Source organism: Paenibacillus sp. strain BS8-2, assembly GCF_054483835.1.
In genome coordinates this window covers 4925016-4981881 of the sequence record NZ_CM137010.1, presented here as the reverse complement: position 1 = coordinate 4981881, position 56866 = coordinate 4925016, and the positions used below count along the sequence as shown (strand labels likewise).

The 56866-nt window shown below is 48.9% G+C and carries 69 protein-coding genes (2 of these 69 only partly in view); 57 read left to right on the top strand and 12 right to left on the bottom strand.

Annotation, left to right across the window (positions count from 1 at the left end):
* The 3 genes from ACX1C1_RS21780 to ACX1C1_RS21770 all read left to right on the top strand — a co-directional run.
* A protein-coding gene (locus tag ACX1C1_RS21780) for a carbohydrate ABC transporter permease (RefSeq protein WP_458954242.1) crosses the window boundary here: on the top strand, positions 1-95 show its end. It extends 772 nt beyond the left edge of the window; only the last 95 of its 867 coding nucleotides appear in the window; its start codon lies beyond the left edge, outside the window; the stop codon is at positions 93-95.
* 68 nt (positions 96-163) lie between these two features.
* Positions 164-1723 carry an extracellular solute-binding protein gene (locus ACX1C1_RS21775; protein ID WP_458954241.1) on the top strand — a complete coding sequence of 520 codons (1560 nt, stop codon included), beginning with the start codon at positions 164-166 and terminating at the stop codon, positions 1721-1723.
* A 72-nt stretch (positions 1724-1795) separates the two neighbouring features.
* Positions 1796-6673: an S-layer homology domain-containing protein gene (locus tag ACX1C1_RS21770; RefSeq protein ID WP_458954240.1), complete on the top strand. Its 4878-nt coding sequence runs from the start codon at positions 1796-1798 to the stop codon at positions 6671-6673.
* A 186-nt stretch (positions 6674-6859) separates the two neighbouring features.
* Here the strand turns inward: ACX1C1_RS21770 and ACX1C1_RS21765 are convergent, their stop codons facing one another.
* Positions 6860-8107 carry a carbohydrate-binding protein gene (locus ACX1C1_RS21765; RefSeq protein ID WP_458954239.1) on the bottom strand — a complete coding sequence of 416 codons (1248 nt, stop codon included), beginning with the start codon at positions 8105-8107 and terminating at the stop codon, positions 6860-6862.
* A gap of 520 nt (positions 8108-8627) precedes the next feature.
* Between ACX1C1_RS21765 and ACX1C1_RS21760 the strand changes: the two genes are divergently transcribed.
* Complete coding sequence (locus tag ACX1C1_RS21760; RefSeq protein ID WP_458954238.1) at positions 8628-9608, top strand: N-acetylglucosamine kinase; 981 nt, start codon at positions 8628-8630, stop codon at positions 9606-9608.
* Positions 9605-10909, top strand: coding sequence for a 6-phospho-beta-glucosidase (locus ACX1C1_RS21755; RefSeq protein WP_458954237.1), 1305 nt, complete (start codon positions 9605-9607; stop codon positions 10907-10909). Before ACX1C1_RS21760 ends, ACX1C1_RS21755 begins: the two co-directional genes overlap by 4 nt.
* A 13-nt stretch (positions 10910-10922) precedes the next feature.
* On the opposite strand, the gene ACX1C1_RS21750 is transcribed toward ACX1C1_RS21755, so the two are convergent.
* The gene (locus tag ACX1C1_RS21750) at positions 10923-11852 is read right to left on the bottom strand and encodes an ATP-dependent DNA ligase (protein WP_458954236.1); all 930 of its coding nucleotides are present in this window, start codon (positions 11850-11852) and stop codon (positions 10923-10925) included.
* Positions 11852-12760 (bottom strand): non-homologous end joining protein Ku, encoded by a 909-nt coding sequence (gene ku, locus ACX1C1_RS21745; protein ID WP_458954235.1) that lies wholly within the window; start codon positions 12758-12760, stop codon positions 11852-11854. Before ku ends, ACX1C1_RS21750 begins: the two co-directional genes overlap by 1 nt.
* 130 nt (positions 12761-12890) lie before the next feature.
* On the opposite strand from ku, the gene ACX1C1_RS21740 reads away from it, so the two are divergent.
* Positions 12891-13646: a polysaccharide deacetylase family protein gene (locus tag ACX1C1_RS21740; protein WP_458954234.1), complete on the top strand. Its 756-nt coding sequence runs from the start codon at positions 12891-12893 to the stop codon at positions 13644-13646.
* A 405-nt stretch (positions 13647-14051) separates the two neighbouring features.
* Here ACX1C1_RS21740 and ACX1C1_RS21735 read toward each other — a convergent pair whose 3' ends face one another.
* Positions 14052-15338 (bottom strand): amidohydrolase, encoded by a 1287-nt coding sequence (locus ACX1C1_RS21735; RefSeq protein ID WP_458954233.1) that lies wholly within the window; start codon positions 15336-15338, stop codon positions 14052-14054.
* An 82-nt stretch (positions 15339-15420) separates the two neighbouring features.
* Here ACX1C1_RS21735 and ACX1C1_RS21730 point away from each other — a divergent pair, with 82 nt between their 5' ends.
* Complete coding sequence (locus ACX1C1_RS21730; RefSeq protein WP_458954232.1) at positions 15421-16416, top strand: MerR family transcriptional regulator; 996 nt, start codon at positions 15421-15423, stop codon at positions 16414-16416.
* A gap of 214 nt (positions 16417-16630) precedes the next feature.
* Here the strand turns inward: ACX1C1_RS21730 and ACX1C1_RS21725 are convergent, their stop codons facing one another.
* From ACX1C1_RS21725 to ACX1C1_RS21695, 7 genes are all read right to left on the bottom strand, one after another.
* Complete coding sequence (locus tag ACX1C1_RS21725) at positions 16631-18037, bottom strand: tyrosine-type recombinase/integrase (RefSeq protein WP_458954231.1); 1407 nt, start codon at positions 18035-18037, stop codon at positions 16631-16633.
* An 11-nt stretch (positions 18038-18048) separates the two neighbouring features.
* Positions 18049-18408 (bottom strand): hypothetical protein, encoded by a 360-nt coding sequence (locus ACX1C1_RS21720; protein WP_458954230.1) that lies wholly within the window; start codon positions 18406-18408, stop codon positions 18049-18051.
* On the bottom strand, positions 18408-19022 hold the full coding sequence (locus ACX1C1_RS21715; protein ID WP_458954229.1) for an ImmA/IrrE family metallo-endopeptidase: 615 nt from the start codon (positions 19020-19022) through the stop codon (positions 18408-18410). Before ACX1C1_RS21715 ends, ACX1C1_RS21720 begins: the two co-directional genes overlap by 1 nt.
* Before the next feature lie 77 nt (positions 19023-19099).
* Positions 19100-19390, bottom strand: coding sequence for a hypothetical protein (locus tag ACX1C1_RS21710; RefSeq protein WP_458954228.1), 291 nt, complete (start codon positions 19388-19390; stop codon positions 19100-19102).
* A 77-nt stretch (positions 19391-19467) separates the two neighbouring features.
* The gene (locus ACX1C1_RS21705) at positions 19468-19716 is read right to left on the bottom strand and encodes a zinc ribbon domain-containing protein (RefSeq protein ID WP_458954227.1); all 249 of its coding nucleotides are present in this window, start codon (positions 19714-19716) and stop codon (positions 19468-19470) included.
* A 24-nt stretch (positions 19717-19740) separates the two neighbouring features.
* Positions 19741-21123, bottom strand: coding sequence for a DUF4041 domain-containing protein (locus ACX1C1_RS21700; protein WP_458954226.1), 1383 nt, complete (start codon positions 21121-21123; stop codon positions 19741-19743).
* Positions 21124-21162: 39 nt separating this feature from the next.
* Positions 21163-21606 (bottom strand): helix-turn-helix domain-containing protein, encoded by a 444-nt coding sequence (locus ACX1C1_RS21695; protein WP_458954225.1) that lies wholly within the window; start codon positions 21604-21606, stop codon positions 21163-21165.
* A 148-nt stretch (positions 21607-21754) separates the two neighbouring features.
* Between ACX1C1_RS21695 and ACX1C1_RS21690 the strand changes: the two genes are divergently transcribed.
* The 22 genes from ACX1C1_RS21690 to ACX1C1_RS21585 all read left to right on the top strand — a co-directional run bounded on the left by ACX1C1_RS21690 (position 21755) and on the right by ACX1C1_RS21585 (position 34854).
* Positions 21755-22054 (top strand): hypothetical protein, encoded by a 300-nt coding sequence (locus ACX1C1_RS21690; protein WP_458954224.1) that lies wholly within the window; start codon positions 21755-21757, stop codon positions 22052-22054.
* Positions 22055-22070: 16 nt separating this feature from the next.
* Complete coding sequence (locus tag ACX1C1_RS21685; RefSeq protein WP_458954223.1) at positions 22071-22262, top strand: hypothetical protein; 192 nt, start codon at positions 22071-22073, stop codon at positions 22260-22262.
* A gap of 12 nt (positions 22263-22274) precedes the next feature.
* Positions 22275-22553 (top strand): excisionase family DNA-binding protein, encoded by a 279-nt coding sequence (locus ACX1C1_RS21680; protein WP_458954222.1) that lies wholly within the window; start codon positions 22275-22277, stop codon positions 22551-22553.
* 20 nt (positions 22554-22573) lie between these two features.
* Positions 22574-22717 carry a hypothetical protein gene (locus ACX1C1_RS21675; protein WP_458954221.1) on the top strand — a complete coding sequence of 48 codons (144 nt, stop codon included), beginning with the start codon at positions 22574-22576 and terminating at the stop codon, positions 22715-22717.
* Positions 22718-22866: 149 nt separating this feature from the next.
* Positions 22867-23127: a helix-turn-helix domain-containing protein gene (locus ACX1C1_RS21670; RefSeq protein WP_458954220.1), complete on the top strand. Its 261-nt coding sequence runs from the start codon at positions 22867-22869 to the stop codon at positions 23125-23127.
* Between the two features lie 5 nt (positions 23128-23132).
* Positions 23133-23384 (top strand): hypothetical protein, encoded by a 252-nt coding sequence (locus ACX1C1_RS21665; RefSeq protein WP_458954219.1) that lies wholly within the window; start codon positions 23133-23135, stop codon positions 23382-23384.
* Between the two features lie 21 nt (positions 23385-23405).
* On the top strand, positions 23406-23708 hold the full coding sequence (locus ACX1C1_RS21660; RefSeq protein ID WP_458954218.1) for a hypothetical protein: 303 nt from the start codon (positions 23406-23408) through the stop codon (positions 23706-23708).
* A 145-nt stretch (positions 23709-23853) separates the two neighbouring features.
* A complete protein-coding gene (locus ACX1C1_RS21655) occupies positions 23854-24120 on the top strand; it encodes a hypothetical protein (protein ID WP_458954217.1) in 267 nt (88 codons plus the stop codon).
* Positions 24074-24226: a hypothetical protein gene (locus ACX1C1_RS21650; protein WP_458954216.1), complete on the top strand. Its 153-nt coding sequence runs from the start codon at positions 24074-24076 to the stop codon at positions 24224-24226. The genes ACX1C1_RS21655 and ACX1C1_RS21650 overlap by 47 nt, the downstream gene beginning before the upstream one ends.
* A 314-nt stretch (positions 24227-24540) precedes the next feature.
* Positions 24541-24870 (top strand): hypothetical protein, encoded by a 330-nt coding sequence (locus ACX1C1_RS21645; protein ID WP_458954215.1) that lies wholly within the window; start codon positions 24541-24543, stop codon positions 24868-24870.
* Entirely contained in the window at positions 24871-25857 is a 987-nt protein-coding gene (locus ACX1C1_RS21640; RefSeq protein ID WP_458954214.1) for a hypothetical protein, read from the top strand.
* A complete protein-coding gene (locus ACX1C1_RS21635) occupies positions 25854-27035 on the top strand; it encodes a metallophosphoesterase family protein (protein ID WP_458954213.1) in 1182 nt (393 codons plus the stop codon). Before ACX1C1_RS21640 ends, ACX1C1_RS21635 begins: the two co-directional genes overlap by 4 nt.
* The gene (locus ACX1C1_RS21630; protein ID WP_458954212.1) at positions 27032-29566 is read left to right on the top strand and encodes a sbcc family protein; all 2535 of its coding nucleotides are present in this window, start codon (positions 27032-27034) and stop codon (positions 29564-29566) included. Before ACX1C1_RS21635 ends, ACX1C1_RS21630 begins: the two co-directional genes overlap by 4 nt.
* Before the next feature lie 204 nt (positions 29567-29770).
* Positions 29771-30004: a hypothetical protein gene (locus ACX1C1_RS21625; protein ID WP_458954211.1), complete on the top strand. Its 234-nt coding sequence runs from the start codon at positions 29771-29773 to the stop codon at positions 30002-30004.
* Positions 30001-30279, top strand: coding sequence for a hypothetical protein (locus tag ACX1C1_RS21620; RefSeq protein ID WP_458954210.1), 279 nt, complete (start codon positions 30001-30003; stop codon positions 30277-30279). Before ACX1C1_RS21625 ends, ACX1C1_RS21620 begins: the two co-directional genes overlap by 4 nt.
* Complete coding sequence (locus ACX1C1_RS21615; RefSeq protein ID WP_458954209.1) at positions 30276-30428, top strand: DUF6906 family protein; 153 nt, start codon at positions 30276-30278, stop codon at positions 30426-30428. Before ACX1C1_RS21620 ends, ACX1C1_RS21615 begins: the two co-directional genes overlap by 4 nt.
* A gap of 11 nt (positions 30429-30439) precedes the next feature.
* Positions 30440-31336: a winged helix-turn-helix domain-containing protein gene (locus ACX1C1_RS21610; RefSeq protein WP_458954208.1), complete on the top strand. Its 897-nt coding sequence runs from the start codon at positions 30440-30442 to the stop codon at positions 31334-31336.
* The gene (locus ACX1C1_RS21605) at positions 31314-31658 is read left to right on the top strand and encodes a hypothetical protein (protein ID WP_458954207.1); all 345 of its coding nucleotides are present in this window, start codon (positions 31314-31316) and stop codon (positions 31656-31658) included. Before ACX1C1_RS21610 ends, ACX1C1_RS21605 begins: the two co-directional genes overlap by 23 nt.
* Positions 31651-33090: a replicative DNA helicase gene (dnaB, locus tag ACX1C1_RS21600; protein WP_458954206.1), complete on the top strand. Its 1440-nt coding sequence runs from the start codon at positions 31651-31653 to the stop codon at positions 33088-33090. Before ACX1C1_RS21605 ends, dnaB begins: the two co-directional genes overlap by 8 nt.
* Before the next feature lie 88 nt (positions 33091-33178).
* Positions 33179-33595 carry a RusA family crossover junction endodeoxyribonuclease gene (locus ACX1C1_RS21595; protein ID WP_458954205.1) on the top strand — a complete coding sequence of 139 codons (417 nt, stop codon included), beginning with the start codon at positions 33179-33181 and terminating at the stop codon, positions 33593-33595.
* A gap of 6 nt (positions 33596-33601) precedes the next feature.
* Positions 33602-34636 (top strand): hypothetical protein, encoded by a 1035-nt coding sequence (locus tag ACX1C1_RS21590; RefSeq protein WP_458954204.1) that lies wholly within the window; start codon positions 33602-33604, stop codon positions 34634-34636.
* Positions 34633-34854 carry a hypothetical protein gene (locus ACX1C1_RS21585; protein ID WP_458954203.1) on the top strand — a complete coding sequence of 74 codons (222 nt, stop codon included), beginning with the start codon at positions 34633-34635 and terminating at the stop codon, positions 34852-34854. Before ACX1C1_RS21590 ends, ACX1C1_RS21585 begins: the two co-directional genes overlap by 4 nt.
* Before the next feature lie 676 nt (positions 34855-35530).
* Here the strand turns inward: ACX1C1_RS21585 and ACX1C1_RS21580 are convergent.
* On the bottom strand, positions 35531-35992 hold the full coding sequence (locus ACX1C1_RS21580) for a hypothetical protein (RefSeq protein WP_458954202.1): 462 nt from the start codon (positions 35990-35992) through the stop codon (positions 35531-35533).
* A gap of 323 nt (positions 35993-36315) precedes the next feature.
* Here ACX1C1_RS21580 and ACX1C1_RS21575 point away from each other — a divergent pair, with 323 nt between their 5' ends.
* From ACX1C1_RS21575 to ACX1C1_RS21440, 28 genes are all read left to right on the top strand, one after another.
* The gene (locus ACX1C1_RS21575; protein ID WP_458954201.1) at positions 36316-36750 is read left to right on the top strand and encodes an ASCH domain-containing protein; all 435 of its coding nucleotides are present in this window, start codon (positions 36316-36318) and stop codon (positions 36748-36750) included.
* Positions 36747-37097, top strand: coding sequence for a LexA family protein (locus tag ACX1C1_RS21570; protein WP_458954200.1), 351 nt, complete (start codon positions 36747-36749; stop codon positions 37095-37097). Before ACX1C1_RS21575 ends, ACX1C1_RS21570 begins: the two co-directional genes overlap by 4 nt.
* A 100-nt stretch (positions 37098-37197) precedes the next feature.
* Positions 37198-37680, top strand: a complete 483-nt coding sequence (locus ACX1C1_RS21565) for a hypothetical protein (RefSeq protein WP_458954199.1) — start codon at positions 37198-37200, stop codon at positions 37678-37680.
* A gap of 194 nt (positions 37681-37874) precedes the next feature.
* The gene (locus tag ACX1C1_RS21560; protein WP_458954198.1) at positions 37875-38324 is read left to right on the top strand and encodes a hypothetical protein; all 450 of its coding nucleotides are present in this window, start codon (positions 37875-37877) and stop codon (positions 38322-38324) included.
* A 43-nt stretch (positions 38325-38367) separates the two neighbouring features.
* Positions 38368-38496 carry a hypothetical protein gene (locus ACX1C1_RS21555; RefSeq protein WP_458954197.1) on the top strand — a complete coding sequence of 43 codons (129 nt, stop codon included), beginning with the start codon at positions 38368-38370 and terminating at the stop codon, positions 38494-38496.
* A gap of 401 nt (positions 38497-38897) precedes the next feature.
* Positions 38898-39863, top strand: coding sequence for a hypothetical protein (locus ACX1C1_RS21550; RefSeq protein ID WP_458954196.1), 966 nt, complete (start codon positions 38898-38900; stop codon positions 39861-39863).
* Positions 39860-40489, top strand: coding sequence for a hypothetical protein (locus tag ACX1C1_RS21545; protein WP_458954195.1), 630 nt, complete (start codon positions 39860-39862; stop codon positions 40487-40489). Before ACX1C1_RS21550 ends, ACX1C1_RS21545 begins: the two co-directional genes overlap by 4 nt.
* A gap of 27 nt (positions 40490-40516) precedes the next feature.
* Positions 40517-41803, top strand: a complete 1287-nt coding sequence (locus ACX1C1_RS21540) for a site-specific DNA-methyltransferase (RefSeq protein ID WP_458954194.1) — start codon at positions 40517-40519, stop codon at positions 41801-41803.
* A gap of 89 nt (positions 41804-41892) precedes the next feature.
* Positions 41893-42807 (top strand): HNH endonuclease, encoded by a 915-nt coding sequence (locus ACX1C1_RS21535; protein WP_458954193.1) that lies wholly within the window; start codon positions 41893-41895, stop codon positions 42805-42807.
* A gap of 170 nt (positions 42808-42977) precedes the next feature.
* Complete coding sequence (locus ACX1C1_RS21530) at positions 42978-43202, top strand: hypothetical protein (protein WP_458954192.1); 225 nt, start codon at positions 42978-42980, stop codon at positions 43200-43202.
* A gap of 91 nt (positions 43203-43293) precedes the next feature.
* Positions 43294-44778 (top strand): NUDIX domain-containing protein, encoded by a 1485-nt coding sequence (locus tag ACX1C1_RS21525; RefSeq protein WP_458954191.1) that lies wholly within the window; start codon positions 43294-43296, stop codon positions 44776-44778.
* A gap of 46 nt (positions 44779-44824) precedes the next feature.
* A complete protein-coding gene (locus tag ACX1C1_RS21520) occupies positions 44825-45685 on the top strand; it encodes a phage terminase small subunit-related protein (RefSeq protein ID WP_458954190.1) in 861 nt (286 codons plus the stop codon).
* On the top strand, positions 45682-46944 hold the full coding sequence (locus ACX1C1_RS21515) for a PBSX family phage terminase large subunit (protein WP_458954189.1): 1263 nt from the start codon (positions 45682-45684) through the stop codon (positions 46942-46944). The genes ACX1C1_RS21520 and ACX1C1_RS21515 overlap by 4 nt, the downstream gene beginning before the upstream one ends.
* A 13-nt stretch (positions 46945-46957) precedes the next feature.
* Entirely contained in the window at positions 46958-48451 is a 1494-nt protein-coding gene (locus tag ACX1C1_RS21510) for a phage portal protein (protein WP_458954188.1), read from the top strand.
* Position 48452: 1 nt separating this feature from the next.
* Positions 48453-49499 carry a phage minor capsid protein gene (locus ACX1C1_RS21505; RefSeq protein ID WP_458954187.1) on the top strand — a complete coding sequence of 349 codons (1047 nt, stop codon included), beginning with the start codon at positions 48453-48455 and terminating at the stop codon, positions 49497-49499.
* A gap of 72 nt (positions 49500-49571) precedes the next feature.
* Positions 49572-49916, top strand: coding sequence for a hypothetical protein (locus ACX1C1_RS21500; protein WP_458954186.1), 345 nt, complete (start codon positions 49572-49574; stop codon positions 49914-49916).
* 113 nt (positions 49917-50029) lie between these two features.
* Positions 50030-50740, top strand: a complete 711-nt coding sequence (locus ACX1C1_RS21495) for a scaffolding protein (protein WP_458954185.1) — start codon at positions 50030-50032, stop codon at positions 50738-50740.
* Positions 50741-50755: 15 nt separating this feature from the next.
* Complete coding sequence (locus ACX1C1_RS21490) at positions 50756-51133, top strand: head decoration protein (RefSeq protein WP_458954184.1); 378 nt, start codon at positions 50756-50758, stop codon at positions 51131-51133.
* Between the two features lie 28 nt (positions 51134-51161).
* A complete protein-coding gene (locus ACX1C1_RS21485) occupies positions 51162-52247 on the top strand; it encodes a major capsid protein (protein WP_458954183.1) in 1086 nt (361 codons plus the stop codon).
* 46 nt (positions 52248-52293) lie between these two features.
* On the top strand, positions 52294-52647 hold the full coding sequence (locus tag ACX1C1_RS21480; RefSeq protein WP_458954182.1) for a hypothetical protein: 354 nt from the start codon (positions 52294-52296) through the stop codon (positions 52645-52647).
* Positions 52625-52999, top strand: a complete 375-nt coding sequence (locus ACX1C1_RS21475; RefSeq protein ID WP_458954181.1) for a hypothetical protein — start codon at positions 52625-52627, stop codon at positions 52997-52999. Before ACX1C1_RS21480 ends, ACX1C1_RS21475 begins: the two co-directional genes overlap by 23 nt.
* The gene (locus ACX1C1_RS21470) at positions 52996-53328 is read left to right on the top strand and encodes a hypothetical protein (protein WP_458954180.1); all 333 of its coding nucleotides are present in this window, start codon (positions 52996-52998) and stop codon (positions 53326-53328) included. Before ACX1C1_RS21475 ends, ACX1C1_RS21470 begins: the two co-directional genes overlap by 4 nt.
* On the top strand, positions 53306-53755 hold the full coding sequence (locus ACX1C1_RS21465) for an HK97 gp10 family phage protein (protein WP_458954179.1): 450 nt from the start codon (positions 53306-53308) through the stop codon (positions 53753-53755). Before ACX1C1_RS21470 ends, ACX1C1_RS21465 begins: the two co-directional genes overlap by 23 nt.
* Before the next feature lie 2 nt (positions 53756-53757).
* Positions 53758-54162 (top strand): minor capsid protein, encoded by a 405-nt coding sequence (locus tag ACX1C1_RS21460; protein ID WP_458954178.1) that lies wholly within the window; start codon positions 53758-53760, stop codon positions 54160-54162.
* A 3-nt stretch (positions 54163-54165) separates the two neighbouring features.
* Positions 54166-54498 (top strand): hypothetical protein, encoded by a 333-nt coding sequence (locus ACX1C1_RS21455; RefSeq protein WP_458954177.1) that lies wholly within the window; start codon positions 54166-54168, stop codon positions 54496-54498.
* 21 nt (positions 54499-54519) lie between these two features.
* Positions 54520-55062 (top strand): hypothetical protein, encoded by a 543-nt coding sequence (locus ACX1C1_RS21450; RefSeq protein ID WP_458954176.1) that lies wholly within the window; start codon positions 54520-54522, stop codon positions 55060-55062.
* Positions 55063-55132: 70 nt separating this feature from the next.
* Complete coding sequence (locus ACX1C1_RS21445) at positions 55133-55540, top strand: hypothetical protein (protein ID WP_458954175.1); 408 nt, start codon at positions 55133-55135, stop codon at positions 55538-55540.
* A 300-nt stretch (positions 55541-55840) separates the two neighbouring features.
* Positions 55841-56866: the beginning of a phage tail tape measure protein gene (locus tag ACX1C1_RS21440; RefSeq protein ID WP_458954174.1), read on the top strand. The gene runs 2790 nt beyond the window's last position; the window shows 1026 of its 3816 coding nt (coding positions 1-1026); it begins with the start codon at positions 55841-55843; its stop codon lies beyond the right edge, outside the window.

Sequence of the window (56866 nt, the reverse complement as noted above, 5' to 3'; positions counted from 1 at the left end):
CTATTATTGTCACAACGGTTCCCATTCTTTTGGTCTACCCATTCCTGCAGAAGTATTTTGCTAAGGGAGCGCTTATCGGGTCGGTCAAAGGTTAATATAAGATTCATGGGAAGAGCAAGACCGCAAGTATGCAAGATAAATTAAGATTAGGGAGAGTGGGGCAATGAAAAAGAAGTGGTCGACAGTCATGGTGGCAACGTTGTTAGGGTCCAGCATAGCGATGGGCGCATGTTCGGGCAACAACGTAAACAACGCACCGGGGGAGGCAAGCACCAAACCTGAAGCAACGGCAGCTGCAGAAACAAAGCCGAAGGAGCAAACATTTACCTTCTTGAATTACAGCAATCCAAGCTGGCCGTATGACGAGAACTGGCCGGTATGGGGCATGATCAAGGAAAAAACAGGCGTGACGCTAGATGTTCAGCTGCCATCCGGCAATCTGCTAGAAGATGCGATCAGCTTGGCTATTGCATCCGGTGATATGCCTGATCTGATGTGGATTCAAAGCAAAGCAGCAGCCGACAAGTTCGGTCAGCAAGGCGCATTGACTAACATTTTGGATTACTTGGATTTGATGCCTAATTTCAAGGCTTGGACTGAAAAGTATCCGACTGAGCTGCAAAACTTCCTATCCGCTGACGGCAAGCTGTATATGACGCCGAACCAAGGTATCGGCGAAACGAACCGGCGGATTTGGATGTATCGCCAAGATGTATTCAACAAACATAACCTGCAGGCTCCAACGACATGGGATGAGATGTATACGGTGCTCAAATCATTGAAATCGGAATATCCAGAAAGTTATCCTTTATCCTTCCGCTTCGGGACGCGTACGTTCCAAGACTTCGGCGCAGCATTCAACGTCCCTGCCGAGGTCGAAGTGACGAAGGCGAGTGTGTTCCTGGATCAAACTTCTGGTGAATGGAAATACGCGCCAATTCTTGATGAATACAAGACGATGCTTACTTATCTGAACACCTTCTACAAAGAAGAGCTTATTCCAAAGGACTTCCTGACGCTTGATACAAAAATGTGGCAGGATATTATCTCCACGAATCGTGCATTCATTACACTGGATTACATTGGACGTATCGACTTCTTCAATAATGCCTTGCGTCCGGATAATCCGGAGTTCAACTTCAATTACATGGCTCCTCCGGCAGGAAGCGCTGACGGAAAACAATTGACAGCATTTACGCAATACAGCGAAGAGGGCTTCATGATTTCGTCCAGATCCAAAAACATCGAGGAAGTTGTCAAGTATATCGACTTCTTCTACTCCGAAGAAGGTAAACAACTAGCAAGCTGGGGACAGAATGGCGTTACCTCCTCTGGAGGAGCATTCACCGAGAAGTATAACGATGTAGCGGACATGAGAAAGAAAACAGGACTTTCAACAGACGGAACTTATATTTGGTTCGATTATGCGGCACATATCTCGTTGTCATCGCCGGAGCTGAAGGTTGCGTATGAAGAATCTCCGAAATACGACGGTCCTACACGTGTGGCGGTATCCTTCACACCAGATGAGCAACAAATTTTGAGCACAAAAGGCGATTCTCTGAATAGCCATCGTGACGAGAATTTGGCGAAGTTCATTATGGGCACACGCAGCTTGAATGAGTGGAGCAGCTTCATCGAGGAACAGAAGAAGCTTGGTTATGAAGAAATCGTGGGCATCTACAAATCTGCTCATGAGCGCGCGCTTGCCGCTGTTAAGTAAGGATCGTAACGAACAAGCCTCGTTTGCCTAAACGAGGCTTGTCATTTCAATACGTATAAGGAGAGGACGTCCATGGTATCGTACCGTTCGAAGAGAAACTTATCGATTGTCATAATTGCGTTCATGTTCTTCAACTTAATTGGCACAGCACATCCATGGATCATACAATCGGTGCAAGGAGCACCAGATCCGAGTGTCTCAAGTGTCGTGGCATCTCCTGCGGCTGGCACGTATGCCGAAATGAAATCGGTTACGCTATCATCTAGTACGGTAGGAGCCCAGTTGTATTACAAATTTAAGGGAGAAGCGGATTCAGCGTTTCGACTCTATGCGGCCCCCGTATCTATTGCTGCTTCTGCAACGATTGTGGCGAAGGCGGTTTATGAGGGGGCAGAAAGCGAACTGGCTGAACATGCCTATGTCATCGATCCCTTTGACCCTAGCAAAAGCTTATTAATTAGCAATACGGAGCAATTCACTTCTTGGTCAAACACGACACCGACAACAACGCAAGCGGTTTATGGGACGTATTCGGGCAAATGGACGAATCCGGCTACGGCGATTGCGACGCCTAAATTTACGGTGCCGTGGAAGAGTTACCAGCAGCTTGAATTCTGGATGTATTCTGAGCAAGCCTCTAATAAAAAGGTGTATATCATAATCGATGTTAACATCCCAACAACGGCTTCCTTCGATTATTTTATGACCTCCTTCAATGTGGACTGGACAGGATGGAAAAAAGTTGTGCTACCGTTCAGCTCGTTCACCAAATCAACACCGCAAGCCGATTTCGATAACTTTAACAAAATCATGTTCCATCCCAATTGGTTTACGGCTACTGATCCTACACCTAGCGATCAAGATGTCATCTATATCGACGGGTTAGCCTTAGGGGACAAAATCGTATTGCCGCCGATACAGCCGGTAACGGCATCTCCAAAAGCAGGTCTATACGCCGAGACGAGAGCGATTACATTATCATCCTCCATCCCAGGCGCACAAATCTACTATAAGTACGAAGGGGAACCAGATTCAGCTTATCGACTCTATACAAGTCCGATTGAAATCCTGGAATCAAAGACGATCGTGACCAAAGCTATTCATGGGGAACAAGAGAGCGAAGTTGTGTCATATGCATATACAATTGATCTCTCCAGCTCGAGCAGTGTACCGATTAGTCACATGGAAACATTCGCGAATTGGTCGAATACGCTTTCTACAACCGATCAGTTTGTATTAGGGGAACGTTCAGGTTTGTGGTCCGATCCTACGAAAGCCATTAATGCAACAGGCTTTGACGCGGATTGGAAGGCATATGATCAAGTCGAGTTCTGGTTGTATTCAGAGAAAGCAAGCAATAAGAAAGTTTATTTTATTCTCGAAACGAATATTGCTACCACAACAGGTTTTGACTACTTTATGTACACGTTCAATGTAGATTGGAGCGGTTGGAAAAAGGTAGAGATTCCATATTCGAAATTTTTGAACTCAACTGGTTATTCCGATTTTGATAATTTCAATCAAATTATTATTCATCCGAATTGGTTCACATCTTCGGATCCAGCTCCCGATTCCACAGATAAATTGTATTTCGATGGATTGGCTTTGACCAAAAATGTTGTAGAGCCTTCTATTAATGTGATCCAGCAAAGCGCGTTGCCGGGAAGTTCGGTGAATTATAATGTATCGCTAAAAAATGTTGGCGAAGAGCCTACGGCCTATCAAATTGTCAAAGGTGAAGAATTCAAACCCGGATATACAGCGACCTATGACAACGTATCCGATCTCGTTGAGGTTGGCGAAGAAACGAACATCTCTTTCACTGTTCAAGTACCAGCAAATGCAGCGGCGGGAGATACCGCTAAGGGAACGTATTTCGTTCGTCCTGTAGAAGGTGGTAAAGAAATCAAGCTGGAGCTGAACGTGGCTGTAGGAGAGAGTCGCATCCCGACCAAAACTCACCCTTATATTATGACGACTGCCGAGAATTTGCTTGATTCGAAAGAGAAGATCGAATCATACGATTGGGCAAGCGATTATCTGGAGGCAGTAAAGCGTAAAGCAGATGATTGGGTTGAGAAAACCATCTATTATCCGACGCAGCCAGCTGGCCAAACCTTCTGGTATGTATGTGGCGATGTTACTTTGACTTACGACTATGATTCTCCGAATGAACATTTATGCCCGACAGACGGTGAAATGTATACGGGACCTCAGCTGGATGCGGGCTGGAGGTTTACGACTCATACGATGAATACAGAAGCGGCTCGCACGCTTGGTATTGTATACGCACTGACAGGCGAAGAGAAATATGCTGAAAAAGCGAGAGAAATTCTGGTCGAGTATTCCAAATTATATCCTAGCTTCCCTGTTCAAGCACAATACGGCAAGCTTTTCTATCAAACACTCGATGAAGCCGTTCAGATGATTCAACTTGTACAAGCTTATGATCTCATCTATCCGAGCGGTGTATTGACTCCTGAAGAAGTTTTTGGCATCGAACAAAATCTATTCGCGGCTTCTGCCAAGACGCTCAAAGGTTATGATGTAGGCAAATCAAATTGGCAAACCTGGCACAATGCCGCAATTGGGGCAATTGGTGCGGCACTTGAAGACGTATCGCTTATGGAGCATTCGGTTAATGGGAGAAGCGGCTTTACGTTCCAAATGAATAATAGCGTTCTGGAGGATGGCTTCTGGTATGAGGGCGCAATAGCTTATCATTTCTACTCCCAAATGGCATTGTTCGCACATGCTCAAGCGCTCGATAATATGGGATATGATCTATTCGCCAATCCCAATCTAAAGAAAACGTATGATGCGACATTAACGTATGCTTATCCAGATCTCGGCATTATTAATAGCAATGACTCTAGCAAATATCCGACGAGTCTAGCTGCACCGGGACGGGTTGTACCAATCGATTATGAAGGTGTATACGGCGAATACAATGATCCGATCTATGGCGCATTATTAAACAAGCTGTATGATGAGCTTGATCGGCCGCGCGGCGGTCATATCCTGCCAGGCAATACGAACAGCGGCATTGCTGGCGAACAGGCCGTATTCTATGGTCAGCCGGAAATAACGAACATAGGCGTCTTGCCGACGGAGAGCGTCAATTTCAAAGGTCTGGGACACTCTGTCATTCGTATTGGCGAAGGGAATGAGCAATTGTTTGCGCTGGTAGATTACGGTCTGCATGGTGGATATCATGGCCATCCCGACAAGCTGCACCTCGATATCTTTGGTCAAGGCGCACGACTTGCACCTGATCCAGGGATTCCACTCTACAGCAATACGATGTATGAGAAATACTATAAGAAAACGTTCTCGCATAATACCGTCGTTGTTGATAAGAAAACACAAGAGATTCAACCTAGTAATGCAGAGACATACGAGCCGAGCAAGCTGTATTTGACCTCCGACCGGTTCGGCATCATGACAAATTCGGCACTTCAAGCGAATAAGAATATGAAGAAGTTCGAGCGGACTGTAGCTGTTACACCAGATTACATGATTGATTTATTTACCGTAGATTCTGATACAGAACGCACTTATGATTGGGTTATGCGCGGCCTCGGCTCATTCGAGACAGAGACTCCCATGATGAACATAGCTGCTCCACTCGGGACAGAAGATGCTTATCCGTACTTCCGCAATGGCAAAGAAGCACAAGTGACGGGTGTATGGGAAGGCGAGTGGAAGAATAACGCAGGTAAAGGTCTGAAAATGTTCAGTTTATCCAGCACAGTAGATGCGCCTACCACGATGATTGTGGGCGAATCGATTGGTCCGGCGAATGATACGAACGCCTATACACCAACGGTCGTGAATCGTGTAGTGGCGAAGAATGCGCAGTTCGTATCCGTATTAGAGCCATTCAGCGGGGTTAGCCAAATCGATTCTGTCAACAGAATCAATAGCTCAACGATCGAGGTAAATCTGATTGATCAACGTAAGCATATGTTCGTCTATCATTCGAACGCTGCAAGTGCTGGATCACTCCAATATGCATGGATAGAAGGCGAGGATTTCGACGCCTCTGATGTAATCGTTGCGAGCTCGATTGATGGCACGAATGTGGAAATTACGCTAAATGAAGTCGTAGGAGTAGGGCGCTTGACAGCTGTTGTATACGCTCCTGGAGCTGCTGTAGTCTCGCTTAATGGCGAGGAGGTTGCGTTCACTTTGCAAGATGGATATGTCATGATCCAATCGGAAGTCGATTTCGAGGAAGAACCAACAACACCAACATCGACACCAACGCCGACGCCGACTCCATCTAATGGGTCAGGGGTGATTTCAACACCTGCTCCAACGCCGACTCCAGTACCAACGAGTACGGTTAAGCCGACATCAACGCCAAAACCAACGGCTCTGCCCGAAATGAAAGATATTGCGACACATTGGGCTCAAACCGAGATTGAACAAGCGATACAAGCGGGCATCGTTCAAGGGCACGGGGATGGAAGTTTCAGACCGGATGATTCCGTCTCGAGAGAGCAATTTATTGTTATGCTCATTCGTGCATTGAAACCAGATGAAGGAACAGACAAAGAATGGTCATTCTCGGATGATCAGCAGATTGCTTCTTGGGCGCAATCATCCGTGAAGTTGGCGTTAGAAATGGATTGGATTGGAGGTTATGAGGATGGAACCTTCCGACCACAACAGTCGCTTAATCGAGCTCAGCTAGCGGTTGTGGTTGCCAAGGCGCTTGGCTTGCCATACAGCGTAGAGAGCCATGCTGGTTACACAGACATTCATCAAATTCCAACATGGGCGCTGCCGGCTGTCAATCTTCTTTATGAGCATGGTATCATGACCGGAAGATCCGGCAACCAGTTTGCAGCCGTTGAAGAAGTATCTCGTGCTGAAGCAGTAACCGTTATCCTCCGTATGCTGAAGTTGAAAGAGCAGCTTGAGACCGTTGAGAGCGACGAATAATTACGAATAATAGCTATCGAACGGCAATTGATCAGATATTGAACCTGCTTCTCCTCCTTGCTGTATGCAAGGCGGAAGAAGCAGGTTTTTTGCATGATGTTGGGAGATGCGGTGTTTCTGTACAAATAAAACCCTCGCGACAAATCGCGAGGGTTGTAGGCACTTGCAATTGTTGTGTGCTTAGGTTTAGTAGAGCTTGGTCACTTTCCACCAATTTATGTCGAATCCGCCTGTCACCGCGTACAAACCGAATTGGTGAGTTCCGGCAGGGATTGTAACCTGATGACTGATCGTTCGATAATTAGACCAGCTTCCTGTATTCGGCACATCAGCATAACCAAGCACGGTCGCGCCAGCGTTGAGATCCAATGAAATTCGTCCGCCGTTATTTGGTGAAGCTTCTCGGTATTCCACCAAATAAGTGCCGCTGGTTGGTATGTTGACGTTACTGAACGCGATCCAATCGGTTGCATCAATACCGCCGACATTAAGCCCTCCACCGGTGTCCGGAGTAGACTCTGTCATGATTCCTTTCATATATTGATAGCTTTCAGCTTGGATTAAACGATTGAAGCAGCCTCCTGCATCAAGCTCGCATATCTCCGATTTGGATGTCGAAACCTTGATATCATCATACCAGGCATACGAATGATTAGCAGGCGCGAAGCCGGAGGTTGCACCGCCGAAGAAGGATTCGAAATAGGCTTTATCGATCTTATCCCCATTGCGAACAAACCGTAAACCCGTCAGGTTGGCGGCAGAAACTCCGTTGTACCAAACTTGAATTTCGCCGTCAGGATTCGCATTGCCTGCTGTAACGGTATTTACTTTGAGGCGTTGAACGATGTTGATCCATTGTCCCTTTGGATAGATGACGTTGTTGCCGCCAATCTGCAAGTTCTGGTAATCGCCATATTGATTCGTTTGATCCATATGATAGTAGTAGAGTGCTGCTTGTCCGCCACTTCGCCAGATTATTCTGGAGTTGAAGCCGTTATAACCCGTACAGGTCATTCCGCCTGAGCAGGCACCTCCACCAGCTAGACCGATGCCAAGTTTTCCCCCGTATTGCGTCGTACCCCAGCTAAAGTCACTACTGAAGCGAACCCAGAAGGATAAATAATATTGTTGACCTGGCGTTAAGGCAAAAGGGGCCTGTGCTCCTGAATTTTCGGGACTGATTTGTCCCTGAGGATAGAACACGCGAAGAGATTTGCCGCCGGAATGCGAGTAAGCGCTGTCAATCATCGTGCGATTGTTCATGCCAAGCTGCCACGGTGCACTCCAGCCGTCAAATCCCCACTCTGTAAGTGTATATGCGTTGCCTGTGGTTGGACGTTCGAATGTGTTGATCTTGGGTGCCGCAGTGGCTGCAGCAACATCCATTAACATCACTAACATAAATAAAGCAATTACAAGTTTCCTTCTCATCATGTGGCCTCCTAATAAATGAATGGATAGCTTGATGAATCGTCTGTTCCCATCTCGGTGACACAAAACCGACTCATTGCTACATGGTCCGCATGGCATCAACTCCTGTCCATTTTGGTTACAACGCATAACAGCACCAAAACTGATCGTCTGCCATTCAGTCTTGGTGCTGTATATGCAATTTCAGCATAACAACGAGGAAGAGTATAAGGTATAGTCTGATATTATCATTGTGACTATAATTTAAACCGAGATAATAATGTGACTTTGTTAATTTTTAAGATTGCTTGTGCAACATCTTTTAAGGTTTTAAAACCTTATAAATCAGGGGAATCGAAAGGAAAGTGATGTTATTCTTATTCATTTGCTAGAATTGAAAACAGTGAAATAGTGCTAGTTTATAGTCGTTTAGGACAAGCAAAGAAGGGCGTCGAATCTTAGAATGAAGCCATGTACTTGCAAGACAAAAGTATAGGTGCCTCCTATTCGACTTGGAGAGACATTATGAAAGGAGAGATAACACTTGAAGTTTTATCTGGGCGTGGATGGTGGAGGAAGCAAGACGCTTGCAGTCGTGTCGGACTCAGCAGGAAGGATTGCTGGGAGAGGAATGAGCGGCTGCGGAAATCATCAGCTCGGCGTGGAGCTAGCCGATCACAATATTCGGTCTGCTGTGGAAGCAGCTCTGCTGGAAGCGGGTATACAGAAAGAAGAGGTCGCATTCGCCATGTTCGGCCTAGCAGGTGCAGATCGACAAGCGGATTTCGATATTCTTAGACCTATGATTGCGGCAATGGGATACGCTGAATCAGAGATTGTATGTGATACGGAAATCGGTCTTCGTGCGGGAACGAGGCAGGATAACGGCGTGGTGCTTATTTGCGGAAGTGGAACCAATTGCTTCGGGATGAACAAACAAGGTGAATCGCTGCAGGTAGGTGGCTTCGGATATGCCAATGGAGATTTCGGCGGCGGCAGTGAGCTGGCGGTGGAGGTCTATCGATCCGTTATTCGTGAATGGGAAGGAAGAGGGCAAGCGACGGCGTTAACGAATCTAACGCTTCAAGCGTTGCAATACGATGATGTAGAGGCGATGTTTAATGGATTATTAGATAAAGGTGAACGACCACCGCTATCGCTTGCGAAGCTGCTGTTCGAAGCTGCGCCTACTGATGTAGTTGCGAAAGATATTCTTCAGCGACAAGGCGAAGAACTCGGCAAAGCAGCATGCGCGGTAATCAGGAAGCTGGGTATGGAAGAGGAGAGCTTTGATGTCGTTCTGGCAGGTAGCATAGTAGCTAGAGGACAAGGCGACTTTGTGACCTCGCACGTCGATCGGTTGACGAAAGAGGCTGCTCCGCATTCAAGCCTGCGCGTGCTGAAGCTTGAGCCGGTGGCTGGCGCTTTGCTATTGGCTATGGAATGTGATGGCGTTGTAGTGGGTCCGGACATATATACATCATTTGAACAAGCACTTACAGTGAAGGGAAGCGAATCGGAATGAGTCATGGATTAAAGGTAGCCGTTATCGGAGGAGGTTCATCCTATACACCGGAATTAATCGAAGGTTTCATTAAACGTTATGATACGTTTCCGGTGGCCAAGATCGTGCTCGTGGATATCGAGTCTGGCAGACATAAGCTCGAGATCGTAGGTGCGCTGGCTCAGCGAATGGTGGAGAAGAGCGGATTGCCTATACAGGTTGAGCTAACGCTGGATCGTCGTCAAGCACTCGAAGGTGCGGATTTTGTCTCGACGCAGATGCGTGTAGGTTTGTTGGAGGCCAGAGGCTGGGATGAATCCATTCCTGTGAAGTACGGTCTGCTAGGCCAAGAAACGACTGGTGCAGGCGGGATGATGAAAGCATTGAGGACGATTCCGGTCTTGCTAGACATCTGCAAGGATATGGAGGAGCTGTGTCCAGACGCCTTTTTGTTGAACTTCACCAATCCTGCGGGAATGGTAACCGAGGCGATCCTCAACCACTCCAATATTCGCTCTATCGGACTATGCAACTCCCCGATCGCAGCTTACAAATGGCTATCTCATTTGTACAACGTTTCGGAGAGCAGAATTTATTGCGAATTCGCCGGTCTTAATCATCTGCACTGGATTAGCCGTATCGAGATTGATGGGGTATCCAAGCTTGAAGAGCTGCTGGATCGGCAAGGTTCATACAGCGCCACTAACGTGCCGCAGCTAGCGTGGAACGACACCTTAATCCGAGGGCTTGGCGCGATACCTTCCTATTATCTGAAATATTTTTATCTCCACAGAGAGATGGTCGAGGAAGGCAAAGCGGCAGCCGCTCGCGGCGAAAACCGCGCGGAAACGGTGAAACGGTTGGAGGAAGAGCTGTTTGAGATCTACAAGCAGCCGGAGCTGGCGGAGAAGCCGAAGCAGCTTGAGCAGCGCGGCGGCGCTTATTACTCCGAGGCAGCCGTCAAATTAATGCATTCGATCTATAACGATACAGGCGATATTCAAGCGCTGAACGTACGTAACGGCACCACGCTCGACTTCTTGCCGCCTGATGCCGCGATCGAGGTCAACTGCAAAGTGACAAGGCATGGTGCAACGCCGGTGCCAGTTCAGCGCGTGCCGGAGGCAGCGAAAGGACTGATTAAGGCAGTCAAAACCTACGAAAGCCTGGCAATTGAAGCCGCTGTCTCAGGCAGCCGTGACAAGGCATTGTTGGCGCTGGCCAGCCATCCACTCATCGACTCCTCGAATGTGGCTGAAGCCATGTTGGATGAGATGCTGGAGCGGAACAAGATATATGTGCCGCGATTCTTCTCGAAATAGAGAAAAGGGGTGTTTACTGACCGAATCCAAGAAGTCTGGGCTGGCGCAAAATGCCGCTCTCCGTAAACTCGAGAGCAGCTACCCTGCAGGGGAACGGTGTGCCTAGCCACTGCACATCTGCCTTGCTCATACCAGGCGTCAATTTGTCGAATGGGCAAGGGCCAGGATGTTGCTCGGCAAATTGAGCTAACAGCGACTTGGAGGACTGGTCAAGCCCCGCGACATGACCGATATAACGCCCTTCATAGCGGAGCACAAGACTAGCTATTGTTCCGCTATGGCGCTTTAGCCCGACGACATCAGCAACGAGCCTAAGCTCTTTTCGTTTTTTGAACCAGTTTTCATGTCGTTTCCCCTCTACATAGGTGCTGTCTGCTCGCTTGGAGACGACACCCTCCCAGTCCTTTTCTACCACCCAATCCCATAGCGCAGAACCATCGGCATATAAGTCAGAGATGAACAGCCGGGGGTGCTTATCAGGGAATTTGGCAGACAAACGTGAGAATCGTTCGCGCAGTGATCGTTCTCTCAGCTCCTCGCCATCTGCATGCAAGAGATCGAAGAGGACGTACACCAAATTTTCCTTATGGAGACGTGATTGCCCCATTAACTTTCCTCGTTGAAAATTAGGTCTATTCCCATCAAAGTAAACAATTTCGCCATCCAGCAAGCATGGACCGATCCGCAGCGGCTCGAGCAGGGAGACAATCCCTGGGAAAATACTGTTTTTTAGCGCCATACGTTTGGAGAACAGCTCAACTCCGCCCTGGCCGTCCAATCTGGCGATCGTTCGAACGCCATCCCATTTCAGCTGATACACCCAATCCGGTCCAAGTGGAATGACGGGAGAGGCAATCGGAGACATGGGGACGCGAGGGAGAGGGATGTTAAGGTCAGTTGTGGCATCGGAGGGGAGGGTACCTCCGATGTTTTCCTTCTTCATTATGATGCCGTCCCTTTTTTGGTCTTAGCTCCAGCTTTACTTTTACTGCTCTTTGCCTTTGCGTCCGACGATTTGGTGGACTTCGAAGTTGTACCTTCATGAACCGGTTTGTCCGCTTTGCCGGAATCCATAGGGATTTTGACAGCATCGAGGCTAGCTTGCAGGGCGGCCATGAGATCGATGACATTGCTGCCTGTATCGGATGGTGCGGCGACGATGTCGAGACTTTCTCCGCTGATTTTATGCTCAATCGCTTCAAGGAGCGCTGCGCGGTAATTGTCGGTATATTTGTCCGGTGAGAATGGTTCTGACAACTGCTCGATCAATAACTTGGCAACCTGCAGCTCCTTGTCATTGACTATCGCAGCTTGGGGTAAATTAGGGACGTTCGAGATGGGGCGGATCTCGTCCGGGAAGTGCATTGTCTCCAGGCAAAGGCAATTATCTACGACACGAATGGCGGCCAAGCTGCTTTTGCTGCGGATGGATATGTTAGCGATGCCGATCTTGCCCGTTTGCTTGATCGCCTCAACAAGCAAGCTGTATGCGCTGCCGCCTGCCATGTCGGGTGAAAGATAATACGGCTTGACAAAATAGATGGGGTCGATCTCGGATAGGTCGACAAAATCCAATATTTGAATGACTCGCGCAGAATCCGGCTTAAGCGCGTCTATTTCTTCATCCGCGAACAATACGAATTTGCCTCGCTCGTATTCAAATCCTTTGGCAAGCTCCTCTGGTGCAACTTCCTGATCACAATGGGTGCAGCGGCGAATTTGCGAAATAGGTGTTCCGCATGTTTTGTGAATCGTACGGAACCGAATGTCTTTGTCCTCGGTCGCCGTAAACATTTTGACCGGAACATGCACCAGCCCGAAGCTTATGGCACCTTTCCAAACAGTGTGCATGGGAGAACCCTCCTTTGTAGCATTGTTTTCATTACATGTAGGATACCAAGAATAACGAGAAAATAATGTGAGCACAATATGGCAACATTCGGCATCTTGACGAAAATAAGAATGTGAAGGCGGAATTGGAATGAATTGGCGAGGCAGGTCTCTTTGTATATTCTGTGTAGTGATTGGTCTGGTATTATGCGGGTTTGCTTCACAGCCGCATAACCGCAACTATTATGAAAGGCGTGGCGAAGCGATATGGGAGGTGACAACGGACGAACAATTGATGGCATTCACCTTTGATGATGGTCCGAATGCCAACATGACTCCGTTGATCCTGGATTTGTTGAAGGAATACGATGCCAAAGCGACCTTCTTTGTTGTGGGCAACCGTATTGACAAAAATGTCGGCATTATTAAACGCGAGGCAGAAGAAGGGCATGAGGTCGCCAATCACACGTATAACCATGTTTTCTTAAATAGCAGCCAAAGCGCTGAGAAAATTGATCAAGAAATTAAACAAACGAAACAAAAAATAGAAGAGATTACGGGGCAGGATTCGCCTTGGTTTCGACCTCCCGGCGGCTTCATTAACGATCGTGTAATTGATGCAGCCCGCAAATACGGGTACACGGTGACGTTGTGGTCCTGGCACCAAGATACGAAGGATTGGCGAGCTCCTGGCGTAGATTACATCGTCAAAAAAGTTCTCGACAATGCTCGTAATGGTGATATTGTGCTCATGCATGATCATGTACAGGGATCTACACAAACGTATCAAGCACTCAAACTTATTCTGCCAGAGCTCAAAGCGCGCGGTTTTCGACTTGTGACAGTCTCGGAACTTGTAAAGTCTAAACGATCAAATGAAGCGCATCATTGGGACGTAGGCGAATAAAAATTACGAAGTCATATAAACATGGGTGGCGGACATATAATGAACAGCTGCATGCGAACGGTGGTATGTTTCTGTTAATTAACATGGTTAATTAATCTGACGTCCGGGATGCGGACGTCAGATTTTTGTGTTGCAGAGGGATACGGTCCGTTTCATATGTTGGTGGTTGGGGTACTGGTAGTTAGCGGCGTTAAGTATTCATAGAAAGGAACGTACATATGGTCTACGATTGTATTTTTTGCAAGGATTCAGGGAGCTTTGGTGGTAAAAGCGGTAGTGAATTTGTATGCTACTGCGTGAATACGCAAGAAAAAGGTAGAGAGCTGAAAAAGATTGCGGATAACGAGATGTCTGGTGTAGACGAGCTTTATAAATAATCGATTGGAACATGTACGTTGAGCGTTGTCAGATTCCTGCTACGATTCGTCCTGCCCGCGACGATATTTGCTTCATTAACTCGTCTTCGTCGATGGTTAGCAGGTTGCGGCCTTGCATCAACACTTTGCCATTTACAATTGTGGTGTCCACATCTGCGCCATTTGCACAATATGTCAGAAGTGAATGGATATTATGAATCGGCTGCAAATGCGGTTTGTTCATATTAATTAGGATGATGTCCGCTTTCTTACCAACCTCCAGCGTACCAACCTCATGTCCAATGTTCAACACTTCCGCACTACCAGACGTCGCCATGCCTAGAGCAACATGGGCTGGAATCCTTGTAGGATCTCCGAAATCCAGCTTCTGGAGCCAGGCGGCAGCGCGAATTTCCTCAAACATATCTAACGTGGTTGCACTGCCTGCCCCGTCTGTACCTAATCCGACAGTGATCCCATGTGCCATCAATTCCGTTACCGGTGCAATGCCGCAACCGAGCTTGAGGTTGCTGACCGGATTATGGGATACCCCACCTTTTATACCCTTCAAATAACCAAGATCGCGCCTATTTAGATGAACACTGTGCGCTAAAAGTACATGTGCCTGTTCAAACAAGCCAAGGTGAAACAAATATTCGGTAGGGGTTTGATGATACTTTTCTCGAATTTTCACAACCTCTTCTTTGGTTTCAGCCAGATGCGTGTGGATCGGAATATTGTTAAGCAACGCGATTTCGATCACCTCTCGAAAGGGCTGGGGAGGAACGGTGTATGGTGAGTGTGGACCAAGCATTGTCGTAATTCTGCCCTCGGCAGTGCCATGCCATCGACCGATTAAATCCATTGCCTCCGTCATGCGACGGCCTCCGTCGTTTTCAAGGAATACCAAGCCTCTAGTCAATGAAGCGCGCATCCCGACTTCTTCTACCGCATGTGCAATCTCGTTCATATGGATGTACATATCCGCAAAGGCGGTCGTACCCGACCTAATCATTTCGGCCATGGCGAGCTTCGCCCCCCAATAAATATCCTCGGGTGTCATCCGCGCTTCAGCAGGAAGCATCTTCTTGTCTAACCATTCCATTAGCTTCAAATCATCCGAGAATCCTCGCAACAGGCTCATAGGCGTATGCTGGTGAGCATTAATAAGTCCGGGCATCGCGATCATCCCAGCGCCGGAGATGATTTGTACATCTTCGATATCAATGGCTGGATTAATATCCGCAATACGGTCTCCGTCAATGAGAATGTCTCCAATATACGGTTTTTCTTCTAGCATGGTTAAGATCGTCGCACCTTTAATACATGTTTTCATCGTGACAGCCTCCTTATTTGAGGCTTATACTAAACCTTGACGTAAGGTCATAGTCAAGCGATTAAAGGAGTTTCACCTTCACATGAGAATGAAAGAAGTCGCAGATAAACTGAAAATATCGCAAAGAGCCATTCGATTCTACGAAGCCAAAGGACTTATTGCGCTATCCAAACAAGAAGATAATCAATATCGCATATTTAATGAAGAAGACATATGGCATCTGCAGACGATCATTGCGCTTAGGGAATCAGGCATGTCGGTTCGAGATATTCGGACTGCGTTAACGGATATCGATAGGAAAGGAAGCTCGCAGCTTTCTTATTTGTTGGAGCTCCAGAGGTCGGTGATGTTTTCCAAGTGGGTCGAAATGAAACAAATTATTGATACAACGGACAAGATGATTGAAACGCTGAAAGATAAACAGGAGCTTCCGCTTGATGATATCTATACGTTGGCGGATGGTTCAAGAAGATTGCGCGAACAACGGGCTTGGGAGGATAAGTGGGGGTTTGATGGTTTAGCTAGTGTTCACGATGAACTCGTTCAAGAAGGTCAGCACAAATACAAGGACTATGATGAAGCGCTGCGGCTCATCGTGAAATGGGTATCACCCATTCATGGTGAACGAGGTCTGGATATCGGCACGGGTACAGGGAATTTGCTTGGTCGTCTGATCGAAGCAGGTGTTGTAATGGAAGGTGTTGACCAGTCCAAGGAGATGTTAAAGGTTTGTCAGCGGAAATTTCCTGATATGTTGACGAAACTCGGAAATTTCCTGGCATTGCCTTACCTAGATGGAAAGTTTGATTTTGTTGTTTCAAGCTTTGCGCTGCATCATTTGACGAGCGAACAAATTCGGATGGCTATCCAAGAAATGCGTAGAGTCATGAAACCGCATGGTCGTATTTGTATCGCAGATTTGATGATGGACATTGAGGATGGCACAACACTATGGACAGTTGAGGAGTATATTGCGATCTCCGAGCTCATTCATATGTTCGAAGAGTGCGGATATATCACCAAGAAGCTGAAGGTGAATGAACGTTTGCATGTGGTGTTGGCTGTTCCCATACGGTAGGGGCTCGGGTAGGGGATTGCAAAAAAATCGGGCTCCCTTTCGGGAGCCCTTTTCATGGGAGAGGAAAGATTCCCATTATGATTTAGCGTGAATGTGGCCGAATATGTTGGTTTTGTGGTAGGTGGCGGCCCATTTCTATGCCTAAGAATGAATAAAAAAGAGGTCAATTGAAGAAAATAGAACCCAATTAGAACCCCAGAACATCGAATCAAGACTATTCTCTTTGTTTTAATTTTGCAGGTAGTATATCCTCAAATACGGCCGCAGATGCCGCATCCACTGACGCAAATATTTTGCTGTAGCGATCCACCATCTTCGCATTCTTCCACCCGAGGCGTTTTGCTATCGCCTGGTTGTGTACATTCTTCGCGATCATGATGCTTGTTGCTGTATGGCGAATACCGTGAAAAGGTATATATCTCAGATGCGGATGGCGATCGTGAAAAGTGACCCATTTTTTGCGGATCGTTGACGGGTGTAACGGCTTTCCGGTTGCCAGATTCGGGAACAAGTAATAATCTTCTTCCTCATTACTGATCACGTTCTCGCGCCCTTGTGCGGCTCTTAGATGCTTCTCCAACACCTTGCAGTATTCCAGCAGCATATAGGCGATCGATGGTGAGTAGGCCATCGATCGCGGCTCGTTGTTCTTAGGGAGCTTAATTACAGGCTCACCGTTTTTGAAAGCGGGGATCGTTTCTAGGACTGTGCCCGTACAACTCCAGATGTCGCTTTCAGGATCGTAATGGAATTTTAGGTTGCTACGTTTTTGACCGAGTAGTTCCGCACGGCGCATGCCGGTCGTAGTGTCCAGAGTGACGAGCACCTGTAATATCATTCGTTCCATTCGGTAACGAGGCTCCTTGTACCTAGGATCGAAATTCACATCATGTTCTAGTGCCTCATAGAGCTGTATCAGTTCTTCTTCGTTGTAAGCGTCCGGTTTCTTAACATCGTCTTCTGCTGGCTTGTTTACGCCTTCCATTGGATTTTCATCAAGCTTTTTCCATTGGACGGCCTTCGAAAAAATACTCCTCATAACACGATATACAAATACGAGCGATGCTGATTTCAAAGGTCCCGATTTGCCATTGCGTCGCTTTCCGAACTTTGTTTCTGGATTGCGAAGGTCAGTCATAAATTTTACGATATGCGTCGTTGTGATTTCATCCAGGTACATCGATTCAAAACAAGGAAGTATACGCGTTTCATAATGGTATTTATAGCTATTGCGAGTTGTGAATTCAAGCGTCGGAAGGTGATTTTCATTCCAAAAATCTCCGAATGCTTTGAAGGAGAACCGTTTCTGCTTTTTATACGTATCTCCATCTTCAATTTCTGATTTGAACTTGTATAGATGCTCATCAAAAAACTTTTGCAATTTCTTAGCATGGCGTAAGAGATTGGCATCGGTACAATTTTTCAAAAAGTCATTAAGGGATTTGGTTGACTTCAAAACCGAATGATCGAATTCGTCCAGTTTATCTATGGACTGCATAAGCGAAGTGTCAGTAATCAAGCATGGCTTTCTTGCGGGAGTCCGCTTTTTTCCGTTAGCATTGTAGCCTAAAGGGATGACCAATCGCCAAGAATATTTCCCGCGTTGCTGGATGCTGGCCATTTTGACTCACCTCACCATGTAATAGTATTTTGAAGGTCATATTGCAAGCACTCCTCAATGTCGCCGATCCGTAGAAGAAGCGTTCGAATCTCGTAAACATCGTAATGCAAACCCAGATATTTCTCTGCATGTATTCGTAATGCCGGCATGTTGAGGCCGACTTCCAGCTCATTTCGGACATAGACATGCTCAGGAACGCTAAGTGCAAGAATGTCCTGGTCAAACTGGTCGACCGAAAAACGTTCGAATGGGGCCGCGATCGAGATGAAGAGGGGCTTGTTCCAATCGAATGAATGATGCTCGAGCAAAAGCCAAACCGGAAATAATTGTCCAATCTCTGGATCGAGATCATAATATACTGACATTTTCATTAGCCTAACGCACCCCTTTGATCGCTGAGCTGCTGATGGAGCTTATCCAAAACGCGGAGCGTCTCTTCCGAATAGCCATAGCGGTAGGTGATCCCGGTCTGCCTAGCGTAAGCGTTTCGGTCGTGGTGTCCTTGTAGCATTCGTCGCCGTACTTGGTCGATACGCTTTACGACAAAGGGCAGAGGGAGCCGGAACACGTCTGCCAGCAGGTTATAGTATTCATCATAAGTGTGACAAGGCTTAATTTCTGCCAACATGTAATAGGGCATGGCAGCGTACTGCTGAAATGCACCGGCTTGGGCCTCTTGAAGCTCTATGAATAATTGCGGTAGTCCGAGTTGACTACCGGCATGCATAGCTGGGTGGCAGAGCTCGTGAAAAAAGTCTGCTCGCTGTTTACTGGCACCATCATACTGGTTCAAATAGATAATCCCTACAACATCATCATAGTAAACCTTTGTCTTTCCGCCAGTCGTTCTTACAATGGAACAAAAAATATCCGCGATGTGATCGAGATCCAAGTCGGCCGGCGTTACAATTCCACTTTCCTGATATTTCTGGCATATCCACAGCTCCAGCTCGGTCGGCCTGTAAAGTGTCATGTCAAAAATCAATATGTCTCCCTCCGAATTAGAACGTACGTTCGATTATTTGGTAAAAATATATATGAAGCGTTTATTCCGCTTCAACTTTAGGCTTCTGTCGTTCCAGGAATGCACGGAACTCGTCTGCAGGTATTTGATGATGGTGGGGCTACCCGTCCAGTGCGCGCCTGGTACTTTGTCAGATCGACGGCCACACGGCTGCCATCCACGAATAAATCATCGATTGATAGGAGGGAGGCGGGATCTTCTTGACCGAGCATGCCCATTTTTACTTCAGTGAAATAAGTTTTCTGCTCGTCGGGTATGCCGGCTTCGTCCGGACGGAAGATGACGATCTTGGTCATAGGTCCGCGTTCGACCTGAATACGGTATCGCATAGAAACACCTCATTCCAGAATGTACGTTCGTATATAAGGCGGAAAAGAAAAGCCATCGCTGGCTTAATCTAAAAATCCTATCTTGTGGCTAAGAAAATTATAATTCCAATAAAAATGACGCATACAGGAATCACTATACATCCAACCGCCCAGCGCTGACCTTTGATGACTCTTTGCCCCAGGTCAGTCCTGATAGGTGGAGTGGATGGTGACGAAGGTGATTTCGTCACCATGCTCCCACAATGTTTGCATTTAATTGCTTCATCTTGATTCTCTTCAGCACAGTAAGGGCACTTTTTCACGGCTGTCACCTTGTCGATCCCCATCGGTTAGGGAAGTTGCTAAAATTATTACTGTCTACTTGCAGCAGCTTGTTCAAGTGCGGTATGAACCTCTTTTGATCCAGCATTTTGGTTGTTAAGTAGCTGCGATTCACGGAATTCTTCAGCTGCAGCAGTCTTGATGAATTCTACAGTCTGATCATGATTTCGTTTAATCATCGTTTCAATTTCATCAATAGTAACATTGAAATATTCTCTCCGCTTATTAATAGTGTTCAATCGCTTTGTTTCAAACTCACGATGGAGTGCAGATTCGAGTTTTGGTGCATCATTAGAAAATATCATTGCATGTACATCAAAATTAAATGGAACGGATGCATCGCCTAATTCATATACGCGATCATAAGGATCAAGTCTACGCGTCATTCCGATTTTGAAGACACCTTCACCAAACGAACCGATATTTGAAATGATATACACGTAACCAGCGCGTTGATTAGCTTCACGGTAATCGATATCTTTAAGCTGAATTTCAATTTCACCTAGAATATCGCTAAGCTCATTTAGTTTGTTAATGAGCAGTTCCCGCTCATCTTCGTTTGTACATGTTTCAAGTTGCTTAGTCAGTTTGTTGACAGCATTAGAGTAATGACGTTTTTCCTTTTCTACAGTTTTTCGAGCATCGTCAATTTCTCGTTGAAGGCGGGCTTCTTCACGCATTTGTTCTCTAATTTGACGTTGCTCTTCTTTTTCCTCTTGTTTTTTCAGTTGATACTCATATGCCAGATACAGTTCTTGAATCTTTAGACGTTTATACTCGGAGGATATGCTTACACTCATAATTTTACCAAGTTTGTTTAGAGCTTCCAATGAAGCGTTTATACGTCTTTCGTGAGTCTGGATATTATTGAATTTTACGTTCTCTACACAACTATCGCATTCATTATTAAATGAACGAAGGGTCAACTTAATCATATCGTTTACCATTCGTTTACCTTCTGTTTTATTATTGTTGACAGTCCAATTTGTACTTCCAGTGCACGCTGTACCTGACTTAATCATTGCTTTTTGGCGTTCTCGTAAAGTGTCTAACTGTTGTTTAAAAGTTGAACTATTCGTAAAGTTAAATTTTGGTTCATATAATGCAAATGATTCCAACATGATTTGTTCATCTAGAACCAAAAGTTCTTTTTGTTTAATGTTATGCTGGTATTTAAGTGTTGATATTTGGCTTTGAATTGCTAAAGATTGTTTAGCATAATCTTCATTAAGTGAATTGATTGTTGAAATAGTACGAGCCTCTTCTTCCTTTAGCAAGTTCAATTTTCGGATAAGATCGGCAATTTCCTGATGCTCCGGTTTCATAAGTGAACTAAGGATATCATTGTCCTTTCGCAATCCGTTCAACTCTGATTTAAGTTTCTTAATTCGAAATATATCTAGAAAGCTCATTCTCAGACCCCTACTTATCCCCATCGGTTGAGGTACTTGCTATTTATCCTTCTGTTGTTCCAGCCGCTTCCGACGCTCTTCACGAAACCGTCGAAACTCCTCGAGCTCTTTCTTGATATGCTGAGCTTCCACCTCATCCATTTCTTCTGGAGGGCCACCCAAGTATGCAATATAGACTCCTGGTTCGACACTGACAGCAGTTTTGGATTCAGTTTTTGAAGGTGACGGATCTTCATTGTGTTTAAGGTTGCTTTCTTCCAATTCGATGTAGCCCATGTTTGCCATCAATTCATCGTATGTTACATCTTTCAAATACTTTGCAACATCCTTAAGAGTTGATGGGGAAGCTTTATGCGTACCAGCTTCAATTCGATTTATAGTCGAATGGCTAACACCTGACACATCTGCCAATTGACGTTGACTTAAATAACCACTCTTTTCACGAAGTCTCGAAAAGTAGACCCCGAACTCCTTAAGATCCATAGTCATCACCAGCTTTATCATATCATCTAATGTTTCAAGCGTGAAACATAAATGTGTATCACGCGTGAAATTAATTGTTGCATGTGTGTTACAGTCGTGGTATATTGAATTTGTAACAAGCGTGCAACAGTAGAAGGGAGGTGCCCGTGTGAAAATATTACTGATCCCGGGAGCTTTGGAGGCAATTCAAAATGAGAATGGGATGACGGATCAGGAGTTTGCAGAATATATTGGTATATCGCGCAGCCAACTGTGGAGGATTCTATTACCTAAGGACGACAAAAGATTTTCTCTGGGTCAAGATGTGATAGCAAAGTTGTTGCAACGCTTTCCGAATAGAAAGTTTGAGGAATTATTTTTTTTGGACTTATTGTCACATGAATGTGACGAAATACAGCAGGAATATAAATTAGAATCACCACACGTTTCGCAGCTCAATACAGGATGAGAGGAGGTGGACAAGCTTGCGGCAAGGGTTAGCCACTTTTCAGCGGTTGCTCGCAACGACAGCAGGCTTATCGCTTCCAAGCGAGGTTAAGGAAAACGAAGTTGCGTCTTGGATAGTCAATAATGCCAGACAATTCGCAGCCGAGGTAGCCGCCGGCGCGGAAGAGCTGAATCAAATCGAATCTATCATGAAATCATTTAAAAAGTAGGGAGGCACGGGGATGGAATTTCAAAAGGAAGATTTAGTAGCGGCCTTTTACGAATTTTCGAAGTCGGTGCTGCCGCAGATGATCGAGCAAACTCAGAAAATTCGGCCTGCTACGATGAACATTGACGATGCTGCTGTTTATATGGGAGTGCATAGAGACACTGTGAGGAAGTTAATTCGAGAAAAGGAACTCCCACATGTGCGCGTGGCCGGCCGAATATTACTCCGCCCACAAACATTGGACGATTTTATGGCTGCCAGCGAGCGCGAGAGTATTCGGATTGTCGGTTGAAGTAAAAAGGAGTTGGTGGCTTGGAAGTGCACCCGACAGAGGTCAAGGAGTTATTTGAAACAACGGATCAAGAAGAAGCGAACAAACGGCTGCGAGATGGATGGATTTTGTTTGATGTCACACGGGGCAACCTGAAGCATTCGTTCCTTCTTGTAAAGATTTGAGGGGAGCCCGGGGGACGGGCTCCGGTGTGGGGATATGCAGCGGGGGATGCTGCGAGGCGGTCAAAGCGAGGAAATAACCAACAAGATAATTGTACAACTGCATTGCGCTCCCTGTCTGTTCCAATGTGGAACGAAAGGAGGATAGTTGCATGAAGATGGGACTAGGAGCAGTATTACATGCCTGCCGCGAACGCGCGGGTTTCAGCCAAGAAAAGCTTGCAGAATTGTTGAACTTATCGAGGAGTTGTATTTCGAAATACGAAAAGAACCACAAGCCAGTGCACGCTGAAACGCTTTTCCGTTGGGCGGATGTCACGAATGCGAGAGAAGTCGTCGTCGCTTATATCTATGGGTTGGATGGAGTATCGATGATTCAATCGGTTTTACAAGTTACAGGAATGGGAGGTTGATAGATTTGTCACGAGAGAAGCTGGTTGAAGAAGCAAGTCAGGCAGCGCGAAACGCTGACCATAACCTGAAATGGATGGACAAGCATCCGGAACGTTTCGATCCATCGAAGAAATTGGAGATGCAGGCTTACTTGCATAGTATGAAGCGGTTTGCTGCGGTTGAAACGAAAAATGCCCGCCGGCCAGGGCGAGCATCGAAGCTGAGAACACGTCTAAAGAGTCTCTTGTCGTCCATTTTAACTGCTGAACGACTTTAGTGCAAGGGAGAAGATCTTCGTATGGATGGTAAATTCTCAATTTCATTCGATGGCCAAGAGGCCCAAATGATAATACTCGCCCTTCAAGAGAAAGCAGATCGTAAGCGGACGCCGCAGGTTGCCGGTATGTACAGGCTGCTGGCAAGGCGAGTCGCAGAAGGCAAGCAATCGTTTCATGCTTCATCCTATCAAGTCATGGCGGTGCGTTACGGGCTGCCGGCGGAGGCGAGTGGTAATGCGATTTCGATGGATCAACTCGGCGGCGGAGCGAGCTGCTATTTGTATGGCGGTTGCACGGATCCGGTGCAAGGGACTCACCGTTGAGGAGGCCGTCGCGGCAACCCTGGAGACGGGTCGGCATTGTCGCAATCCTGAAGTAATTTCGGACAAGCAGCTCCGTCGCCTGCATAAGGCAGTCAGCCAGATGGTTGCGAGCGGCAATCAAAAAATTAGTTGAGGAGGACCATTGATGCCTTATATTCCGAATCCGGACAAGCCTGGTGAATTGTCAACAATTGCTGAAGGGATCTCCGCCTTCTATGAATGCTGCACCAAGGGCGGCGGTGTGGATTTAGAGAAATTCGCGAAATGGAAGAGTCGCTATCCTGCAGTGATGTGGGAGGCGTATGAGACGCTGAATATGGTATTAGATGAGCATTACCCACCAGTGGAGCAAGGAGGTGTGCAGCATGACCAACGGAACAGCGATCGGGTACATGATTATCGCAGCGCGTAGGGCAGGTTTGGATAAAGATACGATTCAGCGGCTGGAAGCGACGATGTATCTAGAGATGGACAGGGTGACGGAAGGCGAGGCTGAGCAAGCTTATCAAAATTCGTAAGAAGCGAGAGTCCCGAACGTGATTCGGGGCCATCTCCGGGCATCGAACCTCACCCCCGGTTCGGTGTTCGGAGATGCGGCTGACGCATCAATACATAAGACAGGAGGCGTTCCATGGGAGAAGCTGCTGACATGATTTTGAGTGGATTGTGCTGTCAGGTATGCGGTTTGTACATGGATGACGTGGAAGAACCAGGATACCCCCGGACGTGCGAAGACTGCGAGAACGAAGAATAGCCCGCTGGCAGGCGGGCTCACAAACTAATGGATGCCCCCATTCTACCATAGGGTTATGGGGGCGACAAGGAGGAGCTTATGAACAAACAACAGATCGTGGACAGATTGCTGGCGCTACCAGCGGAAATCGGAGAGGCCGAAGATGCGGTACTCGAAGCCAATTTGCTTGTGTTAGGTGCCAAGGGTGCACTGCAGGCTAAGGAAGATATGCTGTTGCTGTCAAACGCAATTGAAGGCAAGAATGCCGAGATTCGTGCAGCTCAAACGAGAGAGAAGACATTCAACGAGCGCGGTGATCTGGACGAAGCCGAACTCAACTTGAAGAATGCTGTCACTCGTCTTGGTCGGCTCCGCGACGAATTTAAAGCTCTGCGGGCTGTCGTCGACCTGCTGAAGGGGGCGGCGTAATTGTCCGAGGCACCTCTTCAGGTGATGCCTCAATCCTCCGGTGGAAACACCGGGGGAGGGGCACTGGTCGATCTCGAGTTTGGGAGCGTGGCAGATTTTCGCAAAAGGTTGACGGATATGAAACAAAAATACGATTTTCTACAAGTCTTCTTTAAAGAAATCATGGTTAAGGATGAAGACTTCGGTACCGTGCCAGGCACGCAAAAAGCGACGTTGTACAAGCCCGGAGCAGAGAAACTCTGCGAACTGTATGGATTTGCTGCCCTGGTAAAGAGCAAGGTTGAAGATCGGGATTTCGAAACGGGTTGGTACCGGGTCGAGTTCACGCTGCAGCTCGTTCACCGCGCCAGCGGCGTCGTTATAGGAGAGGGAGTGGGGGAATGCAGCACTTTCGAATCTAAATATCGGTACCGTTGGGTCGGTGAGAACAAGGTTCCGTCATATTTGGATAAGGAAGATCTGCTCTTTGAAGAAAAGGAGGGGTCGTATGGCCCCTATCGATCTTACCGGATCCCGAATGAAGACCTGTTTTCACAATGGAACACCGTGCTGAAGATGGCTTACAAACGCGCCTATGTTGGACTGACACTTCAATGCACACGATCAAGCGGCATCTTTACGCAGGAAGAGGCGGAAATGGATGAATACGCTGATGTGCCTGCGGAGGATCGCAAACAGTCACGCGGACGCACCGCTAATGCAAACAGTGGACGTTATCAAGGAGGCGGCCAGCAACAGGCTGGGAATCGGCCTGCTAGTGGTGGCAACTCCACTCAGAAAAACCGAGTTCTCGGCATCATGAAACAACAAGGACTTGATTGGAACGGATTGGCCGACGTAGCTAGCCATGCACTCGGCAGACCAATCAAGAAGGTCATCTCGGACATCACAACGGAGGCCGACTGGAAGATTGTTGGCGATTATCTCGAGGCAGGCGGCAGTCAGGATAACATCGACTTTAACGACCTTCCGGAGGACTTGCGATGAAGATTGCACACGTAGCTGATAGCCACTGGGGCTTTGGTTATCCCGGCCCCACCCCAGCTGCGCGGTTCGCGGACATTACACGGACGATGGATTGGGTGGCTGATCGCATCATCGAGGAAAACTGCGAGCTGGTACTATTCGCCGGAGATGCATTTAAGGACGCCCGCGTCTTCATCGATCGGGCGACGGCGGAGATTCAGGCGTTCGTCGCCTGGCTCCGTCGCCTTTCCGAAGCCAGCGTCGAAGTTGTGGTCATCAGCGGCACACCGAGTCACGACGCTATCAGCGCTTATCACCTCATTAGGGAGATGCAGATTCCCGGCGTTCAAGTTTTCACAGAGCCCGGCATTGCATCTGTCCCTTCTGACGGAGAAGTCCTAGTCGCTTGTCTACCTGGGATGAACCGTTCCTCGTTTGCGACTGACCTGCGCTACGCCGGCCTGCCGCCGCACGAGTTTCACTTCAAGATGACCGAAGACATCACCGCTAAATGCGCAACGATGCGGGAAGAGGTTAGCGGGCTTCCAGTCATCCTCATGTCACATCTGACCTACGACCTTGCTGATACCGGTTTTGAGGACGCGCTGCTCCAAAACGAGCCTATCCTAACGGACGAGGCGGCCAGCATGTTTGACTTGGTCTGTCTCGGTCACATTCACCGTCCACAGAAAGCGGGCAACAACGTTTTCTATTCAGGAGCCCCGGAACGGCACAACTTCGGAGATGAAAAAACGACACCGGGCTTCTACATTCATGAGTGGCTGGCAGACGGCCCGGGCGTTGGATTTGAATCAACGTTCATCGAGACACCAGCGCGTCGCTTTAAAACGATCGACTGGTGCGACATGGATATCGCTGCTTGGCTGGATGGTCAGGTAGACGACTTTGCTTCAATTAAAAATGCAATCGTCCGGATGCGGTACGCATGCTCAGAGGAATTGCAAAAGTGTTTCGATCGGCGCTCACTCGAACGGGCATTGTACGATGCTGGTGCCTTCTTCGTCGCTGAGATCCGCGCGGAGGTCGAGCGTACGGAGCGAATCCGCGACGCTGAAGTGACTGAAGATCTTGGGCCGCTGTCGGCGCTGTCAGCATGGGCGACTAATCAAGGGCATGTGTCGACGGAGATTGCCGAATTACAGTCCTTGACGATGGAACTGATGGAGGTGCAAGCATGATTCCACTACGCCTTATTATTCATAATTTCCGAGCTATCGAACACGCCGACATTGATTTGTCGGCTGTCTCGTTGGCAGCGATCGCCGGCCGGAACGGTGCTGGCAAGTCATCTGCATTCACACTGGCGCCGCGCTTTGCACTTTTCGGAGATGTGATCAGCGGCGTCAGCCTGGACGATCTTGTCCGCCGCGGCGCGCAGGAGATGTCCGTCGAGTTTTGGTTCGAGCATCAAGGTGACGCGTATCGCGCCATCCGGACACGCAGCACGAAGGGCAAAGGGAAGTCTACGCTGGAACTGCAGCAGCGTGTCAACGGCCAATGGGAGAGCCGATCGGCGGAGAAGATCGTCGACACAGAAGCGGTCATTCGCTCGTTGCTCAATCTGGACGACGAGACTTTTACTGCATCCAGCATGATCCTGCAGGGGCAGGCCAATGCCTTTACCGGCGCTACGGCGGGTAAGCGTAAGGAGATCCTCTCGCAGATTCTCGGGCTGAACGTGTATCCGGAGCTGCAAGAGCGTGCTCGCCAGAAGGCTTCAGTGCTAAACATCGAGATAGAGAAGGCCAAGGACAAGCTTCTGTCGCTTGATGAGCGCCTTGCGGATCGTCCGGCGAAGGCCGACGCATTGAGGTACGCCGAGGGTCAGCACGCCGTTGCGCTCGAACTGATTGTGAAGGAAGAAAAGTCCTTGAAGTTGTCCGAGTCGCAGATTGCCTTGCTGAAAGGCAAACAAGCGCGTATTCAACAGATTGATCGGGAGATCGCGGCAATCGGTGAGGAGATCGCCGCTTTGAAAGACGAGCTGACCATTCAATCCGGTCGTCTCGAGCGCGCCGACAAGATTCTGGCCAACGAAGCGGCCATTCTGGAAAAGTCCGCCGATTTTGATCAGCTCAAGCAGCAGCTTTCAGCTCTGGAGGCCCGGAAGCCGGAGCTTGATCGGCTTCGTCTCGATCTAACAGCTACTCAAGCCGACTTTTATCAACTGGAGGACGATCTGCGCCGAATCATCGGGCGTATCACGGTCTTACAACAGCAGCTCGCAGGGCGAGAAACGCTCCGTCAGTATGCCGATGAGCATGAGACAGAGACGCAGCAACTTCGCGATTACGAGGAGAAGGCGGACAAATGGAACCTGATGGCTGCCGAAATCGCGGATCTGTCGGGGAAGAAGGTCAGGGAAGAATCACGTCTAACGCTTGAGGAACAACGTCTATCCGATAAAATTTCCACGTTAGAACAGCAGGAGTTGCACATCCATGATAACGGTTGCCTGCCGACATGCAAGTTCCAGCTGGTCGCCGCCGCAGCGGTTGCAGAACTGCCGGATCTTCGGCAGCGCTTAGCTGTGTTGGATCTGACGGAGTTGAACCGCCTTGCCGCAGCTATCGGCACCAAACAGGACGAGCAGCAGGCATTGGAATATGATTACGAAGCTCATCGCGCCTGCAAGGTGCGAGTGGACGAATTGCGGGAGGCATCGATCGCATACTCACAACTGGCCGGAAAAGATGAGCTCGTACAGCAGTTGGAGCAACAGAAGGCCGACAAGTCGGAACGGATGGAAGCCTCAAGACTACGTTGGGACTCCCTGCAGCAACAATCGATTGAGCTCGAATCTGCATTGGAGCCACTGCCGGAGTTGGCGGCGAAGGCCACCGATCTCGAGCGGTGGGCTCGTCTTAAGGATCAGATTTCGGCAGCGCGGGAGATGTTGGTTAACGCTCAGGAGCGCATCGCCGCCATCGATCGGGACATCGCTGTTAAACAGGCTAAGCGGGACGAGTTGTCCGTCGAGCGGTCTAGGCTTGAGCTTGATGCGCTGGACTATGAACGCCTGCAGCAGGAGCTTGCTCAATCCAATTCCAAAATGGAGCAGCTTCGGCGGGAGCTCGCTGCGTTGGCCGAACAGATCGGAGGGATCAAGGCAGTGTCGGCTGCACTCGATGCCGATCAGCAGGAGCGTGACCGAATCTCCGACGAAATGGAGCCGAAGGCGCTGCGCTGGACCCGGTATCAAACATTGGTTAAGGCATTCGGCCGCGATGGCATCCCGGCATTGATCATCGAAAACGCTGTGCCGCAGCTCGAGCGGATCGCCAATGAAATCCTTGACCAGATGAGTAAGGGCAAGCATTACGTCCGCTTTGAGACGCAGCGGGAACTCAAGTCCCGCGCCGGCGTGTCCGAGACACTCGACATCATGATCGGCGACTGGACAGCGGAGCGGCCATACGAGACTTTCAGCGGTGGGGAGCAACTACGAATTGATTATGCCATCCGCTTCGCTCTGGCTGAATTACTGGCCCAGCGCGCCGGCAGTAAGGTAGAGTGGCTCACGATCGACGAAGGTCTCGGCAGTCAGGACGCGGAGCACCGTGTGCTCGTCCTCGAATCTATCAAATCGGTAGCGAGCCGGTTTAAGAGAGTACTCGTCATCACGCACATCGAAGATGCACAGGTCGCTTTCGATCAGGTTATCCGATTTGACAATGCTGATGGCGGCGTTGAGGTACTCGTTGCTTGATCCGCGTTACGATGAATTCGGAGTTCCTTTATGCCGGTCAGGCGTTTCAGAGCGCATATGGGCGCTCTTTCATTCTGATCCGAAAGCATTCAAGCGCGAAGCGAGAGTATACTTTGCACTTGGATATCCCGGTTGGTCAGTGAAGTCTGCCAGTTACAAAGAACGGATTATATGGTTACAGGATGATCGGAGGAGGAAGATGCTTTGATTCCTCAGCAAATTGACCTGTTCACAGTGGAGGATCCTGCTCCCGATTCATCTGGATTATTCGTCCTGGGTGAGCCGATTCTAAACGGATTCTACTACGAGGAGCGGACTAAGCGGTTTGTCTCCTTTTGCAATGGCCGACGCCATTTCGAGATTCTAGCAAGTAAGTGCAAAGGGCCCGACTGGACACGGGAATGGAAAGAAAGAATCATGAAGGAGCGTGCGATATGAATAAAGCTGGGCAAGCAGTTTTTAGTCAGATGGAATCGCTGTTGGACAAAGCGGCGGAAAATGGAGCTGACGGTATTCATGATCATCTTATGGCGTTGGCGTATGGACTAGGGGCACAGATCGGGGTCATGGTAAAGCCGGGAGGCATGTCAGATGTTATGAATGCTGTCGTGACTGAAATGACTCGCGGTGTACAAACAGGCATGGAAGTCTGCTACGGCATAAGAGGCAAGTTTGATGTATCTGTGCTGTATTTGAAAAAGGATCGACTATGAAGAACGGCAAGCGCCCGACGCGGCGCCAGTTAGCACAAATCAAGGCGGCTGGCCTAAACGTTGAAAATTGGCTTGTTGCCAAGAGTCTGCCCACGCAACTGCACTTAGTCCACCGAGAGGTCGGTACTGAAAAGATCATTGCAAATTAGGGGATGAGAGGATGCCTCAAGACAGCTATCCTTTTCCGATGTACTCCGGACTGCTGGAGCCAGAACATTACAAACGAATAGGCAGCGCGATATGGCTTTTCCTGTGGTGTGTCAGCTCCACAACAGCAGAGAAGGAGAAGGAGGGGACGGTCTGGGGCATCGTACTCGGGAACAAGCCGCTGCAACTGCCAGAGTTGGCAGAGAAGTTTGGCGTTAGTGAAAAGACAGTGAGCCGCTGGCTCAACTCCTTGGAAGAGCATCAGTACATAAAGGTAACCAGGGCGCCTCGCGGACTCATCTTGTCTGTCAAAAATTCGAAGAAATACCCGAACCTTGCCCCGGACAAAAATGTCCGATCAGATAAAAGTGATCAGACAGAAATGTCCGATCACTGTGAATTTTCGGGTAGTGATCAGACAAATATGTCCGATCAGACGCCGGGTGATCGGACAAAAGTGTCCGATCTAAAAGATATTACAAAAGATCTTGTAGTAGTTGTAGTGGACGAGGCAGAACAAAGTCGACTCATCAACGAGATCGAAAGTCATTTTGTTCAGCGAAGGGGGAAGGGCTTGTCCGTAAGTCCTTCCGACTTTCAAGAGATTCAGCAGTTGGTGGCAGCGGGGGTGCCGTCCCCATTGATTAAGACCTGTATCGATCGAGCCTTCGACGAGTACAGGCCACGCCATTCCCGCGATGAGATTCGCAGCTTCAGCTTTTGTGTGCCGCGGATCTTCGATGCATGGGAGAAGTCGAAAGCCATAACTGCCGCGGTGCCGCACGTAGCAGTCGCCCTTAGCTCCGGCAACCAGTCTGCTGGATACAAAAGCAAGCAACAACGCGAGCTGGACGAGCTCGATCGACTTCGAGAGGAGGAGCTTAAGCGTGAACAAGCTTCAGGTCATTGACCTTTTTAGCATAATCAAGCGCACTTATCCTAGTTTTGATTCTAGTACGCCTAGCGTGGATCATCATGCGAAGTATCTGCACGACTTTTCGTTCGATGCTGCGAGGGAGAACGTGGAGAAGCATCTCCTGTCCGAACGATTCCCGCCAACGATCGCGGATATCCGCGGCCGGCTTGGTGACCAGATGGATGCCCAGCGTAGCAAGGACGCTGCCGAGGCACACTTCGCCAATCTGAACATATGGGGCGCAGCCGACACCTCGCCGCCTCCGGACTTTTGGGATCGCGGGCGCCGGATTTTAAAGGGGGAAGCAAATGCTTGACCGCGAAGGATTGCTGGAAGCAATGGGCATAGAAAAGCCATTTGATTTGCAAGCCGAGCACGCCGTTCTCGGTGCCATCCTGCTTGACCAAGCTGCATACGACGTGGTCGATGACATGTTGCAAGGTGGAGAGTTTTCCGACGCGGGGCATGCTCGTATCTTCCGTGCAATGCGGCAACTGCGGGCGGAAGAGCAACCGCTCGATCTCGTTACAGTAACCGCTCGTCTGCAAGATAGCGAGGAGCTCGGCAAGATCGGTGGCGTAAGTTACTTGGCAAAGCTGGCCGAATCGGTTCCAACGGCGGCTAACGTCACCCATTACGCCGGCCGGGTGCAAGAGATGTTTCTGCGGCGCCAGGCTGTTGACGTGGCATTGAATCTGCTTCGCAATGCCGGCGAAGAGCAGGACGTTAAGGGCTTCATCGCAATGGCCGAGACGGCGGTATCGAAACTCTCCGATCAGACCGTTCCGGCTCGGGAGTTCGTAGGAATGAAACAGGTGCTGATGCAGGTCTGGGAGGAAGCGGAGGAACGGTTTAACGCCAAGGACATCAATCGAGGAGTCACCGGCATCCCTTCCGGTTTTGACGATCTAGACCGTATGACAGCGGGCTTCCAAAGGAACGATCTGATCATCGTCGCCGCCCGGCCTTCCGTTGGCAAGACGGCGTTCGCTCTTAACATCGCCCAGAATGTCGGTGTGCGAGCGAAGGAAACCGTCGCGATCTTCTCGTTGGAGATGTCCGCGGCGCAGCTCGTACAACGGATGATATGCGCAGAAGGGCAAATCGACGGCAGCCGGATGCGGACCGGACGTTTTGAGAATGACGATTGGGATCGCATGACGATGGCCATCGGTTCGCTGGCCGACGCCGTCATCCAAATCGACGATACGCCGGGCATCACGGTCAATGAGATCCGCGCCAAGTGCCGGCGGCTGAAGAAGGAGCGCGGACTCGGCATGATCCTGATCGACTACCTGCAGCTCATCCAGGGTGGCGGCCGCCGCGGAGCGAACCGTCAGGAAGAGGTTTCTCAGATCAGCCGGACGCTCAAGCAGATTGCTCGGGAGCTCGAGGTGCCGGTGATCGCATTGTCCCAGCTCAGCCGCGGCGTCGAGCAACGGCAGGACAAGCGCCCGATGATGTCCGACCTTCGTGAGTCTGGCGCGATCGAGCAGGATGCCGACATCGTGGCGTTCCTCTACAGGGACGACTACTACGACAAGGAGTCGGAGAAGAAGAACATCATCGAGATCATCATATCCAAGCAGCGGAACGGCCCAGTTGGCACGGTGGAATTAGTGTTCCTCAAGAACTTTAACAAATTCGTCAATCTGGAGCGCACGTACAGCACATCACCGGATATGCCGGAAGATCCGAGGTGCAAGCGGATCCCGGATATGTACGGAGGAGGGGAAAAAGGCGCATGAAGTATCGAAGGCAACTCATTTGGCACAACGGTAAGGTGATTGGCGAGGTGTATACGCTTCGGCCGCCTCGCGAGAGGAGGCGCAGCGCATGATCAAATTTACAGTTTTCGGAGAGCCGGTAGCGCAGGGGCGGCCCCGGGCGTCTACTCAGGGGGGATTCGTCCGGATGTATGATCCTAAAAAGAGCCGTGATTACAAGGATTACGTAAAGATCGCGGCAGCCGAACACGCGCCGCCGAAGCTGCTAGAGGGGCCGCTGGCCGTCATGGTTATCGCTTATCGGTCCATACCAAAGAGCTTTAGCAAGCGAAAGGCAGCCGCCGCGGAAGCCGGCGAGTTATATCCGGTGTCCAAACCGGACGCGGACAACTACCTGAAGGGCGTCAAGGATGCGCTAAAGGGAGTCATGTGGGTGGATGATAGCCAAGTCGTCGATGCATATGCCCGCAAGCGATATAGTTTCAAGCCTCGTATCGAGGTTACCATTCGACAATTGGGAGCGTGACTGTTCATGTCGCATACAGAATTTAAGGCATTGCTGAAGAAAATCAACCTGAAGCCGAAAGGCGTGAAGGAGATCGTACTGGAGGTTTCGGACGGAGCACTGCATGGCAAGATTGACATGCTGTCAGAGATGCTGGATGGTCGCGTGGCCATCGCCATCGATTCTGAGATCGTCCGCTACAATGTCCAGATCAATACTCGGACCGAAAAGCCGATCCGGTCGTACCGCGTCGATGAACAAGGCGTCGTATCCGAGGTGCAACCGGAAGGCGAACAAATGGAAATGAACCTCGGGATCGCTAGTAAGGCGGATCCGATCGCAGACGTGCCGGAGGAGATCAGCCGCGAAGTAGTGGATGAATTCATTCTCGCACTTCTCGCTCCGTCCTTTGACGATCTACCTTGGCCGTTCTACGCGTGGGTTGCACGTCTGGAAGAAGGGGACACTTACTCGCGACTCGCTAACGAGTATGGCCTGAGCAGCGGCAAGATCGTGGATTTGATCGATGATTACCGTTCCCGCGTCGCGCCGTTAGCCGCCAAGTGGGACGAATGGCGCCAGGCAAAAGGTGAGCAGCAGGATAAGGAAGATAATGACGATGACGATGTAGATGCAGACGATGAGCCTGCAGAATCCGGAGACGATGGTGCTGGCCAAGGGAATCAAGAGGGACCGGCAGATCCCGAAGACGATATCGAGATGGAAGACAACGAAGAGCAGCAACAAGCTGGCAACAACGAAGACGAGCTTTCGGATTGGGAACGCTCGATTATGGAGGGTGAGGATCCGAAGTCTCAACCAGTTGAAGCTGATACTCCTGAAGAACCGAGCGATCCGGTGGACGTGGAAGCAATCATTCTGGCCGAGAAGCCAACCTTCGAAGACATCCCATTTGATTTTCCTAAGTTGCTCGAGCGAAAGAAATCCGGTGAAACGTGGATGGAGATTGCCGCCTCTATCGGAACAAGAAGCACTTTACTGAGTGCAGCCTGGTCGAAGTACAAGAAGCGCGTTGCGGAATCGAGAGGTGGCGCCGCATGAGTCAGTTAAAGAAGTGGGCCGAGCAAGCCATCGGTCCTAGGAACGTACGCAAGCTGCAGGAGCACGGCCTTACGGTCGTGCCTCTGCAGATGGTCGAGCAGATGAAAACGATTAAAGCGCAGCAGACGATTATACTCGAGGGCGTGGCCCTGACGATCAAGCCGTTCGAGGAGGATCATTTAGAGACGGCGAAAGCCGGATACGTCTGTATGGACTGATGAAGGTGCGGGGATGGGAAAGAGGGAGAATGGCTATAGTTCAGCCCCGAACAGCTTAATGCGGAACAGATTCATATTGCGACAAAGGGAATAAGAAAACCGCCTCTGTAAGGCGGCCAATTAAACTATCGTTTCCCGGATAATTAACTGTTACCGGAATTACTTAACGTCGAAGTTCTCTTTCCCAACAGAATTCCTGCCAAAAGATAACAAAATGAAGTAGCTAAAAATAACTTAAAAATACTAGGCGTCATAGCAAGGTAGAGGCTTACAGGTAACGACCAGAAAAATGCGATGAACAGGAGGAATCGTTTCTTAATAATCGTGCCTAATACTGCAACAAAAGCTGGAACTATAAGAAATGCTCCCGTCTTTATTATCACTTCATTATCTGTTTGAGCAGAATTATATGGGTTATTGAAGTTTAGAATTAGCCATAGCACTATAGTTCCTAGAGATGAAAGGATACTAACATATCCCCAGTATTTCACCTTATCCCCCCTAAGCAACCGTATTATTATGTATTATATGATACCACATATTGGAACTATTCAACTCATTAGTTTAATGTGCTTCTCCAGTAACTAGTATTATGTCGCAGTTCGACCAAACTATGAAACACAGTGCTGAGGAACTTGGACTCCAATAGAAAAGGGCCCTTACAGGGCCCAATCCATTAAATACTCGGAAGCAGTTTAAAGGTTCCACTCGATGCCGCGATGTTCAGAATAGAAGATCCGTTAAATCCAGTTACTTCTAATATGAATTGAAGTCTCTCGTTCTGAGGGAGATTCTTAACCATAATCCCAACATTGGTTGCATTGGAATTAGGCTGATTCTTCCAACCTGAATCGTAGATATATGCCATCTGATCTACGCTCCAGACTTGATATCTATATTGTGCAAAAAGAAGGACTGGCAGATTCGGTGTTTGAGTCCACGATAACATCATCGTGTCATCGCAGTAGCAAATCTGAGGTGAAGAAGCTGTTCCACCTGATGGAGAAGTAATATTCACATCAAAAGGCAGAGAGCTTGTTGCTGAAGATGTACTTACTGACAAGGTGAAGGCAGAAATAATGGCAACGAACAGGACTACGATGTTTTTACCTAGTTTGCTTCTAAGTATGCTTTTCATGTTTTCCTCCTAAATGTTGGATGTAATGCAAGTTCATAATATCATTTAGTTCCAAATTTTTACTAGGTACTTATGTACTAAAAATAGTTGATTAATGGAAAATACGAGAAAGGAGAGCCGCAATGCTACCATAAGGACAGGAGATTGAAATGGCAGGGAAAAGCGCATCTCTAATAGAGGAGCAGATAGGTTAACTGCGTGTGATAACGGATGCGGTCAAAGCTCAAGCCTACAAGTAACGGGATGAAGTCAGTGCGCAAAAACACGAAAAGATTCTGAAGTAGTATTTTGCAGTTCGACGATTATATGAAGGGGATGATAGCTTGAAGGCAATAACTATTCACCAACCGTGGGCGACATTAATCGCGCTAGGTACCAAGAAATATGAAACGCGTAGCTGGTCGACGAAACATCGTGGGCCGATTGCCATCCATGCAGCAAAGCATTTAGATCTGGACGCCTTCAGAGATGAACGCATCAGATCCGCGCTTTTAGAATACGGTTATACGTCAGACTCACTGCCAACAGGGGCGATAATCGCTACGGCCGTCCTGAGTGATTGTATTAAATCAGTGGACACATGGACAGATGGATATATTCTAGAGAACGGCGTTTATGTTTATTCACCGGAATATGAGTATGGTGACTTCACGCCTGGCCGTTATGCATGGGAGATGCGAGAGGTGTATGAGCTGCCAAAGGCGATCCCAGCCAAAGGGCAGCAGGGACTCTGGAATTGGGATGGAGGTATGCTATGAAGAATTTGTCGAAGAAGCAGGAGGCAGCGCTGGAATGTATCAAGACCTTCATTCAGCAAAAAGGTTATTCTCCGACGACGCGGGAGTTAGCGGAAGCGCTGGGTTATCAGAGCAGTTCGACGGTGCACTCTTTGCTGGACAAGCTCGTAGCGAAGGGTTACATCAGTAAGGAAGCTTCTGGCCCACGGACGATTCGGATCATAAAAGTGGAGAATGTCTCATCAAAGCAGGAAACGAAATCAGCTCAATTTGCTCGTATGAAAGCAGCACTTAGAAACATAATCGACATCTCTACGGATGACTTTTCGAAACATCAAGCTCGATATGGACTCGGTATCGAAGAATAAAAAAAATCCCCCACGTATGCCTGGCAGCGGCGTGGGGGACTTCACGGTTTTAAACTCACCATCATTATATCATATCGGGGGATGGTGAGGAGGAATGGCGATGGTATGGCAAACAGAATTATTTCCGACTGCGACGGACGCGGAGGTCCAGCGCACGAAATTCCTACTCGGCAAATACAAGAGTATGAAATTGCTGATAGCAGACTTCGAAAAATATGGCGAAGAGATGCGACAGACGGCCGTTGATGGGGAGGTTGCTCGTCGCATCGATCAGGAGGATCTGCATGCCGACAAGACGGCGAATGCCGCGGTCCTGGCGGAGAAGCAACGCTGGGTATATGAGCAGTATCAATTCTATACGCGTCAACTCCAGAGGGCTGCAGCGCTGATACAAGACGAGGAGATTGGAAAGGCGGTTCGATTCCGGTATCTGGAGGGGTACTCGTTCATGGAGACGGTCCTCTTCTTCCGGAAAGGCGCCAGTGAAAGCACGATCCGACGACACATCAAGGATGGGGAGAAGAGCATCGCAAATTCACTGAAGCTGTTCGGGTTCTTTGAGCAGGACGGCGCGGAATTTTGACCGGAAACTGACCGTAAGATGACTGCATGTTGACAGTCTTCTGGCGGTCTTTCCGTGTTATATTAATAGCGTGCCATACGAGGTTAACCGCCTCACTCCTCCGTTGCCGCTCCGAAAGGGGCGGCTATTTATTTTTCTCCTGCAGTAGGGTAAATTACTATTAAGTAGAAAATATTGGTGAACGGAGGAAAAGTATGTCTAACGAGAAGTTCAACGGTTTGAATATTAATATGAAAGATTTGCAGCTACCAATTTTTAATCCAGCGAGTGTAATAACGCAGAATTTGCTTGACGATTTGGATCGCCAAGTTGAGGAAATCAATAGAGAAAGAGAAGAACAAGAGGAACTAGAACGAAAGTATAAGGATTCAGTTCTGAATGCATTGCGTGGTATTGAGAAAAACACAGGCAATTTATCTGAAATTGCATTCCTTCTTAAGGAAGGGAATGTCGCTAGAGATGAAACGTATCTGTTGTTTGAGAAAATGTTTAGTATCCTTAATGCTAAAGATAAAGAAGAGGCAGAAAGCATTTATGGCAAGGCAATGAAAAAAGCTGGTGAATTTAACACTGGCGTTGATGTGACAAATAAATTAAGCAATTTTGGGAGCATGTTATTTAAAATGATGTTCCCAGAATTGTAGCACCTTCAGATTTAAAACCAACTCAACACAGGAAGCGGCTACCATGCTCCAGATCATGCTCGACAATCTTCAGTACGGATCGTGGCTGCTGATGCACAAAGTCGATCGTTCCTGCCGGCTGTTTGCTGATCGGCATTACTCGCGGCAGCGTGTTGGTGCGACGATGCTGTAGGCCTGTCTGCTACCTTGTGTTGAGGACTGCAGAAGGTGACGCCGTCTAGAAGAACTTGTCGGGCAATCTGGATCTTCGGCTGCGGGCTTAGGAGTGCACGATCTTACGAAATGAATCGCTGCATCTTTCCAACGACATGATTAAAGCTGAAGTGGCCACAACAGCAGCCGAGTGGGGACAGACTCCGCCAGACGGCATAATCATTCGTTGATCAATCGAAAGTCCGGAGCCCGAATCCGGACTTTTTTTTGAGTGCGGGCTTCAGGTGGGTCGGCAGGGTAAATGGTGAATTTCAATAATACCAGAGCCCCGATTTTGACACTTTTCGACAAAACTTCCTATGGAAATAGATTATTGGACATGGGATGATTAGGGAAATGTCGAATGAGGAGATGGGACTATTGGTCGAAATGAAAAATCTTTACGTTGCAAATTTCAACTGCACATTCATTATTAATAAGAAACATGAACCATTACTGAGTCAATTTGAGTCAGTTATACTACCTGCTTTTAAAGAGGGAATTGTGTACGAGAATAAAAGGACTGATAGTGATTTTTTATTTGAAGATGTTGAGATTAGCATGAAAAATGGGATTTTTGTTTTAGTAGGATTAATAGTGAAAAGGACACACCTTGAAATAAAAACAAGGTATAATGACAAGGGAGAGTTAATGGCAACAAATGATCTTATTCCATCGGATCCATTTTCTTATTTTATCATTAATCTTCAAAATCATAGGATGGCGCTGGTTAAAAACCAAAAAGGCAGTCCTACTGTCAGTGATTTTGATAGAACAGCTACGCATGTTCTAAGTGCGTATGTTGGAAAATATAATAAGACAACTAAAAATGATGAGGATAAGTTGCCAAGACCACAACTGAATGTTGTGACTGTGCCCTACGCAGGTAAAATTGAAGAGGAACTGAAAAAGATAAATAAAATTGAAAGTGCAGTTCTTAGGTTCTATCCCTTAAATGGTGACATTTCAACAAACGAATTGTTTAATGAACTGAGAGAAATGCTGGAAGAAGTAGACAGCAAAACTGGAAGTGCTCAATTTAACAATCCTCAAAATCACAAAAAGATTACTGAAGTACTGAAAGACACTAAGGGCACTGTTAGACCTACTTTAAGAGTGATTTATGGAAATGGTTCGAAAAGAACGTTACGTGAAAATGATTTTAGTGAAAGCACCAAAATTGAATTAAATGATAGTGCTCCATTTCATGATAATCTAGACGTGATTTCTGGTAAAGTAATAAATCAGCAACAGTACAATGAGACTAGCAAAGAGAATGATAGCATATACCATAAATACTTCTCGAAATTAGAGCATATTTTTAAGCGTAAACTGGAGGAAAAATGAATGCAGCGATAAAAGAATCAATCAGCAAAATTCTAAATGATGACAGTTCTAATAAGTTGCTTATTAAGAGCATAACTTTATTAAAACCTTCAAAAAGAAGATTCTGGACTTTGGTAGTCTTCTTGTGTTTTCTTTGCGCTCTCTATTTATTTTTCTTCGTAAATCACGTAGATGCCCTTAAATCAACTAAAAAAATTATTGAAAATACTCAGACATTGATATTAGCTATATTTGCAATTGTTATAACAGGCTATTCAATATTCCAAGCATTAACGAATGGAAAGACTTTGATCGCATTACTGAAAGTAAGTGTAAAGGAGAGAAGTAAATTTCAAGAATACAATTACTTCTTTTTTTCACTTTCGATGTTGTACTTGTTTATAATCGTATTTAATTACGTAGCAATAATTATATTGGATAACATTCCGCCAGATTGGAGTCTACCTGGTCTGGAGCTTCAAACCAATAACATTTTTTATTCATTTTTAATGGGTCTTTATATAACGATTATTCTGAATTCAGTATTAGAAATGAAATGTTTTATTTATAATCTATATCAGTTATTTTCAAGTCATGCCATTGCTAGCGCTATTCAACAGTTAAAAGAAGATGAAAAAACGCCATAGCAGGCGTTTTTTTATTGGAGGTGTATCATGAACATTCAAACTATCTTGCTCGACCGCATCAATCCAGCAGAGTACAATCCCCGCGCCGATCTGCAGCCCGGCGATTCGGAATATGAGAAGCTGCGGCGCAGTATTGAGGCGTTCGGATACGTGGAGCCTATCGTCTGGAACGAGCGAACCGGAAACATGGTCGGCGGGCATCAGCGGTACAAGATCCTACGAGCCCGCGGCGACACGGAGGCGTCCGTATCTGTCGTAGACCTGGACGAACAGCAGGAACGTATGCTCAATCTGGCGCTCAATAAGGTTTCCGGCCGATGGGATGAGGAAGCCTTGGCCAGGCTGCTGGAAGAGTTGCAAGCCAGCGGCGCCGAACTTGAACTGAGCGGTTTCGAGGTGGAGGAGATTGGCGAACTGATCGCAACGTTGCCACACCACATTGAAGTCGACGATCCGGTTGTAGAGGATGACTTCGATGTTGGTCGCACGCTCGAGCAGATCAAGGAGCCCGAGACGCGCCGCGGCGATGTATGGCAGCTTGGCCGGCATCTGCTGGTGTGCGGCGACGCTACGGATGAAGCTGATGTCGTACTGCTGATGGATGGCGCCAAGGCGGCGCTGATCGTGACGGACCCGCCGTACAACGTGGCCGTTGAGAGTGACTCCGAGCGGTTGGCCGCAGCTGGTAGAAGCTCAATAATGAATGATGACATGCCCGCGGAGGATTTCGCGGGCTTTCTTCATGCAGTTTTCGAGCGGTACGCCGATATCATGGCGTCTACGGCGGCGATCTACGTTTTTCATCCATCGTCCTACCAGCGAGAGTTTGAGGACTCCATGGAGGCGGCCGGCATTGAAGTCCGGTCGCAATGTGTGTGGGTGAAGAACGCGGCTTCCTTCGGATGGAGTCAGTATCGCTGGCAGCATGAGCCGGTCTTCTATGCTCACCTAAAGGGCAAGGCGCCAGCGTGGTATGGCGATCGTAAGCAATCGACAGTTTGGCGTTCTGGGCTACCTGCCGAGGAGCCGGAGCCATCCACGGTTTGGGAAGTGTCCCGCGGCAACGTCAACGCGTACGTTCATCCCACACAAAAGCCGTTGCCGCTGCTGGCTATCCCGATCGCTAACAGCAGCGCGCGGAATGACGTCGTGGTCGACTTTTTCGGCGGCTCCGGCTCCACGCTCATGACCTGCGATCAAATGGACCGGGAATGTCGGCTGCTGGAGTTGGATCCGGTATTCTGCGATGTAATCAAGGAACGATTCTTGGCAGCGACTGGCATTGAACCAATATTATTACATCGGAATAGCTAAGAGAAAGAAATTTTGTTTATAATTCCCTCGGACCGTGATTTCTTTTATAATTCATCTTATAAATTATATATCTGCTACTGGGGGATACTATGAGCTATTTCTTTGTATTTCAAAACAAGACGTTCAAGGAAGAAAAGGCTGGAGGATTTTTATGGGCTCCAAAAAAAAATAAAAAGGGCCAATCTGAACATCACTGGACAAGAATGACTGAGGTTCAAAAAGGTGATGTTATTTTTAATAGCGTTGATGGAGAATTGCATTCTATTATCATTGCTAAAGGAAGTTGCATAGAATCAAACAAACCTATTGATTTCGATTCTGATGACCAGTGGGGGCAAGAGGGATGGAAGGTAGCAGCTACCTATATAGAAACTCCATTTACCATTAGATATAAAGATCACATGGAGTCTATTTTGGCTATACAAGGCGATAAGTATGCGCCTTTTAATTCTATCGGACGAGGAAATACTGGTTATTTATTTTCAATTAGTGAAGAACTTGCTGAGTATTTCTTTTCGGTTTTAGGAGTTCAACCTCACGATATAGCACCTGATGAAGATGAAGTAATAAATCAAATTGAGCAAGAAGTTCATAAAGAACTTGCAGAAACAATCAGGGAACAAATAGTTAAAGTCAGGATTGGACAGGGGGTTTTTAAGCAGAGCTTGCGTAAGTTAGAAAATAAATGCAAACTGTGCGGCATCGACCATCCTGAATTGCTAAGAGCCAGTCATATTAAGCCCTGGAGCGCATCAAATAATATAGAACGGCTAGATCAATTTAATGGCTTTCTATTATGCTCCGCACATGACACGTTGTTCGATAAAGGTTTCATCAGTTTTGATAACGAGGGGGGGATCTTGGTTTCTCCATTGCTTGAAAACCACAATAAAATTCTGTCAAACGTGCATCATCAAATGAAGATAAATATAACAGAGCAGCACATACCTTATCTCGAGTATCATAGAAATTATGTATACAAAAAAGTCTTGGAGTATGTTTGAACTAATACCGCCTATTGGCGGTTTTTTTTATGAAAAAGAGGACGCGCTAACGTCCTCTTACTTGAGTCCGACCGGAAACACCCGGCCGAGATCGTGCACAGCCGTGGCCACGGTTTAAATACGAACGCACGATCTCATATCCATATTACTGGATGGTGGGGTGTTTCGCAATGAAAAAATCGAACGAGTGTTCGAATAATGATTTACTCCTGCAGCACGAGCTTGAGATCTCGCAGGGGATCATGGAGAGCAAGGAGCAGTACCGCCGAATAATTAAGGCGGCCGTCGCCCGATGGGTCAAGGACTTCCAGGAGGGGCGAATCGAGGTTCAGACGGTTGATGATTTACGGAAACTGATTGAGCTGGATATCGAATTGCAAAAGGACGATTATTGATTGGTCACATGCAAAACTTGTAGAAACAAAAGGACTGAGATAGATCTTTGTCGAATTGGTTATTTACTGCCAATTTGAAGGGGTGTCTATCTTGCATATTAGTCAGGCGATACAATTCCTTGAAGACGAAGTTGACTTACCAGCTCTGAATCATCCGCTGCTCGAGAAAGAATACAAAAATAAGGTAACACGTTCTAAAATCATTATAAACCGGGTTAAAAAAATCGGCGACCTAGCTAGGTATTTAAAGCGATTTGAGACCGTGCCTCCAGTTGGCGACGACAAAAGGAAGCTATACGACAGGTTTAAGGAGCTGGGTTTAAAGGCATATGAGGATTTATATCCGGAGTTTGTAGCAAAATTCGGCCCATATCTCGACGACGTCACGGTTCTAGATGATTTTGTACTTGGTAGAGCTTATTCTTCTTGGGATATTTCAATCTACTCTCAAACCTATGACACTCAGTCAGGGATCTATTTAATTGGTAATGAGCCTAATTATCAAGCTATCTTTATCAAGGCGACTTTTGAGGATGGAAAGTACCCAAATGAATGGTTGGGAAGTTATGACGTATTAAAGTACTATATGTTCAGTTTGAAAGGGAACTTCAAAACAGATTACAAGTATAATACTGCGATCATTAATTCTGCAAACTTAAACGTCCCAATTTACGTATTTGAAAAGCAGAACGAACAATGTCATTTGAAAGGAATTTATCGTTATTCAAAAGACGAAATGGATCCTACTGATGGTTCACGCTGGTTCATACTAAACAAAATAGATTCACTATCTACGGACAAGGTTGTTACCCAGAAGGAGTATGAACAAGAAGTAAGTAAGCATGTTCAGACTTCGAGAATCCGTAATAAAGCTGAGCGGAGAACTCGTTTACATTCAGCGCCAAAGATACCCTCGACCGTAGTGGTTACATCCAATCAGTTTGTAAGAAATGCAGATGTGATTGTCGAAGTCCTTGAGCGATCCAAAGGAATCTGTGAAGAGTGTCGCAAACCGGCACCTTTCCTTAGAAGAGACTTAACACCTTATTTAGAAGTGCACCATAAGAAACCTTTAGCCGAGGGTGGAGAAGACACAGTGGATAATGCCGTGGCCTTGTGTCCTAACTGCCACAGGGCCGCGCATCACGCTGCAGATGTAATAACTGTAACAGCTGCAATCATTCAAACGGATGATCAGATTCTTATCGCCCGGCGAGGAGGCGATGATGATTTGGCAGGGAAATGGGAGTTTCCAGGCGGTAAAGTTGAAGGTAGAGAGAGTCTTGAGCAGTGTCTGCGAAGAGAAATTAAGGAAGAACTCGGTGTCAACATAAGGGTGCAAAGGTACTTTGGTGAAAGTGTGGTTCAGGGCTCAAATGGAACATACCGAATCATGGCCTTCATGGCAAAATTAATAAGTGGTGATCCTGAACCGACCGAACACAGTGAGCTAAGGTGGGTTACTGCTTCCGAACTTGATCAATATACGTTCTTGTCAGCTGATGAGATATTCGTAGATCTGTTAAAACGCTTGGCCGAAAAAAAGAAAAATAAACAACCGGTCCCGTCTAATTAGGCGGGATTTTTTGTCCCATTCTAGACATGGTGGTGGTGATTATGTAATGGCAAAAGAGAGAAGCCCAAATCGAGACATTGCCAAGAAGATGTGGCTGGACAGCGGCGGCAAAATGTTGCTTAAGGACATCGCTGCCGCGCTTGGTCTCGGGGAAACCCAGATTCGAAAGTGGAAGAGCCAGGACAAATGGGCGGCTGATCTGAATAGTAACGTTACCATTGAACTCAATAGTAACGTTACCAAAAGAAGGGGAGCGCCTAAAGGTAACAATAATGCCGTCGGCAACAAAGGCGGCGCGCCTCGAGGCAACCAGAACGCCAAAGGCAACCGCGGCGGGAAGGGCGGACCGTTCGGCAACAAGAAGGCGGTCACGACTGGGGAGCATGAGTCTATCTGGTTCGATACCTTGGACGAAGATGAGCAGGAACTTCTAGGGGAAATCGATACGGATCCAGCCACGCTAGCGGCTGAATCGATAGCACTATTGTCCATTCGTGAGCGTCGAATGCTTCAGCGAATCAAACGGTTGACCGGAGGCCTTACCGAGACCCAACGGCGGGAGTTGCAGCAACTCCGGACGATCAAGGAAGCTATCCCGGTTAATGATGAGCGTTCCGGCAAAATGAAGACGGTCATTAGTTCCCGCGATGAGCTGGTAGTGGCGGAGATCGAGGAGAAGACCGTCTCGGCTGTTGAACGCATTCTCCAAACCGAAGAAGGATTGACACGCGTTCAGGCGCAGAAGCTTAAAGCAATCAAATTGCTCTATGAGATCTCCAGCCCTGAACAGCAGGCGCGTGTCGATAAGCTTCGAGGTGAAGCCAGGAAGCTCGGAGTCAACGATGTCAAGGAGCCGCTCCACATCGTTGTTGATTATGGAGACGATGAGGAAGGCGATCAACCATGAACGCGGCTGTGAAGGTACAGTTCAACAGCCATTTCCGTCAGGTCAATCGTACGAAGCGTAGGTATCGTGCACTCCGCGGCAGCGCCGGCTCCGGTAAGTCCGTTAACATTGCTCAGGATTACATCCTTAAGCTTGGCGATCCGAAGTATGCTGGGGCAAACCTGCTCTGCGTACGGAAGGTCAATGAGACTAACCGCAACAGTACCTATGCGGAACTAGTAGGCGCGATCAACCGGATATACGGTGCACGCGCCGATGAATATTGGGAAGTACTACGGTCGCCGTTGTCGATCCGGAGCCGAGTAACCGGCAATGAAGTCATCTTCCGCGGTGTAAATCATGCCGATGACCGTGAAAAGTTGAAGTCAATCACCTTTAATCACGGCAAGCTCGTCTGGATATGGGTGGAGGAAGCGACGGAGCTTCAGGAATCGGACGTCGACATTCTCGATGACCGGCTGCGCGGCATTCTGTTGAATCCGAATCTGCACTATCAGATCACGTTCACGTTCAACCCGGTCTCGGCGCAGCATTGGATCAAGCGGAAGTATTTCGATTACGAAAGCCCGGATGTTCTGGCACATCATTCCACATACCGCCAGAATCGCTTCATCGACCCGGCGTATTACCGCCGGATGGAGCGGCGCCGCCTCGAGGATCCGGATGGCTACGCCGTGTACGGCCTCGGCGAATGGGGCGAGCTTGGTGGCCTGATCTTCAAGAACTTAGTCATACACGATTTCGATACATCATTCCAGATGTTCGATACGATGCATATCGGGCAAGACTTCGGCTTCAACCATGCAAATGCGATTCTCACCGTCGGCGTTAAGGATGGTGAGTTTTTTATTTGCGACGAAATATATGTGCACGAGCTGGACACCGGACAAATTATTGAGATGGCTGACCGCAAAGAACTGAGCAAGTATTTGTCAATGTATTGCGACTCGGCGGAGCCGGACCGCATCCAGATGTGGCAGAATGCCGGATATAATGCGACTGCAGTCGTCAAGGAACCAGGCAGCGTGCAGGCACAGATCGATTATTTGAAACAACGGAAGATTCACATTCACCCCGATTGTGTGAACACGATCAAAGAAATACAGCAATGGTCGTGGAAGAAGGACAAAAAGACGGGGCTTTACCTGGACGAGCCGGTTAATTTTATGGACGACGCCATGGCCGCACTGCGGTATGCCGCGGAGCCGCTGCGCCGGCCGGAGATGCACTACAGCAACCAGCGTTTCGGCAGTTGGTAGAAAGGAGATTCACATGACAATCAATTATTTGAAGAAGAAGTTTCCGCCGCCACCATTTGACAAGGAGACGGAGTCCATGTTGTATTATCGTGCGCTGTACGATGGCGATCACGCCGATATCTTCCCTCGCGCCAGGATGGTCGGAGCTGATCGGCGAACAAAGTGGCGCCGAAAGAGCCTGCGGGAATGGGAGCAGACACACGAGAGCATCCAGACCAATCACCCGTACATTGTGGCTAACTTCAGTTGCCTAGTTGCTGAGGTGCCGGCGGATCTGATCAACCGGGCGCTCGGCAACGTGTCGGCGGACATTGAGCAAGGAGAGGAGCTCGAATTCGTTTCTGCCGTCGTCTCGGCTTCGAAGGTCAACGAGAAGATATGGATGGCCGTAAACCAGCAACAGGTCGACGGCGCAATCGCCTACAGGGTACGCCGTAATGAGCGTGGCCGCGTGTGGTTCGAGTGGCTATTCGCCGACCGCTTCCTTCCCCATGACGACGAGCAAGGCGCGGACATAGCTTGGATTGAGGAATGGGGCGAAGCAGGCAACAAGAAGCGATTCCTCCGCGTTGAACGGCAGATGCTGTCCGACACTGGCCTGCAAGTCCAGCAGCTCGCGTTCAAGATGGAGAGTGACATGGTGAATGAGGAAGTTAACGTACGAGCTTACGGAGTGGAGTATGGCGTCGACGTGCCGGAGGATGCCGAGCTCCTGGGTGTAACCGAGCTACTTTGCGGCAACGTGCCGAATGAAGAGACGCTCGGTAATCCCCGTGGCCGCTCCGCTCTCCGGAACATTGACGTACTGCAGGAGGAGATCAACTGGACTATAACCCGCGACTCGATCGTATTTGAAAAGCACGGCAAGCCAAAGCTCGCGATTCCACGCGCGCTATGGGACACCGTTGCCGGACAGAACCAGAAGCATTACGGCCAGCGCTTCGTCCGAAACGCCGATCTGGAGGTTGTCAGTTACGATGAGAAGAACGGGGCCGTGCCGATGTATATTACTTGGGACGCCAAAACGGAGCAGAGCTTCGACCATGTAACCAGGCTGATCCGTTACATGCTTGCTGTCTCTAAGACATCGCTGCAGGCGGCCGGGCTGGAAGATGCAAAGGGCGATTCTGGCGTTGCGCTGCTGTACCTCTGGATTCAAAGCGTCATCAAGGCCGAAGCAGTGCAGAGCAAGTTTGATTCGGCGTTGAAGTCGGCCATTCGGAAGTGCACCATCCTCGAGAACGTACTCGGCGGCAAGGATATGGAAGCGAAGGATCCGATCGTCGAATGGGGCGACTTGCTTCCGCGGGCCGAGTCTGAGCGTGATCGGGAGGAGATGGAGAAGTATGCCGCAGGTGTGCAATCACTCGAGACGACCGTTCGGCGAATCCATCCGGACTGGTCCGAGAAGGCGATCGGTGAAGAAATTAAGAAAATCCAGGACGAGCAAGCAGCAGCGGGAGCTTTTAACCCGACATTTGCACAACCGCCTCGTGTGACGGTGTAGCATGGCGACGATGGAGCAGATTATCGCGTTGTACGTCCGTGCAGATGAACGGCTGCGGGAGCTCGTGCAGTCGCTGGAGGATGGTAGTATTGGTCGAAGGCGTAAGGAAATACTGATGCGCCATATCGAGGAAATTATCGCAGATCTGACGAGGCAAGCCGGGCAGCAGACGGCTGCCCTGATCGGAGATGAGTATCGTACTGGCGCAGCAGAAGCCGTTAAACAGATATCCGCGGTGGGAATGGCTCGAGAAGCCATTGATGAGACGCTGAAGCCATTAATCCATCAACCAGCAGCGCAAGCGATTATGGATGATGCGTTCTACTCAATCCTCGAGGCATCGGACAACATGAGCGCTGATGCCAAGCGCCGGATTGAGGATGCCGTCCGAACGGCAAACGAGCGCTCTCTTACTGAAGGGCTTAGCCGGCGCGAAGCGACGAAACAAGCCCTTGCTGACATCAACAATCGGGGCATCACCGGCATCGTGGCCAAAAACGGCGCACAGATCCCAGCGGACAAGTACATGAATGGTGTTATCCATTATCACCAGCGGAAGGCGCATGTCACCGGAGCCGAGAACATGATCGTTCAGAACGGGCTTGACCTGGTCTACGTCAATTTTGTCGGTATCACCTGCGAGTATTGCTCCAAGTACCAGGGCAGGGTGTACAGCATCAGCGGAAACGATCCGCGATTTCCCAAGTTAGAGATCCGACCGCCGTACCATTCGCACTGTGTTCATTCCATCTCAGCTTGGATCGAGGAGTACACACCGGCTGACGAGGTCGAGCGGATGATCGCTACGTCGAACCGACCGTTTACCGACAACAGGACGGAAGCAAATATCCGCCGTTACAATGAGATGCAGCGTGACAAGTCCTGGAAGAACGAGACCAGGAAGCAGTGGATCCGATACAAATCGGTGTTGCCGAACGACACGCCAGATCTACGGACGTTCGCGAGTCAGAAGGCGCGGGACACGAAGCGATACCGTGAGCTGCAAGAGAATTATCGTAGAGTCAACGTCCGAATGAAGAATGAATAGCAGTTTGCTCATTGACAACATACCTGTTTTATGGTTAGAACATAACTATCATAAATAAAGGAGTGTTGAACAGTGAAAGCATTTATTGTGAAGGTGCGTAAGAAGTCTGATAGAAAAGGGGATGTCCTCACATTTTGGGTACTCGAGACAGTCCCAGATATTGATGATCAAGAATTGTATAAATGCATTGAACAACGAGGCAAATTTCCCAATGGCGAAGAAAGATTGGGAAATGGTAATTATCGCTTGCTGAGCAGCGAAGAGGATGCATGGGAAGTGTACTACTTATTAGGCGATTCATACTCAGTGGGATCATTGACTATTTTTGCCCAGCAAGTAATGAACCAGAGTTATGACCAGCAGTACAAGAATTTCTGCGACGAGCTAGTAAACAAGTATAGAGCGAAAAAGCTGTAGAGAAGTTGAGGTCACTACATAGTTGTAGTGGCTTTTTCTTTTGTCCAAACCGTGGCATGACACTAAAAGGCTACTCGAGGTTAGTCCACCCGGACTTAAAACAGGAGGTCATTATGTACGAGACAATAGCAAGGCAATATCGATTTCGCTTAAATCTTCAGCTTTTTGCAGGGGATGGCGGTGGCTCTGGCGGCTCCGGAGGAGACGGCGGAGATGGTGGTAACGGCGGTGGCGCCGGCGGCGGGGAGAAGACATTCACTCAGGCCGAAGTAGATGCAATGATGGGACAACGATTGCCTCGTGCCGAAAAGGCTGCTCAGAAGGCATTGGTCAAGGAATTGGGTTTCGACTCCGTTGAAGCCATGCAAGCTGTGTTGAAGAAGTCGGAAGGCGGAGGCAAAGGCAAAGACGGTGATGGGGTGACGCTCACGATGGAAGATGTCGAAAAGCGTGCCAAGGAGCTGCTCGACGTCAGTCAAAAGGAACAAGCGACACAGACGTTTCAGCGGTTGCTCCGTGCCGAGGTAAAGGTTTGGGCGAATGAACTCGGGTTCGCTGATTGGGAAGATGCCCACGCCCTCGCTGATCTGTCCACGGTCAAGGAAGATGACAAAGGCAATCTGACTGGCGTGAAAGAAGCGCTCGAGGAGCTGCTGAAGAAGAAGCCGCATCTGGGAAAGCAGAAGCCAGGATCCAGCGCTTTTGGTGCGAACGTGCCTGGTGGTGGTGGTATCGACAAAAAAGACCGTCTTGAGCGAATGAAGAAGTTGGCACAAGAAACCGGAACGGCGGCACCGGCAGCCAACGATCCCTGGAAACGATAAGGAGAGTGAAATCAAATGCGACTGCAACCGAGAAACCGGTTCGAGGTCGACTCGGACTATGAAATTCTCGCATCGCTCGATGTAGTGCGGGAAGTAACGAACGGCATTACGATCGACGCGTCTGCCGTGACCGCAGACAGTGACGGCAATAAGATTATCAAGAAGGGAATGCCAATGGCCAAACTGACGGCATCAGGCAAATACGTACCTTATGATGCTGAAGGTGAGGATGGCAGCCAGAACCCGACAGTCATTCTCAAACGCACGGTCAACGTGAAAGGTGGCGATCATGTCGTCAGTGGCTATGAAGTGGCGAAGGTTATTTCGGCTCGTATTCCAGTAACTGTTGACGCCACATTACGTGGGAAAATGCCGCACATTGTATTTGCCTAATTAGAATTGAAGGGACTGAATAATATCTATGGATGAAGAATTGTTGTTGCTTGAAGAGGCACTATCTGGCGAGGAATTGCTGACGTATACGAGCAACGTCACAGTGCCGAATGATTACTGGCAAAGCGTGTTGTTCCCACCACAGCAGACGGACGAACTGACGGTGGATGTTATTAAAGCATCGTCCCGTCTGCCAGTTATGGCACAAATCGCTGAGCTCGGCACCGAGACGGCGTACGGCTCGCGCGAAGGTGTAGCCGGAACGCAAGTCGAGATCCCGAAAATTCAGCGTGGCCGCTGGATGGACGAGAAGCTGATCCGAATGCTGCTGATGGCCAACCAGGGCGGCGGACTGCGCCGGCAAGAGATAGCGTCGATCGTTCGTGAGCAGCTCAATGATGGAAAGTATGCTGTTGATGCCGTCCGCGCTCGCCGCGAGTGGATAGCGCTGCAGGCCGTTGCAGTCGGCGCGATTAGCTATGCCGAAGGGAACGTGAAGATCAGCGTCGACTACGGTTACGTCAACGATCAGAAGCCGATTCTCACGAGCACAGATAAGTGGGATGATCTTGTAAACTCGACGCCGCTTACTGATATTCAAACGTGGTTCCAGTACCAAGCTGACCGCGGCGTGCGCTTGAGCCGCGCCTTCACGACTCAAAAGATCATCTCGCTGTTGCTTCAGAACAAGTCGGTCCGGCTTGCTTATCACGGTGATCCGTCCGGCAGCGCAAACCCGCCGCAGCTCACCAAAGCCCAACTGGATTCCGTTACGGACTCGCTGGGACTGCCGCGTATCGTAGCTTACGACACGCAGGCGCGCACCGAGAATGATGCACTGACGGGCGGGAAGCTCGCATTTACGACGGTCCGCATGGCGCCGCTAGATCGCTTCGTCATGCTTCCTGACGGTCCACTCGGCAACTATTTGTGGGCTGAGACGACGGAATCCATGGTCGACGGTATCGAAGCAGAGCTGACTGGCGACATGGGCATTTATGTGTTCCGTGATCTGGTTAGCAAGCATCCTCTGCGATTGCGTACGGTCGGCGTTAACCTGGCATTCCCTGTATATCCTTACGCGGACAGCGTCATGTCGGCCACAGTCATTTAATGAGCGCCCCAGTGGCGCTCTATTCTTTTGAAAGGAGTTGAGAACGATGCATGTAAAATTAACAGCATTGACCAAGGTAGATGGTCAGTGGAGGCAACCGGGCGAAACCGTGAAGCTGCCAGACACCGAGGCGCGCCGGCTGATCAGAATGAAAGCGGCCGAAGCTGCCGGTGCAGAGCAGTTGGCGAAACCAACAGGGAAAGATGAAATCGAAGCGATGCGTGCCGAGATCACCCGTCTACAGGAGTTTGAACGCCGGCAGTTAGCGGCGGAAGCTGATGCCAACGCGATAGCAGAGAAGGAAGAAGCAGAGCGCAAGACTGCCGAGGCTGCTGCCGCAAAAGGCAAGGGCAAAGCCGGCACGAAGGATGATGCTGATGGACAGACTGACGGTAAATGATTGGATCGTCGACAACATGCTTGACTCGGAGGCTTGGCTCCGTGCTGGAGAGCAGAAACAATCTGTCGCTGTGAAGCAGGCAGAACGCAAACTGACTCTTTGGTACCCGGAGATTGAGCTTGTAGTCGCACTTGTCGCGTATCAAGCGGTTTGGGAGCTGCAAGGCGTCGACCCAGCGCTGAAGTATCAGAAGCATAATGTCAAAACAGTGCAGGATAGTGGCGAGTCCGTCACATTTAAGGATGGCGTACGGCCAGCGGTCGCTCCAGACGTTCTTGTGTTGCTCGGCCCTCCTGCTGGCGAACACGACGATGATGCAGTGGTACCGCAGTATGGCGGGATGCTGATATGAGTATCTTCGGGTACCCTGCTGCGGTGCGTCACTTTCATTCTGAGTTTGACGAATGGGGCCGGCCACTGCCGCCGGCTGAGACGTCGAGGGCTGCTAAGGTCGTCGAGGAGCAACGGCTAATTCTAGATGCTCGCGGCGAGGAAGTCCAGATCGCTTATACGATCCACATTGAAGGTGCGGTGCCGCTCGGCTTCGACGACTACTTCCTCTACACGGACCAACTTGGCGCGGAGTTGCGTATAGACGTGGCGCATTACGAAGTTCGGAAGTTCCTCGGCACCGATGACGTTAAGAAGGTGATCGTGTATGGCAAAGGGAAGCGGCTTTAGCTTCAACCTCGAAGGCATAGAGGTAATGGTCGGCGAGCTTGAGCGATTTACGGAAGAATTGGACAAGCAGCTCGAGGAAAAGCTTGTGAAGCTTGCTCATAAGGTTATCCACGATGCAAAGCGCTTAGCTCCGCTGGATGAAGGCGACCTCGAGGCAGCGCTCGTTGTTGGAGAAGTCATGCAAATGATGGGCCGGATGTATGTGGATGTGGGCACAAGCCCAGAAGTCGACCATTACGCCGTCGCACAACATGAAGGTTTCCGTGTTACATCGAAAGGCACGTTAGTCGTGTTTGAGCCTGGCGAGAAGACGATCAGCAAAGGATCATATAACGGTGAGCTCCCAGGCAAGAAATACCTCGAGCGCGCGCTTAAAATGAACGAGAAGCTGATCATTGAGGAATTATCGAAGATACTGGAGGGATGACCTTGCTGTCGGAGGACTTGATTAACTTTCTGGCCTTATCGGGCTTTAATGTATTCCCAGACGAGGGCTTCATCCCTCCGGGACTTCAGGATGATAAGTACCCTATGCTATTTGTCTTCGGCACCGGAGGCTATGCGCCTCACGATTACATCCCGCGTGACAGCCCGACGTTTCAGATTATTATCAAAGGCAAGTCGTACAAGACCAACCCTGCCAACAAAGCGATCGCTGAAGCAGAAGCCAAGCGCTTGATAGATTTCATGCACAAGCGAACCAATTACACCGCCGGTACCGCCTATGTATGGTCGAGCAGAGCGGTTCAGTCTAATCCGATCCCGCTGGGGCTCGATGATAAGGACAGGTCTATGTATTCGACCAATTTCATATTCCAAGTGAGAGGAGCATGATCAATGCCACGAGTTACCATTCCCCGCACTACTGCGGGGCTCAACGGCGTGGAAATGAGCACGATCGCAGCCGATGCAACCGACGGAATGCAGTTTCAAAACAATGGCGGCCAGTTGATGTATGTTGACAATGGTAGTGCAGCATCAGTCGATGTGACGATTACTATGGTGACCGACCGGTATGGCCGAAGCGGCACGAAGGTTATCTCCGTTCCGGCCGCAGCACAGCGTTATATCGGACCGTTCCTTATTGAGCCGTACAATCACGATGGTTCAGTCCATGTCGATGTTTCCGATGAAACCGATGTGCTAGTCGGCGTGCTGAGCTTGCCCTAATTTTAAAAGGAGGAGACAACGATGGGAGTTGCTGAACAGATTTACGCTGGACCTGGTATTTTCATCTGGGATATTAATCCTGATGGTACGGAGGCGGTTGGTGCCATCACTTTCGATTTGACGCAAGGTGGCATTAACCTGACCACTACAACGACGTATTTTGAGCCGACTGCCGATCAGACTGGCACTGCACCTTTGAAAACGGTGAAAACCGGTATGACTGCGAACGTCGCGTTTGAATCGGCCGCCATTGATTATTCGAAAGTCGTGAAGTTCGACACCGACGTAACGGAGGTTATCGATGGCACGAAACGAAGATATGACGTAACGGGTCTTGCGGGGCAGGTGTTGCCAGCGAAGCGCGCTGTTATCAAGCCGCAGGGAGTCACGGACCCGAATTTTTTTATCTACATTGCAAAATGTTCGTTGAAGTTTGATGCCAATTATGGTTTTGTACTGGACAACAATCTACGCATGCCGGTTAACGCTTTGGGGTATCCAGATCTGGATGCAACGCCGAAAGGCCTCGTCTATAGTTGGGGCGACATCACAGCAACGGCATAACTTTATGATTTTAGTGGGGAGCCGCGGCTCCCTTTTTCGTGTTTTCAAAAATCCCATAGGGGGAATCGTTATGCTTTCTATTTTCAAAAAAGACCGCGTACAGCTTGGTCGTAAGCAAGTGGAGGTCCCAAAGCTGACCCGCGCGCGCCTAAAGAAGTTGACCGAGCATATTGGCACGATCGGCGAGTATCTCGTCAAGCTCTTCCTGACCCCCGAAAATGACCGGGCGGTCTTTATCGTGGCGGCCGCCGACGTTGCCATAGATGAGATTTACGAATTGACCGCGCTATTGAGTGATTTGCCGATCGAGTACCTGGACGAGCACGCCAGCCTGGCGGAATGTACCGAATTTCTGAAGCTTACGTGGGAGCGAAACGATATTAACGCCGCCTTGGGAAACGTAAGCGGCCTGATTCCGCCGATGGCGCAGCAGTTCGTTCAGAGCATTCTGTCACGGATGGAACAGGCCAAAGGATAACATGGGACGAGTTTGCTCTGCGCTGTAGCATCGCACTGGGGAAGACACAATACGAGATTGAGAATGAGTATGCTTGGATAGACTTGCCAGAGCTGCTCGAGCACAGTGGTCAACAGCGCGCGCGGGATCTACTTGAGCAAATCGAGATTTCAGCATTCCCGCACATGTCCGATTCCCAAGCACGCGAGGCGATCCTCCAGCGGCACCGCGAACGTCTTCCGAAACCTCCGCCGGTTCCGCCTAAATCGGCCCAGGAACAATACGAAGCGTTGAAACTCCGCATGAAGGGCAGGTGATTATATGACAGTACAAATTGGTGAGTTGCGCGCACGTCTTACTGCAGAATCAGCTCAGATGAAGCAGGAAGTGCAAGCGGTGAAGAAGGGCATTGCAGATCTCGGCGAGGAAGGCAAGCGGACATCTAAGTCGTTTGACGGGATGAATGCTGCCGTGGCAAAGATTGCCGCCAATACGAACCACCTGAAGGCAATCGAACAACAACTTAAGAAAATCGATCCCGCCAAAATGGAACAGGGATTTGGCGCAGTCGTCGTAGAATTACAGAAGATGGGTGCGGAGAAAAAGCAGATTGAGGCACTGGAGCAAGCGTTGACTGAGATGTCGCAGCAGGCGCAGGCGGCAGATACCCGCGTCGGGCAACTCGAAGAGGAATTGAAACAACTGGGAAGCCGGCGGCCGGACATTGATAAGGTTAATGAGGGGCTGAAGGATACGGACGGTGCCGCTGACAGAGCTGGTAAAGGTATTCAGGGGCTTGCCGCCGGTATCGCAGGACTTGGAGCTGGGGCAGCGCTTGCGAAGTTAGTCAGCACAGTGCAAACGTTGGCCAGCGAGGCGAACCAACTAGCGAGTTCCTACCGCGGGCTGTCGGTTGTAGTTGACAAGTTCAACGTCGACACGGAGCAAGCAGTTGATTTGGCGGACAAACTTGCCGATCGATGGGGATTGAACAAGGGCATGCTGGCCGACACGGTCAAAACCTATACGACCATGAATCTATCTCTCGAAGATACTGAACGAATCATTACCGCGACTGCGGATACCGCAGCTTACAACCGGCAGTCACATCTAACCTGGGGCGAAGCGATCAAGCAAGTGGCGGAAGGTGTCAAGTCAGGCAACTCCAACTTGACCGACGCCGCCGGTATCACGACTAACCTATCGGTCATGCAAGATCGTTATGCCAAGTCGATCGGGACGACCGCCGCTAAGCTGACAGAAGCACAGAAGGTCCAGGCTGCCTTTAACGGAATGATCGAAGAAGGCGCCATATTTGCCGGCAATGCAGACGATGCTATGACGGGG

Coding starts and splice junctions, on each gene's coding strand:
- ACX1C1_RS21775 (WP_458954241.1), top strand. CDS start 164: ATGAAAAAGAAGTGGTCGACAGTCATGGTGGCAACGTTGTTAGGGTCC.
- ACX1C1_RS21770 (WP_458954240.1), top strand. CDS start 1,796: ATGGTATCGTACCGTTCGAAGAGAAACTTATCGATTGTCATAATTGCG.
- ACX1C1_RS21765 (WP_458954239.1), bottom strand. CDS start 8,107: ATGATGAGAAGGAAACTTGTAATTGCTTTATTTATGTTAGTGATGTTA.
- ACX1C1_RS21755 (WP_458954237.1), top strand. CDS start 9,605: ATGAGTCATGGATTAAAGGTAGCCGTTATCGGAGGAGGTTCATCCTAT.
- ACX1C1_RS21750 (WP_458954236.1), bottom strand. CDS start 11,852: ATGAAGAAGGAAAACATCGGAGGTACCCTCCCCTCCGATGCCACAACT.
- ku (WP_458954235.1), bottom strand. CDS start 12,760: ATGCACACTGTTTGGAAAGGTGCCATAAGCTTCGGGCTGGTGCATGTT.
- ACX1C1_RS21740 (WP_458954234.1), top strand. CDS start 12,891: ATGAATTGGCGAGGCAGGTCTCTTTGTATATTCTGTGTAGTGATTGGT.
- ACX1C1_RS21735 (WP_458954233.1), bottom strand. CDS start 15,338: ATGAAAACATGTATTAAAGGTGCGACGATCTTAACCATGCTAGAAGAA.
- ACX1C1_RS21730 (WP_458954232.1), top strand. CDS start 15,421: ATGAGAATGAAAGAAGTCGCAGATAAACTGAAAATATCGCAAAGAGCC.
- ACX1C1_RS21725 (WP_458954231.1), bottom strand. CDS start 18,037: ATGGCCAGCATCCAGCAACGCGGGAAATATTCTTGGCGATTGGTCATC.
- ACX1C1_RS21720 (WP_458954230.1), bottom strand. CDS start 18,408: ATGAAAATGTCAGTATATTATGATCTCGATCCAGAGATTGGACAATTA.
- ACX1C1_RS21710 (WP_458954228.1), bottom strand. CDS start 19,390: ATGCGATACCGTATTCAGGTCGAACGCGGACCTATGACCAAGATCGTC.
- ACX1C1_RS21705 (WP_458954227.1), bottom strand. CDS start 19,716: ATGGGGATCGACAAGGTGACAGCCGTGAAAAAGTGCCCTTACTGTGCT.
- ACX1C1_RS21700 (WP_458954226.1), bottom strand. CDS start 21,123: ATGAGCTTTCTAGATATATTTCGAATTAAGAAACTTAAATCAGAGTTG.
- ACX1C1_RS21695 (WP_458954225.1), bottom strand. CDS start 21,606: ATGGATCTTAAGGAGTTCGGGGTCTACTTTTCGAGACTTCGTGAAAAG.
- ACX1C1_RS21680 (WP_458954222.1), top strand. CDS start 22,275: ATGGAATTTCAAAAGGAAGATTTAGTAGCGGCCTTTTACGAATTTTCG.
- ACX1C1_RS21670 (WP_458954220.1), top strand. CDS start 22,867: ATGAAGATGGGACTAGGAGCAGTATTACATGCCTGCCGCGAACGCGCG.
- ACX1C1_RS21660 (WP_458954218.1), top strand. CDS start 23,406: ATGGATGGTAAATTCTCAATTTCATTCGATGGCCAAGAGGCCCAAATG.
- ACX1C1_RS21655 (WP_458954217.1), top strand. CDS start 23,854: ATGCCTTATATTCCGAATCCGGACAAGCCTGGTGAATTGTCAACAATT.
- ACX1C1_RS21650 (WP_458954216.1), top strand. CDS start 24,074: ATGACCAACGGAACAGCGATCGGGTACATGATTATCGCAGCGCGTAGG.
- ACX1C1_RS21645 (WP_458954215.1), top strand. CDS start 24,541: ATGAACAAACAACAGATCGTGGACAGATTGCTGGCGCTACCAGCGGAA.
- ACX1C1_RS21635 (WP_458954213.1), top strand. CDS start 25,854: ATGAAGATTGCACACGTAGCTGATAGCCACTGGGGCTTTGGTTATCCC.
- ACX1C1_RS21630 (WP_458954212.1), top strand. CDS start 27,032: ATGATTCCACTACGCCTTATTATTCATAATTTCCGAGCTATCGAACAC.
- ACX1C1_RS21620 (WP_458954210.1), top strand. CDS start 30,001: ATGAATAAAGCTGGGCAAGCAGTTTTTAGTCAGATGGAATCGCTGTTG.
- ACX1C1_RS21615 (WP_458954209.1), top strand. CDS start 30,276: ATGAAGAACGGCAAGCGCCCGACGCGGCGCCAGTTAGCACAAATCAAG.
- ACX1C1_RS21610 (WP_458954208.1), top strand. CDS start 30,440: ATGCCTCAAGACAGCTATCCTTTTCCGATGTACTCCGGACTGCTGGAG.
- dnaB (WP_458954206.1), top strand. CDS start 31,651: ATGCTTGACCGCGAAGGATTGCTGGAAGCAATGGGCATAGAAAAGCCA.
- ACX1C1_RS21595 (WP_458954205.1), top strand. CDS start 33,179: ATGATCAAATTTACAGTTTTCGGAGAGCCGGTAGCGCAGGGGCGGCCC.
- ACX1C1_RS21590 (WP_458954204.1), top strand. CDS start 33,602: ATGTCGCATACAGAATTTAAGGCATTGCTGAAGAAAATCAACCTGAAG.
- ACX1C1_RS21585 (WP_458954203.1), top strand. CDS start 34,633: ATGAGTCAGTTAAAGAAGTGGGCCGAGCAAGCCATCGGTCCTAGGAAC.
- ACX1C1_RS21580 (WP_458954202.1), bottom strand. CDS start 35,992: ATGAAAAGCATACTTAGAAGCAAACTAGGTAAAAACATCGTAGTCCTG.
- ACX1C1_RS21570 (WP_458954200.1), top strand. CDS start 36,747: ATGAAGAATTTGTCGAAGAAGCAGGAGGCAGCGCTGGAATGTATCAAG.
- ACX1C1_RS21565 (WP_458954199.1), top strand. CDS start 37,198: ATGGTATGGCAAACAGAATTATTTCCGACTGCGACGGACGCGGAGGTC.
- ACX1C1_RS21560 (WP_458954198.1), top strand. CDS start 37,875: ATGTCTAACGAGAAGTTCAACGGTTTGAATATTAATATGAAAGATTTG.
- ACX1C1_RS21555 (WP_458954197.1), top strand. CDS start 38,368: ATGCTCCAGATCATGCTCGACAATCTTCAGTACGGATCGTGGCTGCTG.
- ACX1C1_RS21545 (WP_458954195.1), top strand. CDS start 39,860: ATGAATGCAGCGATAAAAGAATCAATCAGCAAAATTCTAAATGATGAC.
- ACX1C1_RS21540 (WP_458954194.1), top strand. CDS start 40,517: ATGAACATTCAAACTATCTTGCTCGACCGCATCAATCCAGCAGAGTAC.
- ACX1C1_RS21535 (WP_458954193.1), top strand. CDS start 41,893: ATGAGCTATTTCTTTGTATTTCAAAACAAGACGTTCAAGGAAGAAAAG.
- ACX1C1_RS21530 (WP_458954192.1), top strand. CDS start 42,978: ATGAAAAAATCGAACGAGTGTTCGAATAATGATTTACTCCTGCAGCAC.
- ACX1C1_RS21520 (WP_458954190.1), top strand. CDS start 44,825: ATGGCAAAAGAGAGAAGCCCAAATCGAGACATTGCCAAGAAGATGTGG.
- ACX1C1_RS21515 (WP_458954189.1), top strand. CDS start 45,682: ATGAACGCGGCTGTGAAGGTACAGTTCAACAGCCATTTCCGTCAGGTC.
- ACX1C1_RS21510 (WP_458954188.1), top strand. CDS start 46,958: ATGACAATCAATTATTTGAAGAAGAAGTTTCCGCCGCCACCATTTGAC.
- ACX1C1_RS21505 (WP_458954187.1), top strand. CDS start 48,453: ATGGCGACGATGGAGCAGATTATCGCGTTGTACGTCCGTGCAGATGAA.
- ACX1C1_RS21495 (WP_458954185.1), top strand. CDS start 50,030: ATGTACGAGACAATAGCAAGGCAATATCGATTTCGCTTAAATCTTCAG.
- ACX1C1_RS21490 (WP_458954184.1), top strand. CDS start 50,756: ATGCGACTGCAACCGAGAAACCGGTTCGAGGTCGACTCGGACTATGAA.
- ACX1C1_RS21485 (WP_458954183.1), top strand. CDS start 51,162: ATGGATGAAGAATTGTTGTTGCTTGAAGAGGCACTATCTGGCGAGGAA.
- ACX1C1_RS21480 (WP_458954182.1), top strand. CDS start 52,294: ATGCATGTAAAATTAACAGCATTGACCAAGGTAGATGGTCAGTGGAGG.
- ACX1C1_RS21475 (WP_458954181.1), top strand. CDS start 52,625: ATGGACAGACTGACGGTAAATGATTGGATCGTCGACAACATGCTTGAC.
- ACX1C1_RS21470 (WP_458954180.1), top strand. CDS start 52,996: ATGAGTATCTTCGGGTACCCTGCTGCGGTGCGTCACTTTCATTCTGAG.
- ACX1C1_RS21465 (WP_458954179.1), top strand. CDS start 53,306: ATGGCAAAGGGAAGCGGCTTTAGCTTCAACCTCGAAGGCATAGAGGTA.
- ACX1C1_RS21455 (WP_458954177.1), top strand. CDS start 54,166: ATGCCACGAGTTACCATTCCCCGCACTACTGCGGGGCTCAACGGCGTG.
- ACX1C1_RS21450 (WP_458954176.1), top strand. CDS start 54,520: ATGGGAGTTGCTGAACAGATTTACGCTGGACCTGGTATTTTCATCTGG.
- ACX1C1_RS21445 (WP_458954175.1), top strand. CDS start 55,133: ATGCTTTCTATTTTCAAAAAAGACCGCGTACAGCTTGGTCGTAAGCAA.